47 protein-coding genes and 2 pseudogenes (2 of these 49 cut by a window edge) are annotated in these 56,926 nt (G+C 71.1%); 23 read left to right on the top strand and 26 right to left on the bottom strand.

Features of this window, described 5'->3' with window-relative positions; translation table 11 throughout:
• The 4 genes in view from ACIP89_RS04490 to lysW are tightly spaced (at most 30 nt apart) and all read right to left on the bottom strand, a layout consistent with a single transcriptional unit that may run on beyond the window.
• Positions 1-436: the 5' portion of a [LysW]-aminoadipate kinase gene (locus ACIP89_RS04490; protein ID WP_401922652.1), read on the bottom strand. 386 nt of this gene lie to the left of the window's left edge; the window shows 436 of its 822 coding nt (coding positions 1-436); it begins with the start codon at positions 434-436; the stop codon falls past the left edge of the window.
• Positions 437-449: 13 nt separating this feature from the next.
• A complete protein-coding gene (argC, locus tag ACIP89_RS04485) occupies positions 450-1,430 on the bottom strand; it encodes an N-acetyl-gamma-glutamyl-phosphate reductase (protein WP_401922649.1) in 981 nt (326 codons plus the stop codon).
• Positions 1,427-2,296 (bottom strand): RimK family alpha-L-glutamate ligase, encoded by an 870-nt coding sequence (locus ACIP89_RS04480; RefSeq protein ID WP_402112961.1) that lies wholly within the window; start codon positions 2,294-2,296, stop codon positions 1,427-1,429. Before ACIP89_RS04480 ends, argC begins: the two co-directional genes overlap by 4 nt.
• 30 nt (positions 2,297-2,326) lie before the next feature.
• On the bottom strand, positions 2,327-2,503 hold the full coding sequence (gene lysW, locus ACIP89_RS04475) for a lysine biosynthesis protein LysW (RefSeq protein WP_401922644.1): 177 nt from the start codon (positions 2,501-2,503) through the stop codon (positions 2,327-2,329).
• 230 nt (positions 2,504-2,733) lie between these two features.
• On the opposite strand from lysW, the gene ACIP89_RS04470 reads away from it, so the two are divergent.
• Genes ACIP89_RS04470 through ACIP89_RS04435 form a run of 8 tightly spaced genes read left to right on the top strand, consistent with a single transcriptional unit; the run spans position 2,734 to position 9,655 of the window.
• On the top strand, positions 2,734-3,276 hold the full coding sequence (locus tag ACIP89_RS04470; RefSeq protein ID WP_401922642.1) for a hypothetical protein: 543 nt from the start codon (positions 2,734-2,736) through the stop codon (positions 3,274-3,276).
• Positions 3,168-4,301 carry a BtrH N-terminal domain-containing protein gene (locus ACIP89_RS04465; RefSeq protein ID WP_401925330.1) on the top strand — a complete coding sequence of 378 codons (1,134 nt, stop codon included), beginning with the start codon at positions 3,168-3,170 and terminating at the stop codon, positions 4,299-4,301. The genes ACIP89_RS04470 and ACIP89_RS04465 overlap by 109 nt, the downstream gene beginning before the upstream one ends.
• Entirely contained in the window at positions 4,301-5,605 is a 1,305-nt protein-coding gene (locus ACIP89_RS04460; protein ID WP_402112959.1) for a DegT/DnrJ/EryC1/StrS family aminotransferase, read from the top strand. The genes ACIP89_RS04465 and ACIP89_RS04460 overlap by 1 nt, the downstream gene beginning before the upstream one ends.
• Complete coding sequence (locus ACIP89_RS04455) at positions 5,602-6,384, top strand: transketolase (protein WP_401922634.1); 783 nt, start codon at positions 5,602-5,604, stop codon at positions 6,382-6,384. Before ACIP89_RS04460 ends, ACIP89_RS04455 begins: the two co-directional genes overlap by 4 nt.
• Positions 6,381-7,358, top strand: coding sequence for a transketolase family protein (locus ACIP89_RS04450; protein WP_402112957.1), 978 nt, complete (start codon positions 6,381-6,383; stop codon positions 7,356-7,358). The genes ACIP89_RS04455 and ACIP89_RS04450 overlap by 4 nt, the downstream gene beginning before the upstream one ends.
• A complete protein-coding gene (locus ACIP89_RS04445; protein WP_401922630.1) occupies positions 7,358-7,606 on the top strand; it encodes an acyl carrier protein in 249 nt (82 codons plus the stop codon). The genes ACIP89_RS04450 and ACIP89_RS04445 overlap by 1 nt, the downstream gene beginning before the upstream one ends.
• A gap of 1 nt (position 7,607) precedes the next feature.
• Positions 7,608-8,894, top strand: a complete 1,287-nt coding sequence (locus ACIP89_RS04440; RefSeq protein ID WP_401922627.1) for a cytochrome P450 — start codon at positions 7,608-7,610, stop codon at positions 8,892-8,894.
• Positions 8,891-9,655, top strand: coding sequence for a thioesterase II family protein (locus tag ACIP89_RS04435; RefSeq protein ID WP_401925322.1), 765 nt, complete (start codon positions 8,891-8,893; stop codon positions 9,653-9,655). The genes ACIP89_RS04440 and ACIP89_RS04435 overlap by 4 nt, the downstream gene beginning before the upstream one ends.
• 50 nt (positions 9,656-9,705) lie before the next feature.
• On the opposite strand, the gene ACIP89_RS04430 is transcribed toward ACIP89_RS04435, so the two are convergent.
• From ACIP89_RS04430 to ACIP89_RS04420, 3 genes are read right to left on the bottom strand one after another with little or no spacing between them, the layout of a single operon-like run.
• On the bottom strand, positions 9,706-13,551 hold the full coding sequence (locus ACIP89_RS04430) for an SDR family NAD(P)-dependent oxidoreductase (RefSeq protein WP_402112954.1): 3,846 nt from the start codon (positions 13,549-13,551) through the stop codon (positions 9,706-9,708).
• A gap of 11 nt (positions 13,552-13,562) precedes the next feature.
• A complete protein-coding gene (locus ACIP89_RS04425; protein WP_401922619.1) occupies positions 13,563-14,321 on the bottom strand; it encodes a thioesterase II family protein in 759 nt (252 codons plus the stop codon).
• Complete coding sequence (locus ACIP89_RS04420; protein ID WP_402112953.1) at positions 14,318-17,527, bottom strand: amino acid adenylation domain-containing protein; 3,210 nt, start codon at positions 17,525-17,527, stop codon at positions 14,318-14,320. Before ACIP89_RS04420 ends, ACIP89_RS04425 begins: the two co-directional genes overlap by 4 nt.
• Positions 17,528-17,821: 294 nt before the next feature.
• Here ACIP89_RS04420 and ACIP89_RS04415 point away from each other — a divergent pair, with 294 nt between their 5' ends.
• Both ACIP89_RS04415 and ACIP89_RS04410 read left to right on the top strand, forming a co-directional pair.
• Complete coding sequence (locus ACIP89_RS04415) at positions 17,822-18,997, top strand: acyl-CoA dehydrogenase family protein (protein WP_401922615.1); 1,176 nt, start codon at positions 17,822-17,824, stop codon at positions 18,995-18,997.
• Between the two features lie 16 nt (positions 18,998-19,013).
• The gene (locus tag ACIP89_RS04410) at positions 19,014-20,036 is read left to right on the top strand and encodes an acyl-CoA dehydrogenase family protein (protein ID WP_401922614.1); all 1,023 of its coding nucleotides are present in this window, start codon (positions 19,014-19,016) and stop codon (positions 20,034-20,036) included.
• A 9-nt stretch (positions 20,037-20,045) separates the two neighbouring features.
• Here the strand turns inward: ACIP89_RS04410 and ACIP89_RS04405 are convergent, their stop codons facing one another.
• On the bottom strand, positions 20,046-20,768 hold the full coding sequence (locus ACIP89_RS04405) for a thioesterase II family protein (protein ID WP_401922612.1): 723 nt from the start codon (positions 20,766-20,768) through the stop codon (positions 20,046-20,048).
• A 153-nt stretch (positions 20,769-20,921) separates the two neighbouring features.
• Between ACIP89_RS04405 and ACIP89_RS04400 the strand changes: the two genes are divergently transcribed.
• Positions 20,922-24,350, top strand: coding sequence for a condensation domain-containing protein (locus ACIP89_RS04400; RefSeq protein ID WP_402112951.1), 3,429 nt, complete (start codon positions 20,922-20,924; stop codon positions 24,348-24,350).
• A gap of 3 nt (positions 24,351-24,353) precedes the next feature.
• A complete protein-coding gene (locus ACIP89_RS04395) occupies positions 24,354-25,091 on the top strand; it encodes a sulfotransferase family protein (protein WP_401925311.1) in 738 nt (245 codons plus the stop codon).
• Positions 25,092-25,110: 19 nt separating this feature from the next.
• Here the strand turns inward: ACIP89_RS04395 and ACIP89_RS04390 are convergent, their stop codons facing one another.
• The 8 genes from ACIP89_RS04390 to ACIP89_RS04355 all read right to left on the bottom strand — a co-directional run bounded on the left by ACIP89_RS04390 (position 25,111) and on the right by ACIP89_RS04355 (position 36,219).
• Positions 25,111-26,670, bottom strand: a complete 1,560-nt coding sequence (locus ACIP89_RS04390) for an amino acid adenylation domain-containing protein (RefSeq protein ID WP_402112950.1) — start codon at positions 26,668-26,670, stop codon at positions 25,111-25,113.
• Positions 26,667-30,254 carry a condensation domain-containing protein gene (locus ACIP89_RS04385; RefSeq protein ID WP_402112948.1) on the bottom strand — a complete coding sequence of 1,196 codons (3,588 nt, stop codon included), beginning with the start codon at positions 30,252-30,254 and terminating at the stop codon, positions 26,667-26,669. The genes ACIP89_RS04390 and ACIP89_RS04385 overlap by 4 nt, the downstream gene beginning before the upstream one ends.
• 36 nt (positions 30,255-30,290) lie before the next feature.
• Positions 30,291-31,562, bottom strand: coding sequence for an MFS transporter (locus ACIP89_RS04380; protein ID WP_401922600.1), 1,272 nt, complete (start codon positions 31,560-31,562; stop codon positions 30,291-30,293).
• Between the two features lie 150 nt (positions 31,563-31,712).
• Positions 31,713-32,843 carry a zinc-binding dehydrogenase gene (locus ACIP89_RS04375; RefSeq protein WP_401922598.1) on the bottom strand — a complete coding sequence of 377 codons (1,131 nt, stop codon included), beginning with the start codon at positions 32,841-32,843 and terminating at the stop codon, positions 31,713-31,715.
• Positions 32,840-33,652, bottom strand: coding sequence for a phytanoyl-CoA dioxygenase family protein (locus ACIP89_RS04370; protein ID WP_402112946.1), 813 nt, complete (start codon positions 33,650-33,652; stop codon positions 32,840-32,842). The genes ACIP89_RS04375 and ACIP89_RS04370 overlap by 4 nt, the downstream gene beginning before the upstream one ends.
• Positions 33,653-33,707: 55 nt before the next feature.
• Positions 33,708-34,532, bottom strand: coding sequence for a putative 2OG-Fe(II) oxygenase (locus ACIP89_RS04365; RefSeq protein WP_402112945.1), 825 nt, complete (start codon positions 34,530-34,532; stop codon positions 33,708-33,710).
• A 95-nt stretch (positions 34,533-34,627) separates the two neighbouring features.
• Positions 34,628-35,290, bottom strand: a complete 663-nt coding sequence (locus ACIP89_RS04360) for a 4'-phosphopantetheinyl transferase (RefSeq protein ID WP_402112942.1) — start codon at positions 35,288-35,290, stop codon at positions 34,628-34,630.
• The gene (locus ACIP89_RS04355) at positions 35,287-36,219 is read right to left on the bottom strand and encodes a metallophosphoesterase family protein (protein ID WP_401922589.1); all 933 of its coding nucleotides are present in this window, start codon (positions 36,217-36,219) and stop codon (positions 35,287-35,289) included. Before ACIP89_RS04355 ends, ACIP89_RS04360 begins: the two co-directional genes overlap by 4 nt.
• Positions 36,220-36,474: 255 nt before the next feature.
• Between ACIP89_RS04355 and ACIP89_RS04350 the strand changes: the two genes are divergently transcribed.
• Entirely contained in the window at positions 36,475-36,915 is a 441-nt protein-coding gene (locus ACIP89_RS04350) for a hypothetical protein (protein ID WP_401922587.1), read from the top strand.
• A 61-nt stretch (positions 36,916-36,976) separates the two neighbouring features.
• On the opposite strand, the gene ACIP89_RS04345 is transcribed toward ACIP89_RS04350, so the two are convergent.
• Positions 36,977-37,246, bottom strand: a complete 270-nt coding sequence (locus ACIP89_RS04345) for a hypothetical protein (RefSeq protein WP_401922585.1) — start codon at positions 37,244-37,246, stop codon at positions 36,977-36,979.
• Positions 37,247-37,365: 119 nt separating this feature from the next.
• Between ACIP89_RS04345 and ACIP89_RS04340 the strand changes: the two are divergent.
• Positions 37,366-37,684 (top strand): annotated as a pseudogene (locus ACIP89_RS04340) (arsenate reductase family protein); the annotation flags it as partial.
• Between the two features lie 47 nt (positions 37,685-37,731).
• Here ACIP89_RS04340 and ACIP89_RS04335 read toward each other — a convergent pair.
• Positions 37,732-38,646 carry a Gfo/Idh/MocA family oxidoreductase gene (locus ACIP89_RS04335; RefSeq protein WP_401925298.1) on the bottom strand — a complete coding sequence of 305 codons (915 nt, stop codon included), beginning with the start codon at positions 38,644-38,646 and terminating at the stop codon, positions 37,732-37,734.
• A 259-nt stretch (positions 38,647-38,905) separates the two neighbouring features.
• On the opposite strand from ACIP89_RS04335, the gene glnII reads away from it, so the two are divergent.
• Positions 38,906-39,940, top strand: a complete 1,035-nt coding sequence (glnII, locus tag ACIP89_RS04330) for a glutamine synthetase (RefSeq protein ID WP_401922581.1) — start codon at positions 38,906-38,908, stop codon at positions 39,938-39,940.
• 346 nt (positions 39,941-40,286) lie between these two features.
• Positions 40,287-40,898, top strand: a complete 612-nt coding sequence (locus tag ACIP89_RS04325; RefSeq protein WP_402112939.1) for a winged helix-turn-helix domain-containing protein — start codon at positions 40,287-40,289, stop codon at positions 40,896-40,898.
• 77 nt (positions 40,899-40,975) lie between these two features.
• Here the strand turns inward: ACIP89_RS04325 and ACIP89_RS04320 are convergent, their stop codons facing one another.
• Positions 40,976-43,123, bottom strand: a complete 2,148-nt coding sequence (locus tag ACIP89_RS04320; protein WP_402112937.1) for an MMPL family transporter — start codon at positions 43,121-43,123, stop codon at positions 40,976-40,978.
• A 283-nt stretch (positions 43,124-43,406) separates the two neighbouring features.
• On the opposite strand from ACIP89_RS04320, the gene ACIP89_RS04315 reads away from it, so the two are divergent.
• The gene (locus tag ACIP89_RS04315; protein ID WP_401922575.1) at positions 43,407-44,675 is read left to right on the top strand and encodes a sensor histidine kinase; all 1,269 of its coding nucleotides are present in this window, start codon (positions 43,407-43,409) and stop codon (positions 44,673-44,675) included.
• Positions 44,660-45,307, top strand: coding sequence for a response regulator transcription factor (locus ACIP89_RS04310; protein ID WP_073735685.1), 648 nt, complete (start codon positions 44,660-44,662; stop codon positions 45,305-45,307). Before ACIP89_RS04315 ends, ACIP89_RS04310 begins: the two co-directional genes overlap by 16 nt.
• A gap of 16 nt (positions 45,308-45,323) precedes the next feature.
• Here ACIP89_RS04310 and ACIP89_RS04305 read toward each other — a convergent pair whose 3' ends face one another.
• Both ACIP89_RS04305 and ACIP89_RS04300 read right to left on the bottom strand, forming a co-directional pair.
• Entirely contained in the window at positions 45,324-46,982 is a 1,659-nt protein-coding gene (locus tag ACIP89_RS04305) for an alpha-L-fucosidase (RefSeq protein ID WP_401925291.1), read from the bottom strand.
• A 306-nt stretch (positions 46,983-47,288) separates the two neighbouring features.
• Positions 47,289-47,783: a MarR family winged helix-turn-helix transcriptional regulator gene (locus tag ACIP89_RS04300; RefSeq protein WP_401922569.1), complete on the bottom strand. Its 495-nt coding sequence runs from the start codon at positions 47,781-47,783 to the stop codon at positions 47,289-47,291.
• A 69-nt stretch (positions 47,784-47,852) separates the two neighbouring features.
• Between ACIP89_RS04300 and ACIP89_RS04295 the strand changes: the two genes are divergently transcribed.
• From ACIP89_RS04295 to ACIP89_RS04275, 5 genes are all read left to right on the top strand, one after another.
• On the top strand, positions 47,853-48,404 hold the full coding sequence (locus tag ACIP89_RS04295; RefSeq protein WP_401922566.1) for a carboxymuconolactone decarboxylase family protein: 552 nt from the start codon (positions 47,853-47,855) through the stop codon (positions 48,402-48,404).
• Between the two features lie 101 nt (positions 48,405-48,505).
• The gene (locus tag ACIP89_RS04290; protein ID WP_402112933.1) at positions 48,506-50,458 is read left to right on the top strand and encodes a hypothetical protein; all 1,953 of its coding nucleotides are present in this window, start codon (positions 48,506-48,508) and stop codon (positions 50,456-50,458) included.
• A 76-nt stretch (positions 50,459-50,534) separates the two neighbouring features.
• Positions 50,535-51,440, top strand: coding sequence for a metal-dependent hydrolase (locus tag ACIP89_RS04285; RefSeq protein WP_401922560.1), 906 nt, complete (start codon positions 50,535-50,537; stop codon positions 51,438-51,440).
• A gap of 8 nt (positions 51,441-51,448) precedes the next feature.
• Positions 51,449-52,525 (top strand): PDR/VanB family oxidoreductase, encoded by a 1,077-nt coding sequence (locus ACIP89_RS04280; protein WP_401923696.1) that lies wholly within the window; start codon positions 51,449-51,451, stop codon positions 52,523-52,525.
• Between the two features lie 37 nt (positions 52,526-52,562).
• Positions 52,563-53,285, top strand: a complete 723-nt coding sequence (locus tag ACIP89_RS04275; RefSeq protein WP_401922557.1) for a TetR/AcrR family transcriptional regulator — start codon at positions 52,563-52,565, stop codon at positions 53,283-53,285.
• A 31-nt stretch (positions 53,286-53,316) separates the two neighbouring features.
• Here the strand turns inward: ACIP89_RS04275 and ACIP89_RS04270 are convergent, their stop codons facing one another.
• The 5 genes and pseudogenes from ACIP89_RS04270 to ACIP89_RS04250 form a co-directional block, all read right to left on the bottom strand.
• A complete protein-coding gene (locus tag ACIP89_RS04270; protein WP_402112930.1) occupies positions 53,317-54,309 on the bottom strand; it encodes an IS630 family transposase in 993 nt (330 codons plus the stop codon).
• Positions 54,209-54,418 (bottom strand): annotated as a pseudogene (locus ACIP89_RS04265) (helix-turn-helix domain-containing protein); the annotation flags it as partial. The pseudogene ACIP89_RS04265 and the gene ACIP89_RS04270, both read right to left, overlap by 101 nt.
• Before the next feature lie 397 nt (positions 54,419-54,815).
• A complete protein-coding gene (locus tag ACIP89_RS04260) occupies positions 54,816-55,475 on the bottom strand; it encodes a pentapeptide repeat-containing protein (RefSeq protein ID WP_402112928.1) in 660 nt (219 codons plus the stop codon).
• Between the two features lie 747 nt (positions 55,476-56,222).
• Positions 56,223-56,573 carry a 5-carboxymethyl-2-hydroxymuconate Delta-isomerase gene (locus tag ACIP89_RS04255; RefSeq protein WP_401925280.1) on the bottom strand — a complete coding sequence of 117 codons (351 nt, stop codon included), beginning with the start codon at positions 56,571-56,573 and terminating at the stop codon, positions 56,223-56,225.
• A 142-nt stretch (positions 56,574-56,715) separates the two neighbouring features.
• On the bottom strand, positions 56,716-56,926 hold the 3' portion of the coding sequence (locus tag ACIP89_RS04250; RefSeq protein WP_402112926.1) for an alpha/beta hydrolase. 1,088 nt of this gene lie beyond the right edge of the window; 211 of the gene's 1,299 nt are visible here — the last part of the coding sequence; its start codon lies beyond the right edge, outside the window — the gene reads right to left on this strand; the stop codon is at positions 56,716-56,718.

Raw genomic sequence — 56,926 nt, 5'->3', positions numbered from 1 at the left:
TGCGCAGGACGGCCGGGGCGACGCGCGTGACCCGGCCCGCGTGGTCGTCGCGGATCAGCCGCACCCTGCCGTTCTCCCGGCTTCTGATCGCTGTCTTGCGTTCGGCCGTCAGCAGTGCGCCGTCCGCCCCGCACAGCCCGGCCGCGATCACGCCTCGCGCCCGCAGGCCGCCGACCAGGGCCGGTTTGACCCGGCCGAGCAGCGCCATGGCCAGGACGTCGAGCGCTTCCTCGTCCGTCCGTCTGCTCCGGGTGCCGTCGGGCGCCTCGATGGCCCGCACCGGGCGGTCCAGCTGCCCGGCGAGCCGGTCCGCCTCCGCTCCGCCGCCGTGCACGAGGACCACCTGGGTCCCGGCCCGGTGCAGAGCCGCGACGTTGTCGAGCGTCCGGCCGGGGTCCAGGCCGCCGCCGAGCTTCACCACGAGTACGCCGTCCATGGCCGCCACCCGCCTACACCGGGTGCAATCCGGGAAAGTCCACGCCGGTCCGTTCGGGGATTCCCGTGGCGACGTTCATGCTCTGGACCGCTCCCCCGGCGGCGCCCTTGACGAGATTGTCCAGGGCCGCGACGACGACGACGCGCTCGCCGTCGTCGTCGACGTCGAATCCGATGTCGGTGAAGTTGCTCCCGGTCAGGAACTGCGGATCGGGCAGCCGGTGCAGTCCCGCCCGCCGGGCCACGAGCCGGACGAAGGGTTCGCCGGCGTAGTGCCGGCGGTATGTCTGCCAGATCTCGGCGCGGGACACCGGCCGGGAAGGCCGGATGTGCGCGATGACCTGAACGCCCCTGACGAGGGGCACGGCGGTCACGGTCATCCGTGCCCTGATCCCGCACATCCGGCCGACTTCCCGTTCGTGCCGGTGTCCGGCCGCGCGGTACACGCGTAAGGCGTGCTGTCTCTCCGCGTGGTGGGTCGCCTCGCCGGGTGCCGCTCCCGCGCCGCTGGATCCCGTGCGCGCGTCGACGATGACGTCGCCGGCCACCAGTCCCGCCTCCGCCAGGGGTTTGATGGCGAGGGTGGCGGCCGTCGCCATGCAGCCGGGGACGCTGATCCGGTCGGCGCCGGCCAGCTCTGCCCTGTACAGCTCCGGGAGTCCCGGCACGAAGGGCGGGTCCGTGCTCCCGGCCGGGTCCCTGAAGTCCTGCCCCAGGTCCACGAGCAGGGCCGCGGCCCGGGTCAACCGGGGTTGCAGGCTCAGCGATTCGCCCTTGGGCAACGCGGTGAAGAGGACATCGACGGTTTCGAGGCGGTCGGGTTCCGTGAACGTGATGTCCGTGTAGTGCCGGAGGTTGGGGTGCGCGGCTCCGAGCGTGCCACCGGCGTGGCGCCGTGACGTCACCTGGACGAGGTCGAGGTCCGGGTGCCCGAGAGCCAGCCGTACGAGTTCACCGCCGGCATAGCCGGAGGCGCCGATGACCGAAGCCTTCATGGAGTCCTGCCCAACACGTAGTCGATCATCACATCGGCGACCGGGATCTTGGGATGCGCGGCCGCGAGGCCGTGGAACTCGACCCCGCCGTTGACTTCGATCACGAGCCGGTTCCCCTGGTCCGTCTCCAGGAGATCGACCCCGAGGATGCCGCCCCCCACCGCCTCCGCGGCGCGTTCCGCGAGTTCGGTGAGCTCGGGGTCGAGCACGCAGGCCCGCGCCTGCCCTCCCCGGGCGGTATTGCGTACCCAGTGCTCGCCGGCCCGCTCGATCGCGGCGACCGCCCGGCCGCCGACGACCAGCACCCTGATGTCACGACCGCGTACGAACTCCTGGGCGTAGGGCAGTTTCTGGACCGGTGAGGGCATCTGATCCCGCAGGCCGAAGACGGCCTCGGCCGCATCGGTGTCGTTGACCTTGGCGAGGCCCCGGCCCCAGGAACCGACCACGGGCTTGACCACGGCGGGGAACCCGACCTCGGCGACCGCCGCACCGCCGGACGAGGCGTCGAGTGCGATCGCGGTCTCGGGGATCGGGAGTCCGGCATGGTGCAGAGCGAGCGAACCGGCTATCTTGCTGCTGCAACACGTCAGTGTTGCAAGCGAGTTGAACACAGCAATGTCCAACGCTTCGTACAGTCTGCTTACTTCGAGCCTTCTGGTCGCTGAAATCGCACGGTTGAGAACAGCACGCCATTTCGGCGGCGGTCCGCCCACCCGGTAGACCAGAGTGCGGTCGTCCACGTGCACGCAGGACACCGCGCGGCGCCGGAACGCTTCGAGCAACATGCGTTCCTCAGCACGGATACGCGTGGCAATCAGCACTACTGGATACGACGACCGCACTCGCCCCCCGTCCCCCGTCATCGGATGCTGCCAGGCCGCCCGGCTCCCGGGCTATTCTCCCCAGTCCTCTTCGATCTCGGGGGCCAGGGCGAGGATCAGCGGGTCCACGGACACCACCTCAAGTCCCGTGGAGCAATCCACACAGTCAATAATCTCCGCGATCATCACGTCCGCGTCGACTGCAACGGTTGCGTGACACTCAGGGCATTCACTGGGTGAAACCGCCATATTGACTTTCCTCTCCCCAGGAGCATGGACCTGACATCCAGCGGAAGTAGAACACTCGAATCGCGAGGCAGTCAAGAGTAGGCCATGAGAATATTAAGTCTTGCTTCGGCCTGAGTACGTCGCCTAGCATCCAGCCCCAGTGCAGGCGCTGTCCCAGGTACCCCACATGAATCGATGAGGGTCGAGGAGTGAGCCACTTTCCGCCCGTAGAGACGTCACGTGTCCACACCATGACAGCGGTCGATCTGGCACCGCATCTCAACAACGTCGCCCTTACCGCAAGACAGAACCTGAGTGACGGCCGACTAAACGTTTGGGGGAACAGTTTGCAACTCGAAACCATCCCTTCCGGCCGGCTCTCCGTAGACGGAGTCCCCTTCGAGGGCATCAGCAGGGTCAGCTCCGAGCCCGACAACATCCGTTGCGAAGCCCAATATCTACAACTTCCCGAAGGCAAAGCGGAATGGTTGCACTTATTGGCGACCGCAGAACGGCGCTGCGAGGAGACCGTTCACATCCATTACTCCTCCGGGGCTGTCGATCCGGAGTGGATCAGGGTCTCTGATTTCTGGCCCGCGCAGGCGCACTTCGGCGAATCCCTTGCCGCGGCGTCACCCTCGATGCACTATCCGCACCACCACCAGGACAACCTGTCGGGTCAATTATGGGCCGTGCGGATACCGGTGACACGGAGAGAGCCCGTACGCGCACTCCGGCTGCCCGACAACCCGGCCTTACATATATTTGCCCTCACCATCGAGACTGTTCGGTGAACGCCCCGGCAGGGGGCTCTTTTGTTTCCTGGTACGACGATCTGAGCAGTTGTCTGCAGATGGATATCGGTTACGTACTCGAACGTGCGGGGTGGGATCCCGTCCAGGCGCTCGGCGCCGGATGGCGTTTCTCTGCACCTACGGGTCCCGTCGAATCGGTGGAATACTTCCATCCGGCCGGTGACCGCATCGAAGAATACTTTTGCCTGCACCACCCGGTATCGCTGCGCTGGCACAGTCCCCGCGACGCCGCCGCGGCCCACCACGACGTGGTGGCCTCACTCGCGCGGGGCGTCCTCCCCGTCGTCGCGGTGAACAACTACCACCTGCCCTTCCGGCCGGCCTACCACGACGTGCACGCGGCCCACCTCCTCGTCGTCACGGGGTACGAGCCGGAGCGCGAGGTGTACCGGATCGTGGACCCCATGCCGCCCGCCCACCGCGGAGACCTGCCCCGTTCCGTTCTCGAAGAGGCGCGCAGTTCCCTGGCCGTCGACGACGCGAGCGACCCGTTCTTCGCGGGCAGTTCCCCGGCCTGGCGCTGGCTGGAGGTACGCACCACCGGTCCGCAGCCCACGCTCTCGCTGCCCTGGCTGCGCGAGGTGGTGACGGACAACGTGGCCTCGATGCGCGGCACCGGAGGGGCCGAGGGCCCCGCCGTCCTCGCGCGCCTGCTCGACGAGCTGCCCGGCCGGATCCGCCGCGAGGGCAGGCGCGCCCTCCAGGAGATCTACGTCCTCGGCTGGCCGGCCCAGGCCGAGACGAGCCTGCACAGCACCTTCCTCACCCGGGCAGGGCTGCGGTTCGAGCGGCCCGACCTCGTGGAGGCCGCGCGCTGGGTCGACCTGGTGGCGCACAGCTGGACGGGACTGCGGGTCGGCTCGGCACACGGAGCCGTCGCGGACCACCCGGCCGAGCACCGGGTGACGGCCCTGGGCAGAAGGCTGCTGGTCCACTGGGAACAGAGCCTCCAGCGCCTGGAGGACGTACTCACGCACTGGGAAGACAAGCCGAAGGAGGTCTGATGAGCAAGCTCGCGATGCTCGGCGGAACACCGGCCGTCCCCTCCGGCACCGCGTCCGCGGCCACGACGCTCTGGCCGGTCGTCACGCCCGGGGATGAGCAGGCCGTGTCCCGCGTGCTGCGCGGTGGCCGGCTCACCGCGACCGCGGCCGGGGAGGCGGAAGTCCCCGCGCTGGAGCGGGAATGGGCCGCGCACGTCGGAGTGGCCCACTGCGTGGCCGTGAGCTCGGGAACCGCGGCCCTGCGGGTGGCGCTCGGCGCGCTCGGTATCGGCCCCGGCGACGAGGTCGTCGTCCCCGCGCTGACCATGAACGCGACCGCCCACGCGGTCCTCCAGTGCAACGCCACGCCGGTGTTCGCCGACATAGCCCCCGACACCTACACCTTGGATCCGAAGCGGGTTCCCGAGGTGCTGACGGAGCGGACCGCGGCGCTCCTGCCCGTCCATCTGCACGGACTGCCGGCCGATATGGACGAGTTGGCCTCCACGGCGGAGGCCGGCGCGCTGGCGGTGGTCGAGGACGCGGCGCAGGCGCACGGCGCCACCTACCGGAGCCGAAGAACCGGCGCGCTCGGTCTGGCCGGCTGCTTCAGTCTCCACCCGAGCAAGAACCTGCCGACCTGCGGGGAAGGCGGGCTGATCACCACCGACTCCGGTCCGCTGTACGAGGCCGCGCTCGCGCTGCGGAACTTCGGTGAGCGCGCACCGGCGGGCATCCGGACCTACATCGCGCACGGCGCGGGCGGCAACGCCCGGCTCGGTCCCGTACAAGCGGCCTTCACCCGCTCGCAGCTGACCCGCCTCCCGGCCTACTCGAAGGACCGGGACCTGGCCGTCACCGCCCTGCTCGGCCGGCTCGCGGCGCTGCCCGGCCTCCGGGTCCCGCACGTGCCGGCGGACCGCTCGCACTCCTGGCACATCATCCGGCTCCTGCTCGTGCCCGAGGAGATGGACATGGCGGGCATCGCGCCCGCCGCGGTCCGCCGGGCGCTGCACCGCGTGCTCAGGGCCGAGGGAGTGCCCGTCTCGCAGTACCAGGTGGCTCCCCTGCCCGCGCACCCCGCCTTCCGCCCGGCGGACACGACGTACGAGGACATCGCCGCCCGGTTCCCTTCGACCTGCCAGGTCATCGACGGCTCGCTCTGTCTTCAGCGGCGCCATCTCAATCCGGCCGCCGCCGACGTGCTCTCCCTGTACGCGCGAGGCTTCGAGAAGGCCTGGGAGCACCTCGGTCTGGTCCGCGACATCGCCCGTGCACAGGGCACGGACGACTGGCGCCGGCACTTCGCGGACGGCGCCCGATGACGCGCCCTCTCGCGGAACTCGCGCACCGGCTGCGACGCGACATCGTGCGGATGGCCGCGGGCCCGCAGGGCGCGCACCTGGGCGGCAGCCTCTCCTGCGCGGACATCCTCGCCGTGCTCTACGGCGAGGTCCTCGGCGAGCGGGACGCCTTCGTCCTCAGCAAGGGACATGCCGCACCCGCGCTCTACGCCGCCCTCGCGGCCACCGGGCGGCTCGACCCGGAGGAGCTGACCCGGTACGCGACACCCGGGAGCCGGCTGTTCGGGCATCCGCCCCGCGGGCTGCCCGGTGTCGAGTTCCCCACCGGTTCGCTCGGACACGGCCTGAGCCTGGCCTCCGGCCTGGCCCTTGCCGAGAGGTTCTCCGGCGGCTCCGGGCGCGTCTATCTGCTGCTCGGGGACGGCGAGTTGCAGGAGGGGACGGTCTGGGAAGCGGCGATGTTCGCCGGGCACCAGCGGCTGAACAGCATCGTCGCCGTCATCGACCGCAACCGTCTCCAGATCACCGGGCCGACCGAGGACGGCGTGGGCCTCGAACCCCTCGCCACCAGGTTCGAGGCATTCGGCTGGGAGACCCGGACGGTCGACGGACACGATCTGGAGGCGTTGCGCACGGCCCTGAGCCGGCCCGGCGAGCGCCCCGTCGCGGTGATCGCACAGACGCTGAAGGGGCGAGGGGTGTCATTCCTGCAGGGGAAGACGGCGAGCCACTACGTGACGCTGCGGCCGGAGCTGCTCAAACGCGCGTACGCGAGCCTGGAAGCGCAGGCACCCTCATGACGGCCGCACCGGACAGGAAGGAGCCGGAGTCCCCCCGGCTCGCGTACCGCAGGGCGCTCATCGAACTGGCGGAGGCCGACGAACGCGTCATCTGCCTCGACTCGGACACCGGCGGGCTGGAGAACACCTTCGGCGCCCGGTTCCCCGAGCGCTACGTCAATGTGGGGATCGCCGAGGCGAACATGTTCGGCATCGCCGCCGGCCTGGCCTCCCGCGGATACCTGCCCTACGTCCACACCATGGCCACCTTCGCCACGATGCGGGCCGCCGAGCAGCTCAAGGTCGACATCGTCGGCAACGAACTGCCCGTACGCGTCGTCGCGACCCACGCGGGCCTCTCCGCGACGCACTTCGGAACCACCCACTACGGGCTGGAGGACCTGGCCGTCGCCAGGGCGCTGATGGACCTGACCGTCGTGGTGCCCGCGGACGCGTCGGAGACAGCTCCGGCGCTGCGGGCCCTGCACACCCTGCCGGGACCCTCGTACCTGCGGCTGGGACGCTCGGCCACCCCCGCCGTGCACGACGTCGTTCCCCGCTTCGAACTCGGGCGCGTGGTGCCCCTGCGGACCGGCGACGACGTCACGCTGATGGCCATGGGGCCGTATCCCGTGCTGATGGCCCTCCAGGCGGCGGACGAGCTCCTGGCCGACGGGGTGCGCTGCCGCGTGGTGCAGGTCCACACCCTCTCGCCGCTGGACACCGGGGCGGTGGTGCGCGCCGCGAGGGCCACCGCCGGGCTGGTCACGGTGGAGGAGCACCGCCCCTGCGGCGGACTCGGTGACGCCGTGGCGGAGACGATCGGCGAGCACTGCCCCGTACCGCACCTGCGGGTGGCCGTACGGGGCCGCGTGGGGACCGTCGTACGAGGACACCGGGAAGCCCTGGAGGAAGCCGGCGTCAGCGCGGCCGCGATCGGAGCGGCCGCGTTACGCGTCATCGGAAAACCGGAAGCCGTAAAGGTGGATGCCTGATGCCTGATCCCACAAGCTCGCAGATCGCCGAGGTCTACGGGCGCGTACTGAAGGTCGAGCACGTCCGCGACAGCGACGACTTCTTCACGCTCGGCGGCACCTCGCTGTCGGCGATCGAGCTGCTGGACGTCATCGACAAGGAATTCGGGGTGCGGCTCACGCCCAGGGTCTTCTACCGGGCGACGGTCGTCACCGAACTCACGCACGAGGTCAACGTCCGGCTCACGGACCCCGGCGAAGGAGCCTGACATGCGACTCACCCGACCTCCCTTCGGCCCCGCCGAGTTCAAGGACGCCGACCTGCTCGATTCCGCCTACTACGCGTCCGCCGATCCGCACGCGCTGTGGGCGCAGCTGCGGGAGCACGACCCCGCCTACTACTGCGACCCGGCCGACGGCCGCGAGGCGTTCTGGGTGCTGACGCGGCACGAGGACGTCTCGATGGTGCTGCGCGACTACGAGTCGTTCACCTCCCGGCGCGGGACCATGCTGTGCATCATCGATCTGAGCATGCCCGACTTCGCCTCCGACGAGATGATGCCCGACACCGATCCGCCCCGGCACCGGATGCTGAGGGAACCGGTGAACCGGGCGCTGACTCCCCGCGCCGTCGCCGCACAGGAGGAGCCGATACGCGCGATCGTCCGCGACCTGCTGCGCCCGGCGCTCGACGGCGGGGTGTTCGACATGGCGCAGGCCGCGCTGCTGTTCCCCATGGCCTTCACCGGAACGCTCATGGGTCTGCCGCGGGAGAACTGGCGGCGCATGTCCGAGCTGACGGCGATGACGATCGCCTACGACGACCCCGACTACTCGGTCGGCGACTCCAGGGCCACGCTTCGCCAGGCGCACCACGAGCTGTTCGACTTCTTCCTGAGCGAAGTCCGGTCCCGGCAGCGTTCCGACGACCACGGCGGTGATCTGCTGAGCATTCTGCGCTCGATGGACGTCGACGGGGCTCCGCTGACCGAGCAGCAGCTCGTCCTCAACTGCTACGCCCTCCTGCTGGGCGCGAACGTCACGACACCGCACGTCACATCCACGCTGGTGGCCATGATGGCCGAGCATCCGGGGCAGTTCCGCAGGGTCCGCGAGGACGAGGGCCTTCGGCGGCTGTGCGTCCAGGAGACCCTGCGCTGGTCGTCCCCGGCGAGCCACTTCATGCGCTACGCACTGCGCGATGTCCAGCTGCACGGCAGGACGCTGCGGGAGGGCGAGCCGGTGAGCGTGTGGCTGGGTTCGGCCAACCGTGACGAGCGGGTCTTCGACCGGCCGTACGAGTTCGACGTGACGCGGCAGCCGAACAAGCACGTCGCCTTCGGCGTCGGGCCGCACTACTGCATCGGCGCCGGACTCGCCACCCTCGGCCTGCGCATCTTCCTGGACGAGCTGATGAACCTGGTGGAGCGGGTCGAACCGGCCGGCGAGGTGACTCATCTGGCATCGAACCTGGTGGCCGGCTACAAGAACATGCCGGTGCGGCTCACCCCGCGGGCCGGGGTCACCGAACGGACCCTCTCGGAGGCCGCCGGATGACCGAATCGCCACGCCCCCCGGCCGGGACCAGGGCCGGCTCCTGGTTCGACGACCGGTTCCGGCTCGGCGGCGCCTCCGCGAGCCTGTACTGCTTCCCCTTCGCGGGAGGGACGGCCGGCTACTACGCGCCCTGGGCCCCGCGCTTCCACGACACGGTCGAACTCGTCCCCGTCCAGCTGCCCGGCCGGGGACCCAGGATGGCGGAGCCGGGTCCCACCGACATGGCGGAGCTGGCCGACGAGATCGCGGCCCTGATCGCCCGCGCGCCGACCAGGCCCCTGCTGTTCGGGCACAGCATGGGGGCGATCATCGCGTTCGAGGTGGCCAGGCGCCTCGAACGGCTGGGCGGTCCGGCGGACTTCCTGTTCGTCAGCGGCCGCCCCGCCCCGCCCATCCGCCGCCCCCGGACCCGGTTCTCCACGCTGCCCAGGGCCGAGTTCGTGCAGGTGCTCCGCGACTACGGGGCCGCCTCGGAGGAGATCCTGGCGCATGACGAGCTGCTCGACGTCCTGATCCCCATGATGCGGGCCGACTTCGCCCTGATCGAGGGGTACACGTACACGCCGGGCCGGGCCCTGGGCTGCCCCGTCCTGGCCTGGTGCGGCGACGCCGACCCCGAGGTGGAGGCCGAGGAGATGCGCCGCTGGGGCGAGATGACCTCGGAGCGGTTCGAGCTGTTCGTCCGCCCCGGTGGACACTTCTTCCTCACCGACCACCGGGCCGAGGTCGCGACGACGATCCAACAGTCCGTCACCGTCTGACGGTTACCGGTGCGTCGCGCCCCGGTCCGGGGCGCGACCGCCGCCCGGAGTCAGCCGGGCCCACCGGCGTCGATGGCCGTGGCGAGCTCCCGGACGGTCGGGTGGACGTACAGCAGCCTGACCGGCAGTTCACGCCCGAAGCACTCGCCCAGGACGCCCGCCACCTGCAGTACCTGGATCGAGTCGCCGCCGAGCGCGAAGACCGAGTCCTCCCGGCCCACCGGGCCCTGCTTCAGCTGTTCCTGGATGACCCGGGCCACCACCGACTCCGTCGCCCCCTGCGGGGCCACGTACCGCGAGGGCCCGGCAGCGCCGTCGCGTTGGGCGAGAATCCGGACGGCGTCGGGGCTGCCCCCCGGGTCTCGCGCGATCTGCGGGACGGCCAGGACCTGGGCCAGTACGCCGCGCCGGGCGAGGGCCGCTGCCACGGCGCTCCTGACCGCCTCGGGTTCCACGGAACCGTCGGGCACCACGGCCACCACGGTACTGCCGCCGGCGAACTGGTCCGGTGCGAGGTGCTCCTCCAGGTGGGGGTTGCCCGGATCGGCGCCGATCAGGAGGTACGGCCGGGGCTGGTTCAGGGCGGCGAGCAGCAGCCCCAGCCCGTCGGAGGGTTCGATCAGCCGCAGCCCGCGGCGCTGCGCGGCGGCGATCAGCGGACTGCCGTCGTTCATGCCCACGCCGGCCCACATGCTCCACGCCAGACAGCGCACATACCGGCCACCGGCCGCCCAGCGGTGCGCGAAGCCGTCGAGCGCCGCGTTCGCCGCGGCGTAGGCGCTGTAGGCGCTGCCGCCGAGGAAGCCGTTGACCGAGGAGAACAGCACCACACCGGTGTCCGGGTGGCCGTCGAGCAGCTCCCCGACCGCCGCCCCGCCTTCGAGTTTGGAGTGCAGCATGGTGCGCAGCCAGGGGACACTCTCCCTGCCGAACTGATGAGCCGAGAGGTCCTCCCACTGCGGGGCCGGCGACGCGCCCGCGGTGTGGACCACCAGGTCCAGGGGCCGCCCCCAGTGCTTCTCGGCCTCGGTGACCGCTTCGCCCAGCGCGGCCGCGGAGGCGACATCCACCGCGGCGTAGCGCACATCGCCCAGGTCGCGGAGATCGCGCAGCACGGCACCGGCTCCCGTGCGGGGCAGTTCGGCCTCCGGGGTGCGTCCGGTGATCAGGAGCCGGGCGCCCAGGGCGGCGACCAGGTACTCGGCGACGATGCGGCCGAGACCGCCGAGACCGCCGATGACCAGACAGGTGCCGCCGGGCCGCAGGGCCTCGGCCGGGACGCCGAGCTCGGTGGGCCTGGCCGTCATCCGCAGCCGCGGTGCGTACGCCGTGCCGTCCCGGACGGCGATCGTGTCGGTTCCGTACCTGGTCAGCGCGAGCCGGGCGCACTCGGCGGCGCCGGCGTCCGCGGGCACGTCGAGCAGCCCGACCGAGCCGAGCAGGCCTTCGGCGGCGGCGCTGCGGACCAGGCCGGAGAGCGCCGCCCGGCCCGGGTCCACCTCGTCCTCCGCCGCCACGCCCAGGGCGTGCCGGGTGAGGACGGTGACCTCGGCGTCCGGGTGGGCCCGCGCGAGGGCAGCGAGAGCGACCAGCAGGTGCGCCGCCGCGAGGCCGTCCGGCGCCGCCCCGGCCACCGCCGGTCCCGGCCCGCTCGCCCACGCGTACAGCACCCGGAGCGGCTCGCCGAGGTCCCCGGTGAGGTGGGCGAGCGCGCGGTCGTGCTGCTCCGGGTCGAGGGGGTCCACCTCCGCGTGCCCCGGCCCGGGGGTCCGCGGCCGGATTCCGGCCGAGAGCACCCTGATCCGTCCGCCGGGAAGGAGTCCGGTGAGGTGTTCCGCCAGGGTGCTGTCCCCCGGCGCGTACAGCAGGACCGGCCGGGTGGGCGAGTCCGCGCCGGCCTCGTCGACGGCTGTCCAGACGCGTTCGAGCAGCCAGTCGTCCTCCGTCTCGTCGCGTGCGGGCCGCCGGTCGTACTGCCGGCCGTCGAACCGCCCGTCCGCGTAGGCCTCGGCGAGCTGATTGCGCTGGATCTTGCCGCTGGCCGTTCTGGGGAACTCGTCGGCGGTCACGGGTACGACCGCCTTCGGCCGCAGCGCGAGGTCACGGGCGAGTTCCGCCCGGATGGCGGTGACGGTGCCGTCGAGGTCTCCGGCCGCGTCCTCGGCGGGCACGAAGAACACGAGGAGCGCACCGGTGTCGGCCTCCTCGTCGCGGACGGCGCACACCGCGGCGCAGGCCGGCCGTACGCCGGGGCACTGTTCGACCACCGCTTCGATGTCGGACACCGGATGGTTGGCGCCGTTGACGATCACCATGTCCTTCTCGCGGCCGGTGAGCGTGAGGCGCCCTTGGCGCAGGAACGCGAGGTCCCCGGTCTCGAACCAGCCGTCGTCGGTGAAGCTCGCCGCGTTGGCGGGCGCGTTCCTGAAGTATTCGAGCAGCAGGGTGTCCCCGGTGACCTGGAGCCGTCCGACGCGGCCCTCGGGGAGGACCTCGCCCCCGCGGCCGACGATGCGCAGGCCGACCCCGGGTATCGGGGGTCCGGCGTCGGCGAGCACGACAGCGCGCGGTGTGCCGTGCGGGAGCGCGACCAGCGGGCCGTCCAGCGAGGCCGGATCGAGGGAGACGGTGCCCACCGCGGGGTCCCGCGCGTCCATCGCCGAGTAGGTGACCCCCGACGAGGTCTCCGACATGCCCCAGCAGGGGACCATCGCGGAGGGCGGCAGTCCGTGCGGGGTGAGCAGTTCGAGGAGGCGGTGCGCGGTGCGCGGCACCACCGCCTCCCCCGCGTTGCAGATGTGCCGGAGCCGCGAAAGGTCCCAGCTGCCCGCCTCGATCTCCGCGGCGTGCTTGTTGACCAGTGCGAACGCGAAGTTGGGCGCCCAGGTGTTGGTGATCTCGAAGTGCTCGCACCAGTCGAGGAGATTCACCGGGCGGCGGACGAGGGAGTCCGTGAGCGCGTTGACGTGTTCGCACCGCAGCAGGACGTCCCGCACGTTCGACATGACGATGCCGCCGACGTGGTCGAGGGGCATGAAGTTCAGTGTGACCTCGTGCTCGGTGAATCCGTTGGCCTGGGCGGTCGCGTAGCTGCGCGCCACGACGGACCTGTGCGCGTGCCGCACGCACTTGGGCGTTCCGGTGCTGCCCGAGGTCAGCAGGTTGAGCGCCGGCTGATCGGGGTGGGCGGCCTCTGGTTCGGCGGCCTCCGCGGCGGTCAGCTCCGCGACGGAGCCGGTCCTGAACCCGGCCCCCCAGCCACGGCCCAGGCCGGCGACGCCGTCCCGCAGCTCCGTATCGGTCAGCACGAAGGGCCTGCCGAGCAGCTGCCAGGCCGACCGCAGCTTGCGTGTGACGGCGTTGTCCGCCGTGTAGTCGGGCGCGGGCCCCACCGGAGTCGGCAGGAAGCCACCGAGCACACAGGCCCAGAAGCCGGTGAGGAAGGCGCGGCTGTCGGCGCATTGGAGCAGCACGGCCTCGCCCCGGCCGATCCCGGCCCCTCTCAGTCCGGCCAGCAGCCGCAGCGCCTCGTCCAGCAGCTCCGCGTACGTCTGCCGGTCCGTAGCCCCGTCCCGGAGCACGAAGGTCGTACCGCGCTCCGGCGCGAGTTCCGCCGCCTTGAGCAGGGCCTCGGTCAGCGTTCCCACGCCGTCCGCCGGAACGCGCGGTGCGGGGCCGGTGCTGACGGCCGGCCGGTCGTCCGGGAGCGGGGTTCCGGCCGCAGCGGCCGTGGCCGGTGCGCCTTCCGGGTCCCGCCCGCCGGATGCCTCAGGTGTCCTCACCCGGTGGCGGGTGACCGCCACCGCCTCGCGCACGCCGGGAACGGCGCCCGCGAGAAGGCCGATCCCCGTCAGGTCCGCCGGTGCGGTGCGCGGCGTCCCGCCGATGTCACTCACGCTTTCCCCCCTCACTCGGCCAGTACCGCGTGGGCGATCGTCCGCGCGGTCCCGTGCGTCATCCGGTTGACGAAGTAGTGGCCGCCGTCGACCTCGTGGTGGTCGTGGCCCTGCTCGGTGCACTCCCGCCAGGTCTGCGCCAGAGCACCGCTCACGACCGGGTCGTCCCGGCCGCGCAGGGTCGTCACCGGGCAGGAGAGTGCGGGCCGCCTCCCGTGCTCGTACCGCTCCCACAGCGCGAAGTCGGCTCGCAGCATGGGCAGCAGGAACTCCAGCATGTCCGGGTTGGCGAGCAGTTCCCGGGGCAGCCCGCCCCGCACCCGCACCGCTTCGGTGAACTCCTCGTCGGGGAGCTCGTACAGCGGCGCTTGCGCCGGGGCGACATACGGGGCCGGCTGGGCCGCCGCGATCAGGCGGCTCGGCCGTACGTCGAAGCGCTCGGCCATCTCATGGGCCACGTCGTGGGCGAGGAGAGCCCCCGCGCAGTGCCCGTAGAGCGCGAACCGCCCGGTGCAGAAGGGCCGCAGCGCGATGGCGCAGGCGCGTACCAGGGCCCGTAGGTCCGTCGGCGGGTCCTCCCGTGCGCGGTCCTCCCGGCCCGGCAGCTGCAGCGCGAGGACCTCGACCGAGTCGGGCAGGAGGCCGGGCCAGGTCCGGTAGACGGAAGCGCCGGCGCCCGCGTAGGGCAGGCAGATCAGCCGCACCTTCGGCGCGGCCCTGGCCGACCTGCGGATCCACGGCGATTCGGCGGTGAACCCGGCCCCCGTCACGAGGCGTCGCCGAATCTGCTGCGGACGATCTCCGCGATCTCCTCGTCGCTCCTGCCCTCCACCAGATCGAGCGCGCTCGCGAGCTGGTCGCGCCGCTCGCTCTCCCTGGCGAGCGCCTCGTCGATGATGCGGGCGAGTCCGGCGACGGTGGGCGCCGAGAAGAACTCGGCGATCGGTACGTCGACGCCGAACACGGTCTTCACCCGGGGTGCGATCCGGATCGCCTGGAGGCTCGTGCCGCCGAGGGCGAAGAAGTTGACGTGCTTGGCGACCTTGGTGCCCAGCAGCGTGGCGAAGACCTCGGTGGTCACGGTGCGCTCGGTCGGCGTGCAGTCCTGGAGGTCGCTGTCGGCCGCGCTCTCCAGTCCGGCGAACTCGACCGCGGGCAGCGCCCTGCGGTCGACCTTTCCGCTCTGGGCCAGCGGCACGTCGGACAGCGGTACGAGCACGGTGGGGATCATGGTCGGCGGCAGCCGGTTGCCCAGTGCGGACCGCACGGCGTCCAGCTGGAGTTCCGTTCCGTCCTCGGGCACCACATACGCGACGAGCAGTGTGCCGCGGTGCGGGTCGACCGCTACGTCGGCGACGGCCCGCGCGACCCCGGGGACGGTCTGCAACGCGGCCTCGACGTCGCCCAGTTCGATCCGTACGCCCCTGACCTTGACCTGCCGGTCGGCCCTGCCGAGGAAGGCGAGGTCACCGGTGTCCCGCCAGATGGCGAGATCCCCTGTCAGGTACATCCGCGAGCCGGGCGGGCCGTACGGGTCGGGCCTGAAGCGCTCGGCCGTGAGGTCGGGGCGGCCCAGGTATCCGCGCCCCAGCCCCCGTCCCGCTATGGCGAGTTCACCGACGGCGCCGGCCGGGAGCAGGCCGCCGTCCGCGTCCACCACATAGGCGCGGTGGTCGCTCATGGCCCGGCCCATGGGCGGTGACTCGGCCCATCGTCCCTCGCAGAGCTTGGCCAGCACCGTCACCGTCGTCTCGGTGGGGCCGTAGCCGTTGGTGAACGCGCAGTGGCGGGCCCAGCGGGTGGTCAGCTCGCCGGAGAACGCCTCTCCGCCGACGAAGGCGGCGCGCAGGTCGGCGTAGCGTTCGGGCGTGAGCAGCTCCATGATCGCCGGCGGGAGGTCGATGACGGTGATCCGCTGGTCGACCATGAGCGCGTCGATGGAGTCGATGGAGGACCGCTCCTCGTCGTCCACCATGTACAGCCGGGCGCCGGACAGCAGCGCGCCGAAGATCTCGAACACGGAGACGTCGAAGCCGACGGACGCGAACTGCAGCATGCGGTCCTGCGGGCCGAGGCCGAACATGTCGCGCACGGTCCGGATGAATCCGGTGACGTTGCGGTGCTCGATGAGGACGCCCTTGGGCACACCCGTCGATCCGGACGTGTAGATGACGTACGCCAGTTGCTCGGGGTGCACCCGCACGTCGGGCGCGGTGCCGGGCAGCCCGGACACGTCGTCCTCCATGTACGCCACGCGCACCCCGGCCGGTCCGAGCACTCCCTCGGCGCCTTCCGAGGCGAGGACGACCCGGGCGTCGCAGTCGGCCAGGATGGACATGACCCGTTCCGCGGGCTGGCCGAGGTCCACCGGTACGTAGGCGGCGCCGGCCTTCAGGACGGCGAGCATCGCCTCGACGACCGGGCGCCCGCGCCTGACCAGGACCGGCACGCAGCTTCCCGGCTCCACTCCGAGCTCCAGCAGCCGGTGCGCGCGCCGGTTGGCCCGCGTCTCCAGCTCTCCGTACGTCGTCTCCCCGTCCCTCGCCGCGAGGGCGACCCGGTCCTTGTGCTCCCGGGCCACGCGCTGGAACACCTGGTGCACCGAGTCCGCGGAGTAGGGTCCGAGGGGGGCGTTCCACTCCTCCAGAACGCTCTCCCGCTCGTCCCGGCCGGTGATCGAGAGGTCGGTGAGGGACGCCTCGGGGGAGGCGCAGCCGTCCGCGAGCAGGCGCAGATAGCGGTGGACGAGCCGTTGTGCGGTGGAGTCGTGGTAGAGCGCCGTCGCGTAGCGCACCGTCACCGCGGGGTCCGGTCCGTCGAGCACGGTCTCCAGGGACAGTTCGTAGGGGCTGGCGCCCGTGTCCAGCTGTTCGGCGGACATGACCAGGTCGCCCGCAGACGCCGTCACGGGCGCGTGCGTCCGGGCGTCGAAGCCGATCTGCACCAGCGGAAGTCTGGCCGGGTCGGGGTCGAGGTGGAGTCCGTCCAGTACGAGCTTGAACGGGATACCGCCGTGCCTCTCGGCCTCTTCGCGTACGGCGTTGGCCCTGCGGACCACCTCGGCGAACGACAGGTCGTCCACCCCTTCGAGGCGCAGCGGCAGCAGATTGCCGCAGTCCCCGACGAGCGGCTCGGGAGCGAAGGGGCCGGGCACGGTGTGCCGCATCCCGACCGTCAGGTCGGTGGCGGCGGTGTGCCGGGCCAGCAGCGCGTAGAAGGCTCCCAGCAGGACGTCCTTGCCGGGGACCCCGAGCCGCTCGGCGAGCGCCTGTACCGAGGCCGCCAGTCCGGGCGGCAGGGGGCTGCTCGCCGCGGCGGAGGTCAGATCGAGGAGCCGGGACCGCGGCCGGTCCGCCGGCAGTTCGGTGTTCTCCCAGGCGGCGAGCGCGCGCTGCCAGAACTCGGCGCAGTCCCTGGCCTCCTCGCCGTCCACCCACGCGCGCTGCCAGCTCGCGTACTCGCCGAACTGCGCGGCGTCCCCGGCGAAGGACGGCTCCTGCCCTGCCCGGCGTGCCCGGTACGCCTCGGCGAGATCGGGAAGCAGCACCTCCAGGGACCGGGGGTCCATGACCAGGTGGTGCGTGACGAGGACGAGCACGTGCTCGACGGCGGACACCCGGAGCAGGCGGAAGCGCACGGGGCCCTCGGCGTTGAGGTCGAATCCCTTCCGCAGCTCCGCGCGGACGATCCGCGCCGCGTGCTCCTCCGGGCCCGGTGATCCGCAGGCCTCGCTCTCCAGCGGGACGGGCCTCGGCTCCCGTACGACCTGGATCCCGGTCTCGTGCTCGTGCGGGAACACGGAGCGAAGGACACTGTGCCGCTCCAGCACGTCATTCAGTGCGTGTTCGAGCGCACGCTCGTCGAGCGGCCCCCGGAGGCGAACGGAAAAGCCGAGTCCGTACGCCGCGCCGCTGGCCGAAACCTTGTCGAAGAGCCACAGCTGTTCCTGCCGGAAGGACAATGGCGCGGTGCGCACACCTCGTGAGACATTGTCCAGCCGGGAAATCAGATCCGCTCTGCGGTCGGCCGACATACCGCGCAGTCTTCGGAGTAACTCACTTTGCTGACTCATTTCTCCCCAAGTCCACCAAGAGTGACGAGCAGTTAAACCGGAATGGCGTGTTCGGGTCTTACGCTTCGCGCCCTGTGCGGCCTCGGAATCATCAACTCCACTGCACAGCAAGCCATCTGAGGGGCTGTCAAAGCACTGCGAAGGTTGTGAACGTGTGCCACAGTAGTGTTGACATCGAGTCTCGACAAGGATCAAGCCATGGATTTCGGCGTCCCTAACAGAACCCTTGACTTCAGACAAGAGCTCAAATCCACCCTGTCGGCCGCGGAGACCCGCCGCCTGTTGCAGGCGGTGCACCAGAGGGACGACGGTATGGACGGCGACGTCCGGGAGCTCTATCGTCATCTCGGGCGCGCAGGTATTCTCGCCCCTTCGTGGCCGGCCGAATACGGGGGCAGGGACGGAGACTTCACCGAGACCGTCGTGCTGCTGGAAGAGCTGGTCAGACACGGAATACCGCAGAGCCTCTACTACATCTCCGTCCAGATCGTCGGCTCCCTGATTCTGCAGTCGGGCACACCGGAGCAGAAACGCACGCTCCTGCCGAGGCTCGCCTCGGGGGACCTCACCGCGTGCATCCTCTTCACCGAACCGGAGCACGGCTCCGACCTGGCGAGCATCACCACCCGAGCCACCCGGGAGCCGGGCGGCGAGGGCTGGGTCGTCAACGGACGCAAGACCTACAACCTCAAGAGCGCCTACGCCGACGTCGCCCTGTGCGCCGTCCGGACGGACGAGAGCGAGAGCCGGTACCAGGGGATCAGCCTGTTCCTCGTCCCCATGAGCACGGCAGGAGTATCCGTACGTCCCCTCCCCAGCCTTGCCGACGAGCAGTTCCACGACATCGCGCTGGTGGACGTGCGCGTCGGGTCCGAAGCGCTCTTCGGCGCCGCGGGGCAGGGGTGGTCGCTCATCACCCGGATGTTCGCCGCGGAGCGCAGCGGACTCGACTACTACGTCAGGGCTCGGCACTGGCTCGGCCTCGCGGCGCGGAGCCTCACCGCGCCCGACGGGGAAGACGGTGACGTGCGGGGCGGACAGGCGGCGGAGTTCGCGAGACACCGGGCGCGGCTCGACGCGAGCCGGCTCCTGACCTGCCGCGCCCTTCAGCATCTGCAGGAGGACAGACCCGACATCAGTGATGCCTCGCTGGCCAAGTGGCACTGCAGCGAGACCGCCCAGGCCATCTCCTGGTGGTCGCTGGACGCCCTGGGCAGCCAGGTCATCGAGCCCGGCTTCGAGACCGGCGGCTCCGCACTTGAGGCGGCCTATCGCGAGGCCCCCGGGCTCACGATCTCGGGCGGCGCCTCGGAAGTACTGCTCGACATCGTCACAGGTGCCCGGTTGCTCGAGGACGTGGAGACAGGGGGATAAGCGCGTGGATCTTCAGATGGACCCCTTTCAGGTCCAGCTCGCCGCCGCGGTGGACGCCGCGCTCAGCAGGACGAGCGACGTCCAGGCCGAGCTCGCGGCGATCGGGGTGCCCGAACTCGGCCTTCCCGAGCGGCTCGGCGGGTTCGGGCTCGGACTCGGCGCCGACATCGTCGTCAACGTACAGCTCGGACGCGGCCTCGTACCGCTGGCCGCCCACCGGGAGACCGTACTGGCCCTGGAGCTCGCGGCAGCCGGCCAGCTGCCGGACTCCCTGCTCGGGCAGGTCCTCAAGGGCACCGCTCACGCCGTCACGATCGGTGTGCACACCGCGCCGACCCTGCGCGCCGACAGCGAGAACCGGCTCTGGGGCGAGAGTGAGCACCTGCCGGACTGCGAGGTGAGCCTCGCGGTGGTCCGCGCGGTGGCCCGGGGCGGGGACGTCCGCTGGTACGTCGTCCAGCCGGACCCCGCGACCTCCGGCTCACGCACGAGCACGCTGCTCGGCCTCCCGGGCCGGCGGCTGCAGTTCACCGGAGCGCCCGCGACGGTGACCGCCCCGGACGAGGGTGAGCTGCGGCGGAGCCTGGACGCGGCACGCATCAGGCAGGCGGCGGTCCTCCTCGGCGTCGCGGACCGGGCCCTCGATGCCGCACGCGGTCATGTCAATCACCGCAGGCAGTTCGGGCGGCCGCTGGTGGAGCTCCAGACGGTCGCCCACCGGCTCGCCCACCTGGTCGGGATGGCGGACGGCTGGCGGCTTCTGCTGCACGAGGCGGCCTGGCGGCACGACCTCGGCCAGGACTGCGCGGCCCACGCCGCCCAGGTGCTCGCGGCCGCGACCGAGCATGCCCTGGACTCCACCCGGCAGGCGCTCCACCTCCACGGGGTGCGGGGCATGCTGGCACATTCGACCGCGGCGACGGCCTACCGGATCGCCTCCGTGGAGGGCACCCGGATGGGCACGGCCGGCCAGCTCTGGCGGGAGGCGGGGGAGGCGCACCTCGCCTCGCCGGGCGCGGCTCCGGGACTGGCGGAATGAGGCGGCGGATCAGCCGGCCACCAGGCCGGAGCGCAGCCGCTCCATCAGCTCCGCCGGGGCTCCGAGGAAGGTGTAGTGGGTGCCGGGGAGGACGACCTTGTCGGCCTCGGCCCACCGGGCCCAGCCGCCCATCAGCTCGTGGGGCACTTCGTGGTCGTGCTCCCAGCCCACCACGGTGAGCGGGCAGGGGGCGCGGCCCGCCTCCGGCTTCACGTAACGCCTGTTCGCCTCCAGATCGGCCGTCATGACCTCAAGGAACATGTCGACCATCTCGGCGGGAGGGTCGGCCGATCCGAGCTCACCGAAGAGGCCGGACAGTTCGGCCCGCAGACCGTCCTCCGACAGGCCGAGGAACCGGCCGTGCGGACCGTCCTGCGGCGCGACCTGCGAGGAGACGAAACAGCGCGCGGGCGGGCGGAGCCCGAGTTCCTGTATCCGCAGCACGGTCTCGAAGGCGGGGAGCGCACCGCCGCAGTGCCCGAACACTCCGTACGGCCGGTCCAGGTACCCGGCGATCCCGTCCACCACGTCCACCGCGAGCTCTTCGTAGGTCCCGTAGTGCGGCTCCCGCATCCGGTTCTCCCGGCCGGGGAGCTGGAGCGGCAGCACTTCGACCGCACCGAGCCGGGACGGCCACTTCAGGAACATCGAAGCACCACAACCCGAGTACGGGAAGCAGAAGAGACGGTACTCCGCGTCATCCGAGGGGGTTTTGAGAAACCATTTCGACATCGTCACCCGTTCTGCCCACCCTTTTCCTTCGACTATCCGCGACGCCTTGCGATCGGGGCGATCGTAGCGGGGTCCAGCAGCCACTGCTACTGCCGTGTTTCGTCAACTAACCTACTGGGAAGCGAAGTTGTGGTGAGACTTGATGAGGGAGATATGCAGGGGGAGAATTCCCGGGTGCCGCTGGCCCCTATCCAGCAGCACTTTCTCCATTCCGGCGGTTCCGGCGCGGCACAGAATGAATGCACCGCCATGCGCATCAGGGGCGCGCTCTCTCCTTCCGCCCTCGCCCAAGCGGTATCCGCGCTGATACAGCGGCACGAAATTCTGCGCAGCACGGTGGACGACGCGGACGGCGGACCGGTCCTTCGCGTGCTGCCCGCCCCGTCCACACCACCGCTGACCTGGCTTGATCTGAGCGGTCGGGAGGCGGCCGAGCGCGAGCCGGCGATGCACGCCGCGACCAGCGAATTCGCCGCGGCCCCCGTCGACCTCGCGACGGGACCGCTGCTCGGACTCCTCGTGGTGAGACTCGCCGAGGACGAACACGTCCTCGCCCTCTCGGTCCACCACCTGATCGCCGACATCACCGCCGTCCGCATCATCGTGGACGAGCTGAGCCGGGACTACGCGGCGGCACTGTCCGGGGCGGACTCCCCCGTACCGGATCCCGGCCTCCAGTACGGGGACTTCGCGCAGTGGGAGCGCGAGGCGCTGCTCCCCCTCGCGGAGCGGACCGACGGGGAGTTCTGGCGTGCCGCCCTCGCCGGCGTCCCGGCCGCGCTCGACCTGCGGACCGACCGTCCCCGCCCCGCTCTCAAGGGCACCGAGGGGCGCCGGAGCGAGTTCCGGTTCGCCGACGCCCTCGGCCCCAGGCTGGTCGCCTTCGCCCGCGAGCACCGCACCACCGTCTACGCGGTCTCCCTCGCCGCCTTCGCCGCGCTGGTGAACAGGTCCACCGGGGCCGCCGACTTCGTCCTCGGCGTCCTCGCGGCGAACCGGTCGGCCCCCGGAACGGCCGAACTCGTCGGCCAGTTCGCGAACACGCTGCCGCTCCGCCTCGACGTGGGCGGCGACCCCTCCTTCGAGGTGCTGACCGAACGCTGCGGGGACACGGTGGCGAGCGCCGTCGACCACGAACGCCTGGCGCTGAGCCGCATCCTCGCGCTGGCCGGACCCGCACGCGACCCCAGCCGGACCCCGCTCATCCAGCACCTCTTCCTCCCCAGGCTCGACGCGCTGGGCACCACCTCGTTCGGCGGCCTCCCGATCACTCCGGTCGAAGTCCGGCGGGGGCGGGGGCGGTTCGACACCATCGTGGAGTTCGAGGCCACCGCCGACGCGGCCGCGGCCTGGATCGAGTACGACACCGCGCTCTACACCGAGCAGGGCATCGCCGAGCTGATGAGGGACTACGAGCGGCTCCTCGGGGCGCTGCTCGACGAGCCCCGGCTGCCCCTGTCACGCGTCGCGTTCGCCTCCGGGCCCTCCGACGACGTGCGCCGCGCGGCGTACGAGGCGGGGGCGCCCGTCAGATCGGCCCTGAGCGCGGCGGAGGGCCCGCCCGGGTCCGGCGCCCTCACCGTCGTGGACGGCGCGATCGCCGGCGCCGACCTCGTCCGGCTGCGGGAGGAGCCCGGGGCGCGCGTCATCCGGATGCTCCCCCTCCCCGGCACGGAGACCGTCCTGGCGGTGGATCTCACCGGGCTGCCGGGGGAATGGCCGGTCGTGCTCGCGCCCGAGCCCGGCCGGCTCGTGCTCGGGGACGGCGCGCCCGAGCTGTCCGCGTACACACCCGCCTCGCTGCACGTCACCCACGAGGACCGCGTCATCCCGACGGGCCTCACCGCGCGTCTGAGCCCGGCCGGCGCCGTCCAGCTGGTGTCCGGGGTGGAGTTGGTGACGCACAGCGCCCCCGCGGCGGCTGCCTCCCCCTCCGGTGACACCCTGCTCTCACTGGTGTGCGAACTGTGGGCGGAGACCATGGAACTGCCGGCGGTGCGGCCCGATGACGACTTCTTCGTCATCGGCGGCCACTCGATGCTCGCCGCTCGGCTGGTGGCGAACGTGAGCGAGAGCCTCGACGCGGAGCTCGGTATCCGGGCGCTGTTCGAGAACCCGACGCCCGGCATGCTCACGGAGGAACTGCGCCGGCGGTATCCGTACCTGGACGACGTGCTGCGCCTGGTCGCCTCGGCCCCGGAGAGCGGACCCGCGGAGGAACCGGCGCCGCCGCCCCGCCGGAGCCAGGACGAGCGGCTCGTCCCGCTGCTCGCCGCGCAGAAGCAGCTCTGGCTGGCCGAGCAGGTGAACCCGGGGCTCCTCACCCACACCATTCCCCTGCTGCTCCGCATCGACGGACCGCTGGACGGCGGCGCGCTGCGCGCCGCGGTGGGTGACGTCGTCGCCCGGCAGTCGGGGCTGCGCGGGAATTTCCTGGAGACCGGCAACGAACCCGTGCAGCGGATCGCGCCGTTCCGCGGCTTCGACGTCCCCGTCGTCGACCTGGGCCACCTGCCGCCCAGCATCCGCGGAAAGCAGAGTCGCGCCCTGGAGGAGGAGACCGCGTACGGGGGCTTCGACATCACGAGCGACTCCTTGCTGCGCGCGCGCCTGGTACGTCTGGGCGAACACGAGCACGTACTGCACCTGCTCTTCCACCACCTCGTCACCGACGAGGTCTCGATGACGATCTTCATGCGCGAGCTCTCCGCCTTCTACAACGCGCGGACCGGGCAGCACGCCGTACAGCTGGACGAGCTCGTACTCGACTTCGCCGAGCTGGTCTCGGGCGAGCAGGAGATGCTCGCGGGCCGGGAGGGCGACCGGCTGCGCCGGTTCTGGACGGGAACGCTCGCCGGCGCACCCGAGCTGGACCTGCCCACCGACCGGCCTCGGCCCGAGCGGCCCACCCACCGGGGTGAGTTCCTGGAACGACGCGTGCCCAGGGAGCTCGCCGACGCCATGAGCCGGCTCGCCCGGGAACACCGGGTGACCGCCTACACCGTCTTCCTCACCACGGTCGTGGTCCTGCTGCACCGGCTGGGCCGGCAGGACGACTTCGTGGTCGGCGTTCCCACGGAGAACCGCTCCAGTCGGGGGTCCGAGCAGCTGATGGGCTGCTTCCTCAATGTCGTCCCGGTGCGGGTGGACTGCTCGGGGGACCCCGCCTTCGGCGAGCTGCTGGACCGGGTGAGCGCGAGCCTGCTCCGGTCGTACGAGCACCAGCGGCTGCCGTTCGCCGAAATCCTGGACGCGGTCCGCCCGGACCGGCGCCCGGACCGCCATCCCCTCTACCAGGTCACCTGCGAACTGCAGCTCGACGACTGGATGCCGCTCGACCTGAACGGCTGCACCTCCCGCTACGAGCTCCTCTCGCACGGCACCGCCCGGTACGAGCTGTCGTTCCACGGAGTCATCCGTGAGGACGCCTTCCTGGTCATGCTGGAGATCAACACGGGTCTGTGGGAGCGGGAGACGGGTCTGCGGCGCATCGACCAAGTCGTGGAGCTGCTCACCCAGGTGACCGCGGAACCGCACACGCCGGTCTCCGGGCTCGGCCTCCGACCTAGCTCACAGGAGTGAACAGTGCCACTGCCGAAGCAGAACGGTCCCCGGATCCTCGCGCTGTGGAGCGCACCGCGTTGCCGCTCGACGGCCTTCATGCGCATGATGGCCGAACGAGGCGACTTCCTCGTCGTCCATGAACCCTTCTCGCACGTCGCCGATTTCGGGGTGGCCGAGGTCGGCCCTCTCCGGGCCAGCAGCGAGGCGGAGGTGATCGCGGCCCTGCGGGAGCTCTCCGCACGGCGTCCGGTCTTCTTCAAGGACACCACGGACTTCCACTACCCGGGCCTGCTGGCCGACTCCGCGTTCCTCGCGGAGGCCACCCACACCTTCATCATCCGCCACCCCCGGGAGGCGATCGCCTCGCACTTCGCGCTGAATCCCTCGTTGAAACAGGATGAGGTCGGGTTCGCACGGCTGGCCGGGATCTACGACGCGGTCGAGGCGACGGGCCGTGAACCGCTGGTCGTCGACTCCGACCTCCTGATGGCGCGGCCCGCCGACACCGTCGCCGCGTACTGCGCCGGGGTGGGGATCGCCTACCGGGAAGAGGCGCTGTCCTGGCAGCCCGGGATGCGGGAGGAGTGGCGCAGGACCCGGCGGTGGCACGAGTCGACCAGCAGGACGAAGGGTTTCGCCGAGGTGGCCTCCCCGTACGAGACCACCACGGACAACAACGCGACACTCGCCGGGTACCTGCGGTTCCATCTGCCCTTCTACGAGAAGCTGCTGGCCCGGCGGATGACGCTCCCTTCCTGACAGCGGCCTCCGCGAGGGGTCAGTAGACCGCGTTCCGGGCCGCTGCCAGATGGGTGTCCGCCATCAGCCGGAGGGCGCGGCGGTCCAGCTTCCCACTGGGCAGCTGCGGCAGCGACCCGACCACGGTCAGCGTCCCGGGGACCATGTGGTCGGGCAGCCGCTCCCGCAGTTCCTCGCGTACGGCGTCCGCGTCCAGCGGCTCCTTCGCCAGGACGAAGGCGACGAGGACCCGGTCGATGCCCTCGTCACCCGCCACCGTGGCTCCGCACGCGCTCACGGCCGGGTGGTCGCTGACGGCCGCCTCGACCTCCGCCAGCTCGACGCGGAACCCGCGGACCTTCACCTGGTCGTCGGCCCGGCCGAGGAAGTCGAGCGCGCCGTCGGCACGCCTGCGCACCAGGTCACCCGTGCGGTACATCCGCTCGCCGTGGCCGTCGGGCGCGGGCAGGAAGCGTTCGGCCGTCAGGGCGGGCCGGTTCCAGTAGCCGTACGCCACCTGCGCGCCGGCGACGTGCAGCTCGCCGATCTCGCCCACGCCCAGCTCCCCGCCGTCCGCGTCGAGAACGTACACGCGGTTGCCGGGGATGGCGGTGCCGATCGGAGGGAGGGACAGCCACCGGGCCGGATCGGCCTCCAGCGGATGGTGCGTGACGGCGTGGGTCTCGACCGGGCCGTAGTGGTTGAACATCCGGCACCCCGGCAGCCGTGCCATGAGCTCGCGCAGGGCCCTCGTGCACTGCAACTGCTCGCCCCCGGGAATGATCTCCCGCAGGGACGCCGCCTCGACGTCGACCGCGTCGGCGACCATCACGAGGGACTGCAGCCCGACGTACGGGAGGAAGATCCGCTCCACCCGGGCCGCGATGACGAGTTCCCACGTACGAACCGGATTGCGGCGGGTCTCGTGGTCGATGCAGACCAGCGTCCCGCCGCTGGCGAAGGTGGAGAAGATCTCCTGGAGGGATACGTCGAACGAGATCGCCCCGTACTGAAGGGTGCGGCTCCCCGGGCCGCAGCCCGATGCCTCCGTCTGCCAGCGGACGAGGTTCGCGAGGCCGGCGTGCGGCATCAGCACGGCCTTGGGACCACCGGTCGACCCCGAGGTGTAGAGCAGATAGCAGCCGTCGGCCGGATCCGGTTCCTTCAGCTCCTCCGCGGCTTCGCCGCCGTCCTCACCGCTCAGCACCTCCGCCAGCACGCAGGCCTCCCGCCCGTCCGCGGTGAACGGTCCCAGCGTGTGCTCCTGGCCGACCACCACGGCCGCGCCGCTGTCATCCAGCATCATCCGCAGCCTGGCGGCCGGATAGGTGACGTCCAGGGGCAGCACCACGGCGCCGGCCCGGAGAACGCCGAGCAGCCCGACCAGCAGCGCGGGCGAGCGCTCGGCGGCCAGCGCGACGATGTCCCCGCTCCGCACGCCCCGCGCCCGAAGGTGTCGCGCGAGCCTGCCCGCGTCACGCCAGAGCTCCTCGTACGAGAGGGAGTCCGCCCCGTCGACGACCGCCGGGAGCGCCGCATGCTCGGCGGCCGCCGCGCCGATCGCACCGACGACGGTCGTCGCGTCCTGTATCCGCGTCACCGGACCGGCCCCCCTTCCGGGGAGTGATCGTCCGCGAGGACCCGTTCGAGCTCCGCGAGCACAGCGGCGAGCCCCGGATTGCGCATGATGCTGTAGTGGTCGCCCTCGACCCGGGACACGACCAGGTCGGGCGCGTACGGGCGCCAGGCCGGCGCCGCGGCGGGCGACTTGGAGGCCTGGAGGAGGTGCACCCTCCCCGGGTAGGGGGCTTCGGGGCGGTAGCCCGCCAGGTTCCGGATGTGCGACCGGTAGACGGAGTACTGGCGCATCATCTCTTCCAGGTCGAGGACCTCGGGCACATCGGGGCCCAGGCGTTCCAGGATGTCGGCGAACACCCGGCGCGGCGGGAGCAACGCCATGTCGGGCGAGGCCGGGAGCGCCAGGTCGAAGTCGGCGCGGACGCCTTGCAGGTATCCGTCGAGCAGCCGCGCCTCGGCATCGGGCGCGGCGGGATCCCCTTCGAACAGGGCGGAGTCGATCAGGGTGAGGGGCACGGCGGGGCCACCGTTCGCGGCATGGAGGCGGGCCATCTCGAAGGCCACCACGCCGCCCAGTGACCAGCCGGCGAGCGCGAAGGGCGCGTCCGCGATCTCCTCGGGCAACTGCTCCAGGTAGTGCTCGGCGAGCGCGGTGAGCGAAGCCCCCGGGTGCCGTCCCTCGAAGGCGTACACCGTCCGGTTGGTCAGCGCGGTGGCCAGAGGGCCGTAGCAGAACACGCCGCCGCCCGCGGGGTGGACCACGACCAGGGGCAGGGGCGCGGAGCCGGACTGCATCCGGACCAGGTTGCCGCCGGCCCCGCCGCCGCTGGAGACGGTGGCGATGCGCGCGGCGAGATCGGCGATCGTGCGGTAGCGGAACAGCACGCTCACGGGGAGATCGACGCGTGTCGCCCGGCGTACGCGGCTCATCAGCTGGATCGCCAGCAGGGAGTGCCCGCCCAGCAGGAAGAAGTTGTCGTGGATCCCGATCTCCGCGACGCCGAGCACGGACCGCCAGATCTCGACGAGCAGCCGCTCGGTGTCGGTGCGCGGAGCGACGCGTTCGTCCTCGGCCTCGTCGGCGCCCTCCGTATCGCGCAGGGCCGCCAGGTCGGCCGTTCCCCGGTCCGTCAACGGCAGCTCGTCGAGGAACAGATACGCGTCGGGGACGAGGACGCCGGGCAGCAGCCGCTGTGCGTGCGCCCGTACCGAGTCGCGGAGGTGCGGGAGCTCTCCCCACTCCCCCGCGGGCGTGAGACAGGCGGTGAGCCGGGCGGGCCCTTCGCCGTTGCCGTCGGACGAGGAGACGACCCTCGCGTCACCGATGGAGCCGTGGCCCGCCAGCGTCTCCTCGATCTCGCCCCGGGGCACCCGGACCTGCCGCACATAGGTCTGAGCCGCCTCGGCGCCGAGCACCTCCAGCGTCCCGTCCTCCCTGAACCGGCCCAGATCGCCGGTCCCGGCCTCGTCCGCCGCGTCGGGCCCGGTGCTGACGCACACCCGTCCCGGCGCTCCGATGGGAGCGAACTGGCCGTCGGCGTCCCGGATCCGTACGGCCAGCCCCGCACAGACGGTCCCGGCCACGTCATGGCCTGCCGGAACGTCCCCGTCGCACCTGCGGCTCGCGATGTCGCCGATGCCCGCGCCCCGGTAGACCGACCAGAACTCGGTGTCCGGGAGGGCCCGCAGGCAGCGCCGTTCGAGGCCGAGGCCCAGGGCCTCGCCCGTGACGAGGACCCGGCGCGGTCCCGGCGCGGCCTCTCCCCGCTCCACGGCCCGGATCACCTGGTGCAGCAGTCCGGGCGCGATGCTGAGGGTGTGGACGTCCTCCTCGGCCAGTACGTTCAGCACGGCGTCCAGCAGTCCGTCGCCCGCCTCGACGAGCACCAGCTGCGCGCCCGCGCCGAGCACCCACAGTGCCTCGTCGGGTTCGACGGCACCGGCAGCCGCCGCGATCACCGCCACGCTGCCGGCCGGCAGCTCGAAGCCCCCCGCGCGCCGGGCGACCGCCCGGCGCACTGCGGGATCGGAGCCCATCGCCCGCCAGGCCGGGAGCAGTTCGCCGGTCACCCGGCGCTCGGCGTCCGGACTCGACGGCGGGTGGACGCGGACGACCGGCGGGCCCGCCTCCGTGCCGCCCGGCGCGGGCCGGGTGTGCTCCTGAACGGTTCCGCCGACCCGGCCGAACTCGTCGAGATCGGCGGGCTCGAACAGGTCGAGGCCGCTGAGGGGGACGTCGGGCTGTGCGACCGCCGCGGCGAGGAGGCGTTCGAGGAGCCCGGACATCCGGGCGATGGCGGCCGCCGGGAAGAGGTCGCGGTTGTACAGCCAGGATCCGCCCATCCCGTCTCCTCCGACGAAGGCGTTGAACTCCAGGTCGAAGCGGACGATCCCGGTGTCGAAGGGCACCAGGTCGGCGTCCAGGTTCGGCAGCCGCAGTCTTTCGTTCGACGCCGACTGGAAGTTGAACAGGACCTGGAAGATCGGTGTGACCGTCGGGTTGCGATCGGGCTGGAGCTCCACCACGAGCTTCTCGAACGGCATGTCCTGATGGGCGAAGGCTCCGAGGGCGACCTCGCGTGCCCGGCCGACCGCCTCGTTCAGGCTCGGCCGGCCCTTCAGGTCCATCCGCATGACGAGGGTGTTGACGAAGAAGCCGATCATCGCCTGCAGCTCGCTGTGGGTCTGTCCCGCGGCCGGCACGCCCACCACGATGTCGTCCTGGGCGCTGTACCGCTGCAGCAGCGCGGTGAAGCAGGACAGCACCACGGAGAACGGGGTCGTCCTCGCCCGCGCGGCGAAGGCGAGGATGTCCTCGCGCAGCCGGTCGGGGAAGGCGAACTCGTGGATTCCGCCGTTGGCACGGTGGTGGACCGGCCGGGAGGCGTCGAGGGGCAGCTGCAGCAGGCCCGGTGCGCCGTCGAGGGACTCGCTCCAGTAGGCGCTCAGTTCCTTCGCCCGCTCGCCGGACAGCCGGGCCCGCTGCCAGAGCGCGAAGTCGATGTACTGCTGCTCCACGGGGGGCAGTTGTGCCTCGGCTCCGTCGCGGACCATTCCGTACAGCCCGTCCAGCTCCCGGAACAGCGTCACGATCGACCAGCCGTCGCAGACGACATGGTGCACGGTCAGGCAGATCAGGTGGTCCTCCGGGCCCGTCCTGACGAGCAGGACGCGTAGCAGGGGCCCCTTCGCGAGGTCGAACGGCTGCCTGATCGACGCCTTGACCCGCTGGTCCGCCGCCTCCCGCGGATCGCTCTCCGCGCTGACGTCGCAGACGTCGACCACCGGCTCGTAGGGGGCGCACACCCGCTGGACCGGGACGCCGTCATTGCTGAGGAACACCGTGCGCAGGACTTCGTGGCGCCGGATCACCTCGCCCAGCGCCTTGCCCAGCGCGCCGGGGTCGGGAGCGGTGCGGGTCCGCAGAACGATGGGGACGTTGTAGGCACTGCTGCCCGGGACCAGGCGGTCCAGAATCCACAGGCGCCGTTGCGCGAAGGAAACGGGGCCGGTGCGGGTCGCCGTGCTTCGTCGGGTATCGGCCAGCATCGCCGCAAGCCGTCTGCGCTTGGCTGCGAGGCTGTCTGTCGCGTCCTGGTCCTGCAAGGCAGCTCATCCCCTTCTACGGTCCTGCACCATGACTCAGACTGCGACCCGCAACTCCACCGGTACCTCGTCGAAGAGCGTGTGCACGGAGCCCAGGACGATCCAGATCGTCGCTATCCATGCCATCGCCGCGGCCACGAAGAAGGTCGTCGCGTTGTTGGACACCGCCGCGATGCCACTGCCGAGCAGCGGACCTATCGCGTTGGCCCCCCACACGAACGGCAGCGCCACACCACCCACACGCCCCATGGCCTGCGGGGGTGTGGCCTTCTGGATGAGCGTCATGATGCCGACGTTCGCGATCGGGGAGGTGAACGAGGAGATGAGCTGCGAGATGACGATCACCGTGAAGGCGAAGGTCGTCCCGCCCGTCTGGGCGGTGGGAAGCAGCACGAACGCCACACCGAGCACGAGGTGGGTGAAGATCAGGGTCCGCCCCATGCCGTACTTCGCGTTGATCTTCCGGGAGAGCATCGCCCCGGCCACGACGGCGAAGCCGCCGGCCGCGAGGGCCAGGCCCAGCCGTCCCGGACCGAAGTCCAGATCCTTGTACGCGTAGACGATGATCATCGCGAGCGTCATCGAGACCGCCATGTTGCCGAAGGTCGCCATCAGCGTCAGATAGCGCAGCAGGCGGTTGCCGAAGGTGAGCCGCACCCCGGCCCGGAGCTCCCCCAGCGTCGCGCCGAATCCCCGCGCCGCGACGGCGGGGGCCGGCTCCTTCGACCGGATGAAGAGCAGGGTGAGGCTTGAGACCAGGTACGAGAAGGCATCGGCGGTGACGGCCTTGGCGGCGCCGATGAGGCCGACCAGACCACCACCGGCGGAACGGCCCAGGACGACCGCCAGCGACCGGCTCAGCTGCGTCTTGGCATTCCCGTCCGCGAAATCCTCCCGCTCCAGCAGATTCGGCAAATACGCCTGGTACGCGAGTTGGAACACCACATCGAATATGCCCTTGACCAGCGCGGCCACATACAGGTGGGTCACGGTGAGATGGCCCAGCACCGCAACCAGCGGCAACGATCCGAGCGTGACGAAACGCCCGATGTTGGCAAAGTGCATCAACGGCTTGCGACGGAATCGGTCGGTGAACACACCGAGCAGTGGTGCGAGGAGTACGAACGGTATCCATTGCAGTGCAACAAGGACACCGACGCCCAAAGTACCTTCACCGAAGACGAGCACAGCCAATGAGGGAAGCGCGATGATGCTGATCTCGCTGCCCAGCAGACTTACCGACTCACCCGACCACAGCAAACCGAAGTCGCGGTTTCGGAAGAGTAATGACTTGGACTTGCCTTCCATAACGTACGTCCGACCTTTCCGAGTGAGCATGCGCGTCAGAAGTGCGGTCTTTTGCAGACGAATCCGACGGCGCTTACAAATGACACCAACCAGGTTGGTCAGGCTACGAGTTGAGGCCCACCGGAGCAAGCCCTGTTCCGCTGCCGGAAATTACCGGCGACTGACGAATACCGCCTTCATCACCGCTCCGCTCGCCACCGCTTCCAGTGCGGCGCGATGGTCCTCCAGAGGAAAGGCGGTCACCATACTGGCCAGATCGAAACGGCGGGCAAGAGCCGGGAGCAGCCGTACGTACTCGACGAGGTGCGCGCCGCTGAACGCCCAGGAGCCGACGACGTCGAGTTGCCGGTGGACGATCTGGTGGGGATTGATCACCGTGTCACCGCTGTCGGTGTACTGGCCGATGATCAGATACGAGCCGCCGCGCCGGCAGAACCGCATTCCCTGGCTGATCGCCGCGGGCACCCCGGTGCATTCGATGACGAGGTCGGCGCCGCCCCCGCCCGTCAGGCCGAGAACCCGGTCCATGGCGCGGTTCAGGTCCTCGGCCTCGACCAGGTTCACGTGGTGGTCGGCGATCCCCGCCTTGGCCGCGAGGCCGAGCCGCTGCTCCGGGCCCCCGACGAGGATGACCTTCGACGCCCCGGCGAGTTGCGCCAGCGCGGCCGCGGCCAGCCCGACGGGGCCGCTCCCCTGCACCACGACCACCTCGCCGACGCGCACCGGGCGGCGCTCGTACAGCGCGTGCACCATCGTCGGTCCCGCGCAGGCCAGCGACATCGCGGCCGACCGCCCCACGCCGGCCGGCAGTTTGACGACCGTGGTCCCCTGCCGCAGCACGATGTACTCGGCCCAGGAGCCGGAGAGCGCGGGTTCCTCCGTGGTCGGGCGGTTCACCCCGTAGGTCCGCCGGTTCTCGCAGAGCGTCGGCTCCCGGTGCACCTGGCAGAAGACGCACTGCCCGCAGGCGATCGAGGAGGCCCACATGACGTCGTCGCCGACCGCGAGCGGGGAGCCGTGGGCGTCCCGGTCCATCCCCTCGGCCAGCTCGTGAACGGTGCCGAGCCCTTCGTGCCCGAGCACGAGCGGGGTGGGGATGGCCAAGTGGCCCCGCTGAAGGTGGAGATCGGTACCGCAGATGCCGCCGAAGCGGCTCTCCACGACCAGTCCGCCGGGTGGCGCGGGCGGGACGTCGAACTCGCGGAGCACCAGGGGCTCGCCGAATTCCTCCAGCACGACCGCCTTGCCCGTGGTCGTGCCGTGTGCCGTGGGCCCAGTCACTTCGCCCCACCTCCGGCGAGGGAGTCCAGCGGTTCGTCGGCCGTCCTGAGGGGCGTCGTGTCACGGCAGATGAGGTACTCGGGCCGGGGTTCGTTCACGGGGCGGGGCTGATTGGCCACCTGGTTGTAGGTGGCGATCAGCAGTTTACGCGGGAAGGGCGACATGTTCGGGGCCGAGCCGTGGACGACTTCCGGGTCGAAGAACACGACGGAGCCGGCCGGGCACTTGGGACTCTGCATCCCGTGTTCCTGGACGAGCCCGGCCATCTGGGACTCGGTCAGCCGTATGTCGTCCGGGTCCAGGTGCTGCTCGGATCTCTGCTCCCGCCGCCTGCCCTCGCTCACCAGGCCGTTCCGGTGCGAACCGGGGATGAAGATCAGCGGGCCGTTGAACTCGGTCACGTCGTCGAGGTAGAGACCGACGTTGAGCAGTCGCGGTGCCGGAAGGTTGTCGGCGACCTTCCAGGCGAGGTAGTCCTGATGCCACGCCCAGAGGTCACCGGTGAACGGGGGCTTCGCGTTCACCTTGAACTGGTAGAGGTAGAGGTCCTCGTGCAGGAGCTGATGTGCGGGGCCGAGCAGCCGGGAGGACCGCACCAGAGCCGCGAACTCGGGCTGTCGCCGATGCGAGCTGTACACCGCGCGAACGGTGTCGCCGTGCTCCTCCATGATCCGCTGCTCGCCGGGTATCAGACCGTCCCTGCGGAAGGCCTCCCGCAGGGCGTCGACCTCTTTCCCGTCGAAGACCGACTCCACCAGCAGAAAGCCCTGGTCCCGGAACAGCCCCACCTGTTCATCGTTGAGACGCATATCTCCCCCTCTTCCTGGAATGCGGCAGAAAGTCGTACCGGGCACACGGGACGGGTCAGGACCAGATGGCGAGCGGCCCCCGACCGGTCACCCCGAGGAAGAACGAGAGACTCACCCTTCGCCCCTCGCCCCGGGGCGGCTCGACCGCGTGGAAGTTCCGCGAGTCGAAGATGACGGCGTCACCGGCCTCGGGTTCGACGACGGCGACCGGTTCGCCCTCCACGGCCTCTTCCGTGTACCCGTATCCGTCGCGGTACTGTTCGTCCGACGGCTGCCACCTGTGGCGGTGTACACGGGTTTCGCCCCCGCCGTCCGGCATCGAGAGATACCAGTTGAACGTAAGGAAACTGGCGGGCGGCTCATCGAGAACTCCGGGGAATTCCCGGACGATCTCATCGAAATGGATCTTCGCACCGCTCGCGATCTCGCGAATCATGCCGGAAAAGAGTTCCCGGCCGCCCGACGTCGCGGGGATCAGATCGTCCCCCCAGGCGGAACGCAGCCGCTGCTTCGCGACATCCATCGGATCGCCGCCGCGGAGCAGGGTCGAACGAGTCGCGACCGACTGTTCCGCATGCTCCCAATAGCGCTCACCGAGACCGTAGTCACCGTAGAAGTCGTACGCCGCGGGACCCAGCTTCGCGATCCGCGGGAATATCAGCGCCTCGTCGTATCCGCCCAACTCGCACGTGGCGAGACTGCGCATCACGTCCTCGCAGTCCACCGGGGAGGAGAAACCCTTGATCCGGACGGCGCCGAGGACTCCGACCGCCAGCCGGAGGATGTGATCGCGGGTGAGTTCATCAACCGTTTCCGAGTCGAATAACGTGAAGATCGGCGAGTTATTGGCACTCGCATCCTCAAGCGCGAGCGCCGTCAAATTCTCACCTGACACCGGTCTCCCCCTCACGAAGAATTCCCGATGAGCATATATACACTCGATCGAGTCGGGCACTACTTTTTCCAAGATCTCGTTTACACGGACGGGACGGCGACCGCGGTGGCGACGATGCCCTCCGCCACCAGCCAGCGGCCCTCGAAGGTTTCCGGTATCCCGGGTGCACGACACAGCAGTTGTGCGGTGAAGGTGCCCTCGGTCGCGTCGTGCTCCGCGCGACGGAAGGTGATCTCCGCCTGGTTGAAGTCGAGTTCCAGAAGGGTCAGCGGATACCAGGCCTTGAAGACGCTTTCCTTGGCGCTGAAGAGCAGCCGGTCCCAGTGGATGGCGACGGTCGGCCTCTGGACGGCCATCCACCGTTCCTCGGCGGCCGACACGACCGCCTGGCGGATTGCAGAGGGTAGTTGAACATGGGGCTCGGCGTCGATGCCCAGCGAGCGGAATTCGCGCGCCCTGGCCAGAGCCGCGCCCCGGTAGCCGTGACAGTGCGTCATGCTGCCGACGAGTCCCGCTGGCCACAGCGGTGCGCCCCTGGGGCCGCGCAGGATGGGTACGGGCGCGAGGCCGAGCCGGGCCATGGCCTGCCGGGCGCAGGCACGGACGGAGGCGAACTCGGCTCTGCGGGCGGGCGTGCTCCGCGCCACCTGGGCCGTTTCCTCGGGGAAGAGCGTATCGGCGCCCCAGCGGTCCTCGCGGGAGCAGGCGCAGGAGACCGAGGCAGGGACCAGCCGCTCGATCACGACACCTTCCCCTGCCGGCTCCCGGCCGCCTCCCCGCCGCTCCCCGGCTCCTTCGGCGGCGGTTCGTACGGAAGGATCTGGCGCAGCAGTCCGTGGGGGTGGCCCCGCTTGCGCCACTCCCGGGGATAGCCGATCGAGACCTCCTCGAAGCGGACCCCGTCGTACCACGTGGTGCGGGGGATGTGGAGGTGCCCGTACACCACTGCCTCGACGTTGAAACGGCGGTGCCAGTCCGCCGTGAGTTCCGTTCCGCACCACTGGGCGAACTCCGGGTGCCACAGCACCGAGGTGGGCTTCCGGTTCAGCGGCCAGTGGCCGACGAGCACCAGGGGGACGTCCGGGTCGTGATCGGCGAGCCGCCGCTCGGTCCGGGCCACCCGGGCCCTGCACCAGTCCTCCCGTGCCGGATACGGGTCGTGGTGCAGCATGTACTCGTCCGTGCAGATGACGCCCGCCTCCTGGGCACGGGCCAGGGATTCCTCCTTGGTCGCCGCGCCCGGGACCCGGAAGGTGTAGTCGTACAGGAGGAACATCGGCGCGACGGCAACCGGTCCGCCCGGCCCCCGCCACAGCGGGAACGGGTCCTCCGGTGTGGTCACGCCCAGCTTTCCGCACAGCTCGACCAGGTGCTCGTAGCGCGCCTGCCCGGTCAGCCGCACCGGGTCCTTCTCCGTCGTCCACAGCTCGTGGTTGCCGGGTGTCCAGATGACCTGGGCGAACCGGTCCGCGAGCAGCTGAAGCGCCCACTCCACGTCAGCCATCTTCTCGGCGACGTCGCCGGCGACGATGAGCCAGTCCTGGTCGCCGGACGGCCGTAACGACTCGACGATCAGCCGGTTCTCGGCCATGCCGACATGCAGGTCGCTGACCGCGAGAAGCCGGCTCGCCCCCACTCCCGCCGACGGACCGGGGTCGTTCGGATGGCTCATGGAGACGGTTTCCCGTTCTGTCGGCCGAAGAGTGCCCCCGCGACGACCGTGCGGAGTGTGTTGGAAATTACCGTCTCATGGCCAACTACGCGATGGCAACGATCAGTTGCCCGCTTTGAGGTAAGGCTGTCCGTTGCGCGTGTCGGCGCAGCCGGTTGCCGTCCCTCGCGATCGGTGCCCGGTCCCCGGACGCCGTCCGGACGGGTGAGGGGCGGCGGGGTCGCGGGGCGGGGCCGGAGCGTGGAGGGTGGGTGCATGAGCGAGCAGGTGACCGATGACGGGCCGGACGGGCCTCGGCCCCCTCGGCGGCGGCTCTGGCCGTGGGTGCTGCTGATGGCCGTCGTGCTCCTGGCGCTGGCCGCGGGCGCGGTCTCCGCGGTGCTGGCCCACGGGCTCTCCGAGCAGAGCTCGGAACGGCTGCGGATCAGGTACGAGGTCACCGGCACCGCCAAGGACGTCACGCTCACCTACAGCACCTGGCAGGGCGAGGCCCTCTCCACCGGGCGGCTGACCCTGCGGGCGCTGCCGTGGGCCGGGGAGCTGGAGACCAGGGGGTTCATGAACGGCGGCTCGTTCGTCGTCAGCCTCGGGAGGTCCGGCGGCGACGTCGCGTGCTCCGTGACGGTGGACGACATCACCCGGCGGACCGACCGGGCCTCCGGCGCCTTCGCCACCGCCACCTGCGACGGGTACTGAGACGCGGCCGCGCCCCCGGATCTCCCCGGGGGCGCGGCGGGCGGGGCCGGTGGCCCCGCGGTCAGCGCCCGTAGCGGATGAGCGCGCGGACCATGCGGCAGGTGGTGTCGGACGGCGGGTGGATGCCGAGGAGCTCGGCGGCCGTGCGTATCCGGGCGTTGCCCGCGCTCGACGGCTGGTGGACTCCGCTGTCGAGCAGGACTATCGCCAGGCGCATCGCCTTCAGCCGGCGGTTGTGGGCGACGTACCACTCACGGGGACGACCGGCGGGCAGGCGCTTCTTCTGCAGGGGCTTGTGGAGCGGCTTGGTCGTGACTGCGGCAACGGCCATTGGCAACCTCCTGGCACGGTGGTGGAACCCTCACGAACTCCCTCCATTTTACTGCCCGGCACTGACAATCGCCCCTGGCCAGAGGGGTTTTCGCGGGTCCATCCCGTACCGCCTGCCCCATGGAGGTCTGGATCGATCCCGCCTGTTCCGAATGCCGGGGCGCGGTACGGCTGCTCGACGCGGAGGGCGCCGGCTACACGGTCCGCCGCTAGGGTCTGTCCGGCGGATCATGGCCGGGGGTGCGGGAGGCGGACCCGGGAGGCGGACGCGAAGGAGCTGGGGCCCAAGGAGTGGCCGCGCGACGCGGACGCGCGGGAGCGGTGGATCACGGCGCTCGCCGGGCACCCGAAGCTGATCCAGCGGCCGATCAGCACCGCCGGGGACGGCACCGCGGTGGTCGCGCGCACGGACGAGGCGGTACGGGACGCGATGGGGCGCCGAGCGGCGGGGCCCGGACGCCGGAAGGGGCCCGGACCGCTCCGCCGCTACTCCGCGGCCCCCGCCTGCGCCTCGGCCTCCGCGAGCAGTTCCGTCAGCCGGAGCCCGAACCGTACGTCGCAGGGGTGCGGCACCCCCGTACGCACCGATTCGATCAGCGCGTCCACCGCCGCCCGGAAGGCGCCCACGGCACCGTCCCACCTGGGCAGTCCGACGGTGCCGTGCTCGCCCCTGAGCTCCACCTCGACCCCGGTCGCCGCCTGCGGGGCGGCCAGGGTGAGCGTCACCGTGCTGGAGGCCCCGGAGGCGTGGCGGAGGATGAGGTGGTGGGTGTCCGCGGGGCCGCGGGCGGCGGTCAGCCGGGTCACGTCGCCCAGCACCGGGATGAGGACGGAGAGCGCGTGCGGGCCGACGTCCCAGAGGCCGCCCTTCTCGTGGCGCCAGGGGGACGCGGCGTACTCGCTGTCCGCGCCGGGTGCCCACAGGGCGCCGATCCAGTGGGCGTGCGCGGTGAACCAGCCGCCCGCCGCGCGCTGTTCCTCGATCCAGGCCGCGGTCTCCGGGGCGAACCGCAGCGTGCAGAAGACGATGGAGGCGACCCGGGCCGCCTCCGCCGCCTCCGCCACCTCACGGGCGGCCGCGACGCCGGTGGCCACCGGCTTGTCCAGCAGCAGATGGCAGCCGGCCGCCGCGGCGCGGGCGGCCAGCGGCGCCTGGACGTCCGGCGGCAGGGCGAACGCCACGGCGTCGCTCGCGGCGAACAGCTCGTCGAGCCCCGCGTCACCGGTGTACGCCGGGGCGCCGTGGGCCTCCGCCAGCTCCCGCGCGGCCTCGGCCCGGCGGCCCCACACCCCGCTCAGCACAGCGCCGGGGTGCGCGGCGAGGGCGGGGGCGTGGGCGTTGCCGGCCCAGGGGCCGGTACCGACCAGGCCGATACGCAGGGGTTTCACGGATGTCGTCATGGCACAAGTGTGCCCGGTGCGGACGGCGCCCCGGAGGAATCCGGTGGCGGGGCGTGCGGAGGGTCGGCCGCGTTGACCCTGTATACGCGGCCGCGGGGTTCGGGACGCCGCCGCGAGCCCACGGCTGAGCCCCGTACAGCACGCCCGTCCTGTGCGGGAAACCTCGGTAACACGTGGTTCACACCGGAGCAACGGACGGGAAATCGCGTCTTGCGAAGCTGCGCTGCATAGACCGCAGCACCCCCAAAGGATGGCTTCCGTGACGTTCAAGGCTGAGTACATCTGGATCGACGGCACCGAGCCGACCGCCAAGCTCCGTTCCAAGACGAAGATCATGCCGGGCTCCCCGTCGTCCGATGTGGCCGGGCTGCCCATCTGGGGCTTCGACGGATCGAGCACCAACCAGGCCGAGGGCCACGCCTCCGACCGGGTGCTGAAGCCGGTCTTCAGCTGTCCGGACCCGATCCGCGGCGGCGACGACGTACTGGTCCTGTGCGAGGTCTTCCACATCGACATGACCCCGCACGAGTCCAACACGCGGGCCTCGCTGCGCCCGGTCGCCGAGCAGTTCGCGGACCAGGAGCCGGTCTTCGGCATCGAGCAGGAGTACACGTTCTTCGACGGCCACCGGCCGCTCGGCTTCCCCGAGGGCGGCTTCCCGGCCGCACAGGGCGGCTACTACTGCGGCGTCGGCTCGGACGAGATCTTCGGCCGCGAGATCGTCGAGAAGCACCTCGACAACTGTCTGAAGGCAGGGCTGGCCATCTCCGGCATCAACGCCGAGGTCATGCCCGGTCAGTGGGAGTTCCAGGTCGGACCGGTCTCCCCGCTGGAGGTCTCCGACCACCTGTGGATCGCGCGCTGGCTGCTGTACCGCACCGCGGAGGACTTCGACGTCTCCGCGACCCTGGACCCGAAGCCGGTCAAGGGTGACTGGAACGGCGCCGGGGCGCACACCAACTTCTCCACCCGGGCGATGCGCGAGGGCTACGACGCGATCATCACCGCGTGCGAGTCGCTGGGCGAGGGATCGAAGCCGATGGACCACGTCAAGCACTACGGCGCGGGCATCGACGACCGGCTGACCGGTCTGCACGAGACCGCCCCGTGGAACGAGTACAGCTACGGCGTCTCCGACCGGGGTGCCTCTGTCCGCATCCCGTGGCAGGTCGAGCAGGACCGGAAGGGCTACATCGAGGACCGCAGGCCCAACGCCAACGTCGACCCGTACGTCGTCACGCGGCTGATCGTCGACACCTGCTGTACCGCGCTGGAGAAGGCCGCCCAGGTCTGATCCCGCCCGCACGCCAAGAGGCGTCCACCGCACGGCCGGTGGGCGCCTCTTGGTGTGTCCGGAGTGAGGAAGCCAACACGAAGGGTCCGCACCGACGGCTGGGAGAAGTCTGCTGCGGGGCCGTTTTCTCTGGTTCAATGGGGACATGGCCAGCATCCAGCACACCTCGACAGGTCGCAGCGACCTGGAGCCGTTCTGGCCTTCCCGTCAGCATCACGACTTCGACCGGGTGTGTTGCCGCGCGTTGAACGCGCTGGCCCTCTAAAGCCGCTCACCCCGGTCTTCGGTCCGCGCGCACGCAGCAAGTCCGTCCACAGACGACTCCTCGCGCGAAAGAGCTGACCCCATGGCGAACACTCGTACCTTCTCCGCCGCATCCGCTGCCACCGCAGCCCAGCCGGCGGCCGCTGCGGCCACCACCGCCCGTCCCCCCTCCCCGAACCGGCACCGGCTGCGGGCCGTCGCGCCGGACGAGGTCTTCCCGCCGGCCGATGTGGCCGCGTTCCTGGCGCCGGGTACGACCTGGCTGCCCGCACCCCAGCACACCCTGCCGGCGCTGCCGGGCCGGCCGCCGATGGTCGGCTACCTGGTGCTCGTCCCCGCCGACCAGCAGCCGCCCGCCGCGGCGGTCCGGGCCGGTCAGTACGTGGTCCCGGACGTACTGGAGGACCCGGGCGCGGGGCCGGTGCGCATCGACCCGGTGCAGCGCACCGCCTCGGTGAACGGCGACAAACTCGACCTCACCTACCTGGAGTTCGAACTCCTCTCCCATCTGGTGGCGCACCCGAACCGGGTGCACACCCGCGACCAGCTGGTGACCACGGTCTGGGGCTACGGGCACGTGGGCGACGGGCGCACCGTCGACGTCCATGTCGCCCGGCTGCGCCGCAAGCTGGGCGCCGAGCACCGCCGGTCGATCCAGACGGTGCGGCGCGTCGGGTACAAGTACACGCCCTGATCCCCGACGGCACCCGCGCGGGTGGGCCCCGGTTCCGGTACGTACCGGAACCGGGGCCCACCCGTATCCGCCGGGGGTCAGCCGTGCCGCACCGAGCCCACCGGGTCCGCCGCCGGGCGGCCGGGCTCCGGCTCGCTGTGGTCCAGGGCGGGCAGCCGGGACAGTCCGCGCGGGGTCCGCCAGTTCCGCTCACCGAGCAGCGCCATCACGGAGGGCAGCAGCACCATCCGGACGATCGTCGCGTCGAGCAGCACCGCGACGGCCAGGCCGACGCCCATCTGCTGCATGTCCTGCATGGACAGCGTCCCGAACACCGCGAACACCGCCACCATGATCACGGCCGCGCCGGTCACCGCGCCCGCCGTCCGGCGGATGCCCTCGTCGATCGCGGCCGGGGTGGAGAGGCCCCGGCCGCGGGCCTCGCGGATCCGGGAGACCACGAAGACGTGGTAGTCCATCGAGAGTCCGAACAGGACGACGAGCACGAAGAGCGGCATCCAGGACTCGATCGCGCCGACCCCCTCCGAGCCGATCAGCGAGGCGCCCCAGCCGTGCTGGAAGACGGCGACCATCACTCCGTAGGCGGCGGCCACCGAGAGCAGGTTGAGCAGGATCGCGGTCACGGCGATGACGTAGCTGCGGAAGCAGAACAGCATCACCAGAAACGTCACCGCGGCGATGAAGAGGAAGACGGGCACGATGCCGCTCTTCAGCTGGGCGGTGAAGTCCACCGACCCGGCCGTCTCACCGGTCACGTAGGCATGGGCTCCCGTTCCGTCGAAGGCGGCGGGCAGCCGGTGCTCGCGCAGTTCGGTCAGATCGGCTTCCCCGCGCTCCATCGCGATCTCGATCTCCGCGACGTTCTGCGCCCGGTGGACGGTCACCTTGTCGAAGCCGTCGAGTGCCCGGCGTACGGCGGGGGCCTCGATGTCGTCCGCCTCGACGACCACTTGGGCCGGGGCGGGGCCGCCGGGGAAGGCCTCGCTGATGCCGCGGTAGGCGACGGCCAGTTCGGAGTGGGAGCCGAACTGCTTCTCCAGGCCGAGCTCCTCCGTCTTCATGCCGAGGGCGGGGGCGGCGAGCACGAGGAGCACGACGACCGAGGCGGCGGCGAAGAGCTTCGGCCTGGACAGCACGGGCCGCAGCAGCTTTCCGGCGATCCGGCCGCTCTCCTTCTGCGCGCCCCGGCCACCGCTCCTGCTCCGCCGGTTGAGCAGCGGCACGCGTCCGGCGTCGATCCGGTCGCCCAGCCAGGACAGCAGGGCGGGCAGTACCGTCACGGAGCCCATCATGGCGATGAAGACCACGATGATCGTGGCGACCGCGAAGCCCTTGAACAGGAGCAGTCCGGACAGGAACATGCCGGCCATCGCGACCATGACGGTCAGCCCGGAGACCAGGACGGACCGGCCGCTGGTCGCCGCGGCGATCCGCAGCGCCGTCTCGGCGTCGCGCCCCGCGGCCCGCTCGTCCCGCTCGCGCCGCAGGTAGAAGAGGCAGTAGTCGACGCCGACGGCGAAGCCCATCAGGAACATCACGGAGTACGTGGTCTGGAAGAGGTGCAGCTGGTGGCTGGCGAGCGACAGCAGACCGAAGGCGGCCAGGCAGGCGGTGAGCGCGAGTCCGACGGGCAGCAGCGCCGCGACGACGGCGCCGAAGGCGACCAGCAGGATGCCCAGGGCCAGGGGCACGGCGGTGAACTCAGCCTTCTTGAAGTCGTCGGAGAGCAGGTCGCCGAGCCACTTCCCGGCGCTGGCGTCGCCGAACTGGTGGACCGTGACGTCCGGCTGTCCCTTCCGGACCCCCTCGACGGCGTCCAGGACGGGCTGCACCCGGTCGGGCGCGGTGGCGGCGTCCCCCTTCATCTCGAAGGTGATCAGCGCGTCCTTGCCGTTCCCGGCGGCGACCGGGGCCTTGAGGTCCGTCACCTCACCGGTCTTCCCGAGGGCGGTGGCCAGCTCCCGTGCCGCGGTCCGCCAGCCGTCCGGCCGCGCCGAGGACACCATGACCAGCTCGCCCGCCCGGTGGCCGAGGCCGGCGTCGGAGAGGATCTGCTCGGCCCGCGCCGAGTCGCCCGCACCGTTCTCCGCGTCGGTCATCTCGACCATGCCCGACGCACCGCCGATGCCCGCGGCGAGCACGACGAAGAGCAGCCAGCCGAGAATGGCCGTCTTTCGATGGTGTGCGCTCCACACACCGATACGTGCCGCGAGATTACGCCTCATGGCGTGTTCGCCCCCTGAAAGAGTCGTTGAGAGAACTGTGGGAAGGACCGTCCGGGAACCGTTGGAAGAACCGGTTGCCGAGACACCTCGAATCTAGGAATCCGGGACCCGCCGTCCCAGCCGCTGGAACACCCACTCGCCGCGACGTAGGGCGAGGCCGCGGGGGTGGTGCTGGGTACACCCCCGCCGGGTGTCGGAACGGCTGATGCCCAGGCCGCCCGAGGCGTCAGACTGTGTGCGGACCGGGGCTGCCACGAGTGCCGGCGAGGGAAGAGGGACCGATATGAACACGCCGCACGGACGGACGAGGGCCGCGCTGCTGGCCGCTGGACGCGGACTGGCGCTGTCGTTCACCTCGATCGTGGGATCGGTCACGCTGTTCGTGCTGGCGGTGGTCTCCATCGCGCTCATCCCGGTCGGCATCGGCCTGGTGACCACCCCGTCCGTCATGACGGCGGTCCGCAAGCACGCCAATCAGCGCCGGCTGCTGGCGATCACCTGGTCGGACGTGCGGATCCCGGTCCCGTACCGGCCGTTCCCGAAGGATGTCCGCGGCGGGTTCACCGGGCAGGTGGAGCGGACCACGCTGCTGCTGAAGGACCCGGCGACCTGGCGGGACATGCGGTGGCTGCTGATCGACATGACGGCCGGCTATGCGGTGTCGATCCTGGCGGCGGCGCTGATGATCTACCCGGTGGAGGGCTTCGTCCTGGCGGCGGGGCTGTGGCGGGTCTTCACGGACGACCGGTACTGGTACGGGTTCGTGCCCGTCGACAGCCAGGCGACCGGGCTCGCCGCCGCCGCGCTCGGCGTGGTGATCTTCGTGCTCGGGGTGCTGCTGAGCGAGCGGCTGCTGCACGCGCACTTCGCGATCGCCCGCTCGGCGCTGGCCCCCACCCATGAGCGGGAGCTGGCGCTGCGCATCGACCGGCTGACCGAGACCCGGCACGAGGCGGTCGACACCGCCGCCTCCGAGCTGCGGCGCATCGAGCGCGATCTGCACGACGGCGCGCAGGCCCGGCTGGTCGCCATGGGCATGAACCTGGGCACCATCGAGGCGCTGGTCGAGAAGGACCCGGCGCAGGCGAAGAAGCTCCTGGCGATGGCCCGCGAGTCGTCCGCGGAGGCGCTCACCGAGCTGCGCGATCTGGTGCGGGGCATCCATCCGCCGGTGCTGGCTGAGCGCGGGCTCGGTGACGCGGTCAAGGCGCTGGCCCTGCGGATGCCGATCGGGACCGAGGTCGAGGTGGAGCTGAGCGGCCGCGCGGAGGCGCCGGTCGAGTCGGCGGCGTACTTCGCGGTCAGCGAGATCCTGACGAACGCCGCGAAGCACTCGGGCGCGGACCGGATCTGGGTGGATCTGCACCATGACGACCACATGCTGCGGATCTCCGTCACGGACAACGGAAAGGGCGGTGCGAGCGCCGGATCGGGCTCGGGCCTGAGCGGAGTCGAACGCCGACTCGGTACATTCGACGGCATCATGGCCGTCAGCAGCCCCGCGGGCGGTCCCACCATGGTGACCATGGAGATCCCTTGCGAGTTGTCCTAGCCGAAGATCTCTTCCTGCTGCGCGACGGCCTGGTGCGCATGCTGGAGGCGTACGACTTCGAGATCGCGGCCGCCGTCGAGACGGGGCCCGAACTCACCCGGGCGCTGGCCGAGTTGAAGCCGGACGTCGCTGTGGTCGACGTCCGGCTTCCGCCGTCCCACACGGACGAGGGGCTCCAGTGCGCACTGGCGGCCCGGCGCGCCAGACCGGGCCTGCCGGTCCTGGTGCTCTCCCAGCACGTCGAGCAGCTCTACGCGCGTGAGCTGCTGGCGGACGGCAACGGCGCCATCGGCTACCTGCTCAAGGACCGGGTCTTCGACGCCGAGCAGTTCATCGACGCGGTCCGCCGGGTCGCGGCGGGCGGCACCGCGATGGACCCGCAGGTGATCTCGCAACTGCTGTCCCGGCGCTCGCAGGACAAGCCGATGGGCGGGCTGACGCCGCGCGAGAAGGAGGTCATGGAGCAGATGGCACAGGGCCGTTCGAACGCGGCGATCGCCGCACACATGGTGATCACGGAGCGGGCGGTGGCCAAGCACACCTCGAACATCTTCGGGAAGCTCGGCCTGCCGCCCTCCGACGACGACAACCGCCGCGTTCTCGCGGTACTGGCCTATCTGGACCGGGGTTAGGGCCTGTCCACCCGGGTCAGGGCCCGGCCGGCGCGGTGCTGAGGTGCAGCGTCGTGGCCGCCAGGTACGGCTTCGCCCGGGACTCCAGCACCTTGACCCGGACGGCCGACGCGGTGACGGCCGCGGGCAGCGGCAGGATGCGCTCGTGGCCGATGGTGGTGCCGTCCGCGATGCGCTGCCACGTCCCGTCGATCCGGGCCTCCACGGCGAACTTCTCCACCCGCTGTCCGTGCCGGATGTCCTCTCGGACGGCGACCCGGTCGAAGGTGTACGGGCCGGGTCCCTTCCTGCGCACATCGGCTCCGTAGGTCCGGCGCAGACCGGCCCCGAAGGCGGTCAGCGAGGTGACGTCCTCGTCCGCGATCCGGCCGTCGGGCGCGGGCGGGACGTTGAGCAGCAGCGAGGCGTTGCGGCCGACGCTCTTCTCGTACAGGTCCATCAGCTGCGCCGGGGTCTTGGGCTTCTCCTGCGGGTGGTAGAACCAGCCGGGGCGGTTGGAGACGTCGGCCTCCGCCGGGTACCACTGGAGGTAGTTGACGCCGGGTTCCAGGAGCCGGCCCCGGGAGCCGATGTCGGGGTCCGTCGAGTCGTTGGGCAGGCTGCCGAGGCCCGTCCACGGGTCGGTGGTGTGCGGGGTGACGCTCCACTCGGTCTCGCGGGCGACGCCGGACTCGTTGCCGACCCAGCGGACGCCCTGCGGGCCCTGGAAGACGACGGTGTCGGGCGAGAGCGCCTTGACCATGTCGAACCACTGCCTGACGTCGTACTTCTGGGTGATGCCGGAGCCGGACCAGGGGTTGGCGCCGTCCAGCCAGAGCTCCTCGACCGGTCCGTACTGGGTGAAGATCTCGTAGAGCTGGTTGAGGTAGTACGCGTCGTAGTCGTCGGCCTTCACCTTGAAGGTGGGCAGCTTCCCGCTCTTCACCCTGGCGGCGCGATCGTCGCCGGGGACGAGGGTGGGGATGGTGCGCTCGGTGACGGCGCTGCCGTTGCCGAAGCGGCCCTGGCCCGCGGGGGCGCGGTCGCCGTCCTCCAGGGCCATCCGCTCGGGCAGGCTCAGCGTCTCACCGGCGGCATCCTTGGCACGGATCTCCTCGACCCACTCGGCGTGCCAGGCGTGCGGGAGTTCGGCGCCGTCCGAGGGCGAGAGGTAGAGGCCGACCTTCAGGCCCGCCTTGCGGGCGGCCTTCACGTAGAGGGCGACGACGTCGGGGCTGCCGGGGCTGAGGGCGACCGAGTGGTCGGTGTAGCGGCTCGGGTAGAGGACGAAGCCGTCGTGGTGCTTGACGGTGAGCATCACCTGTTTGATGCCGGCGGCCTTGTAGGCGCGCATCCACTGGTCGGCGTCGATGCTCTCCGGCGCGAACAGCTTCTCGTCCTCGGTGCCTGAGCCCCATTCCCGGCCGGTGAAGGTGTTCATCCCGAAGTGCGTGAAGGCGGTGACCTCCCGCTGCTGCCAGGCCAGCTGGCCCGCCGTGGGGACGATGTTCGCGGCCTTCTCGATGATCCGGCCGGGGCTGTCGCAGGCCTCGACGGTCATCTGCGAAGCGGGTCTCACGGGTGCGCCGCAGGGGGCGGCGGGATGCGCCGGCTGCTGCGCCGTGGCAGTCACGGGGATGAGCGCGGCGGCGGCCGCCAGTGCGAGCGCGCTGAGCACACGGGTGCGTCGTGCCATGGTTCCCTCCCATTCTCGACCACGAGTGGTCGGATCTCTTGGGTACCGACGCGTGCATGTTGCCGCACGGAGCAGCCTGCGGGAAGGGCACCTACCGGATACGTCCTATCTCTGGTGCGTAAAGTCCAAGTGTTCGGCACATCCGGTCAGCTGTTGACCCGTTCAGCTGTTGGTCCGGCCATCCGCTGACCCGACCGTCCGCTGGTCCGGACATCCGCTCATCCCGCTATCTGTCGATCCGGCCATCCGCCGACCCGCTCAGCAGGTGATCCGGTCAGCAGGTGATCCGGTCAGCAGGTGATCCGGTCAGCTGTTGATCCAGCTCGCCACATCGAGCCGGAAGGCCTCCGCGGAGGCCATCGTGCGAAGGTCCGCCTCCAGCGCCTCGACCCGTTCCGCGCCGAGCACCCGGACCCATTCGCCGCGCAGCCGGCCGAAGCCCGCGGCGGACCGCGCCAGCACGTCGATCCCGCGCGGGGTGAGCCGTACGACCTTGCGGCGGCCGTCCTGCGGATCGTCGGCGCGCTCGACGTAGCCGAGGCTTTCGAGCCGGTCCACGGTCTTCCCGGCCGCCTGCTTGGAGACGCCGAGCCGTCGGCCGATCTCGCTGGCGGTCGCCCCGTCGCGGCCGACCGCCTGGAGCGCGTAGCCGTGGGCGGGACGCAGTTCGGGGTGCCCCTGTCCGGCCAGTTCGCGGTGGAGGTCGTCGACGATCGACCGGAAGCCGGCGAACAGCAGCAGGGGCAGCTCGAAGCCCGCACCGGCGCCGTCCGGAGCACCCCGTCCGGCGCGCTCAGCCATTGCGATACTCGACAACCTGGTTTACCTTTTCGTCAATCACGTTGTCGAGTTTACCGCGAGGGATCAGCCATGCCCGCATCCGTCTTCACCGAGCACACACCCGAATCCGCTCCCGCCGCGTCCCGCCCCGCCATGGCGGCCGTGACGGCGAAGCAGGGCTACCTGCCCACCGGCGTCGCCCTGCTCGCCTCCTCACCGGAGCTGCTCAACGGCTTCCTGAAGATGAGCGCGCTCTTCGAGTCGACCACCCTGGACCAGCTCTCCCGGGAGGTCGTGATCATGACCATGGCCACCCGCAACGACTGCCACCTCTGCGTGGCGATGCACACCGCGAAGCTCACCGCCCTCGACGCGGACAGCGTCCTCATCGCCGCGCTGCGGGGCGAGGTCCCGCCGCCCCTTCCCGACGGACGCCTTGAGGCGGTACGCCGGTTCACCGTCGCCGCGATCGAGTCGGGCGGGGCCGTGGACGAGGACACCCTCCAGTCGTTCCTGGCCCACGGCTACACCTCCCGCAACGCGCTGGAAGTGGTTCTGGGGATCGGCGCCTACACCATGTCCACCCTGGCCAACCGGATGACGGCGGCCCCGGTCGATCCTCAGCTGGCCCGGTTCGCCTGAGGTCCCGGACCGGGAGGAGGCCCCCTACCGGGGACCGGGAGGCCGCCCCCGAGGCGCCCGGCCCGGGGTGACCATCGCACGATTCGCTCGTTCAGCTGAACGTGCGCCCACTGCCAGAGGTACCGTCAGCCGCCGCCCCGGTCGATGCGGAGCAGGCCGAGGCCTCGCTCGTCGAGCACTACCCGCGGCTGGTCCGGCTCGGCTATCTCGTCCTGCCGCCCTCGCCGAGCCGCTCCCGGCGCGTTCTGGCGGCCCACGCCCTGGCCCAGCGCTCCCTGCAGGCCGTGCGCCGGGCCGGTCCGGCGCAGGGCACGGGCCTCCCGCTGCCTCGCCGTCCCGGCCGTGCGGCGGCGGCCGGGCCCGACTACGCGTCCGTCCGGCGGCGGGTGCTGCGCGGCGCCCTGGCGGCGGGGCTGCCGCCGCGGCGACGGCGGTGGTGGCCATGGCGCGCCCAGTTGCCGCCCGCCCTCCCGCTGGTCTGGGGGTTGCGGCTGTTCCCGCACTCCGGCGGAGCGGATGAACTCGCGCTGGAGCAGAGGCTGTCCGCGCTCCGCGGACCGGCACGCGCCGCGTTCGTGCTGCGCGGCCTGGAGTCGCTCGCGGACGGCGAGGTCCGGCGGGAGCTGGCCGCCGCCGGGGTGGCCGATCCGCACGCGGCCCTGCGGGAGGCGGACGGGGTGGCGGCGCCCTACGCGCTGCTGGCCTCGCCCGAGTTCGACCCGTGCTCGCTCCAGGCCAGGCCACCGGACCTGCCGCGCCGGCGCAGGTACGCGCGGGCCGCGCTGGCCGCCGTCGCCGCGGCCGCGGTGTGCGGGACCCTGCTCGGGCTGCCGGGCGGGGGCTGGGGGCGCGGCGGCCCGGCCGCTCCCCCGTACGCGCGCAATCCGGCCGCGGAGCAGGCCCTGGACCCGGGGGCGCTGCGGGTGGTCTCCGCGACGTTCTGGCGGCGCTCACCGCGTACCGACTTCACCGCGTGGCCCACCCGGGGCGACCGCACGGAGGACGTCCGGCTGCTGCGGCGGGCGCTGACGGTGTGGGCCCGGCCGGGCGGCGGGGTACGGACGTCGGCGACGCCCCGGACACCCGTGGGCCCTCCGATGGGCGCCCCGCAGCTGCTGTACGCGGGCGAGGTGGGCGCGTCGGCCGTCGTGCTGTTCTACGACGGACTGCGCGTCGTGCGGTACGCGGAGCCCCGTAACGCCGATCCGTCCGAGGGCGCGGCGCTCGACTTCGCCCGGGTGGACGGGGCGGACGCGGCATCGGCGGGGGCCCTGGTCGTGGAGCGCGCGGCGGGCCGGGTCCGCTATCTGACGGCGCCCTGGGTGCGCCGGGCATCGCTGCGGGACCTGCTCGCCCCGGACCGCGCGCCGCGCCCGCTGCACCGCACACCGGACGGGGTGACCGACGCGCTGACCGGCACCGGGTCCACGGGCGGCTGCCGGTCCTGGGACGCGGTCGGGCTGTCCGACGGCACGCGGGACCGGCTGGTGGCGGATCTCGGTGAACTCGCCCCGGCCCGGCTGACCTCGGGCCCGCCGTCGCGGCCGCACGACGTGGCGGGGCGGGCGGAGCTGGAGAGCTGGGCACGCACCGCCTGCCTGCTCCCGTCGGTGCGCTCGCACGGTGTCCGCTCGGTCAACTCCTGGACGTACGCGACGCAGCCGCTGCCGGAGGGCGGCGGCCCGGCCCGGTGGCTGTGCACCCGGGCCGAGACCTGGCGGGGCACTGGTAGCCGGGTGCTCGCCCAGTTCCAGGCGCCGTCCGCGCGGCCGGCCGGGAGCCGTCCGCCGGGGGCTGTCGCGGCGCGCTCAGAGAACTCGCCCGCGTGCGGGAAGCGCACCCCGAGGGTGCTGGCGGGCGTGCTGTGGAAGTCGCGCGGCGGCCGGTGGTACGTGCTCGCGGCGGGCAGCGAGCAGTTCACCTCGCTGGCCACGTCGGGCGGGGTGACGGGGAGCGCGCGGGGGCGGCTGCTCGCGGTGCCCGCCAGGGCGGGCGACCGGGCCCGGCTGAACGGGAGGCTGGCGGACGGCAGTCGGGTCGGGGCCCTGCGGTGAGGGACGGCCGGGAACGGGCTCAGGAATTCGCCGCAGGCCCCTGTTCCCCCGGGCTACCCCTCAGTACATTGACAACATGTCTAACACGCAGCCTGCGGCGGTCGCGTCGGAACGGACCGCGCTCAAGGCCCGTCGGGTCTCCTTCGCCTGGGACCGGACGCCCCTGCACTGGGTACCGGGTGATCCGTTCACCACGCACACCATCAACGTGCTCCATCTGCTGCTCCCGGCCGGGGAACGCTGGTTCATCCACGTCTACCGCCAGGTGCTGCCGTACATACATGACGAGCGGCTGCGCGAGGACGTCATCGGGTTCATCGGCCAGGAGGCGATGCACTCCCAGGCCCACGACGACGTACTCCCGCACCTGAGGGAGCTGGGCCTGGACCCGACCCCGTACACCGCCCAGGTCGACTGGCTCTTCGAGAAGCTGCTCGGGGACCGGACGCTGCCGCCGGGGCGGGCGCGCGAGTGGTGGCTGATGGAGCGGGTGGCGACGATAGCGGCCATCGAGCACTACACCGCGTTCCTCGGCGACTGGGTCCTGAACGCGCGGGAGCTGGACCGGCGCGGCGCCGACCCCACCATGCTGGACCTGCTGCGCTGGCACGGCGCGGAGGAGGTCGAGCACCGGTCGGTCGCCTTCGATGTGTTCTGCCACGTCGACGGCGGCTACCGGCGGCGGGTGCGGACCTGGGCGACGGCGTTCTCCGCGCTGGCCTTCCTCTGGCAGCGCGGCGCCCGCTTCTTCATGGCGAACGACCCGAGCCTGCTGGACGGCAAGGCGTCGTTCGGGCAGTTCTACCGCAGCGGCAGGCGCGGCACCCTGCCCAGCACGCCTTCGATGCTGCGGTCCATACCGCGCTACCTGAGCCGCTCGTACCACCCCTCGCAGGAGGGCAGTACGGCGCAGGCCGTCGAGTACCTCAACCGCTCGCCCGCCGCCGTCGCGGCCGAGGCCCGTACGACGGAAGCCGGCTGACCATGCCCCTGCCCCTCCCCCGGCCGCGCACCCTCGTCGTGGTGGCCGCCGCCGCGCTGCTCGCCAAGCGGGCGATGCGCCGCCGCATAGAGACGTCCCCGCTGTGGCCGCTGCCGGCGCTCGACGAGCCCATATCCGGTCACTCGCAGCGCCGTTCGACCAGCGCCAGGCGGCTGACGGTCACCGAGCGGTCCACCCCCGCGGACGGGGTCGTGCTGCTCCGCCTGAAGGGCTCCGGCCTGCCGCGCTGGCAGCCCGGAGCCCATCTGGACCTGGTGCTGCCGTCCGGTCTGGTCCGCCAGTACTCGCTGTGCGGCGACCCCGCCGACCCCGACACGTACACCGTCGCGACCCGGCTCGCCGAGGACGGCCGGGGCGGCTCCAGAGAGGTGCACGAGCGGCTGCGCGAGGGCGACGAGGTCGAGGTCCGCGGCCCCCGTAACCGCTTCCCGCTGGCGGACGCCCCCGCGTACGTGCTGGTCGCGGGCGGCATCGGAATCACGCCCGTGCTGCCCATGCTGCGGGCGCTCGCCGCCGCCGGAGCGGACTGGCGGCTGCTGTACGGAGGCCGCAGCCGGGCGACGATGCCGTTCCTGGCGGAGATCGCGGAGCTGGACGCGGACGGCGGCCGCGTCACCGTCGTACCGCAGGACGAGGCGGGCCACCCGGATGTCGCCGCGGCGCTGGCGGACGCGGCTCCGGGCACGGCGGTGCACTGCTGCGGTCCGCAGCCCCTGATGGACGCGGTCGCCGCCGCGCTCCCGCCCGGCTGCACCCTGCACCTGGAGCGCTTCACCGCGGCCGCCCCCGACACCACCGGCTCCGCCCCGTTCGAGGTGGAGCTGCGCCGCTCGGGCCGCACGGTCCGGGTGGCGGCGGGCCAGTCGGCGCTGGCCGCCGTGCGCGCGGAGCTGCCGCACGTCCCGTACTCCTGCGAGCAGGGCTTCTGCGGTACGTGCCAACAGCGCGTCCTGGAGGGCGAGGTGGACCACCGGGACGAACTGCTCGACGACACGGAGCGGGCGGACTCGATGCTGCTCTGCGTGTCCCGGTGCCGGGGCGAGCGGCTGGTACTGGACCTCTAGACGGACGCCGGACCTGCCGGTCGGTACGCTGTTCCCCATGACGACCGGGGTGCGGCGCAGGATGGGCGTCGAGGAGCGCAGACAGCAGTTGATCGGTGTCGCGCTGGAGTTGTTCAGCCACCGCTCCCCCGACGAGGTCTCGATCGACGAGATCGCCGCCGCCGCCGGGATCTCGCGGCCGCTGGTCTACCACTACTTCCCGGGCAAGCAGAGCCTGTACGAGGCCGCGCTGCGGCGGGCGGCCGACGAGCTGGCGACCCGGTTCCTGGAGCCGCACGAAGGCCCCCTGGGCGCAAGGCTGTTGCGCGTGATGGGGCGGTTCTTCGACTTCGTCGACGAGCACGGCCCCGGCTTCGCCGCACTGATGCGGGGCGGCCCGGCCGTGGGCTCGTCGACGGCGAACGCGATGATCGACGGGGTGCGGCAGGCGGCCTGCGAGCAGATCCTGGCCCACCTGGGGGTCGAGGAGCCCCCGGCCCGGCTGGAGTTGGTCGTCAGGTCCTGGGTGTCGCTCGCGGAGTCTACGGCCCTGATCTGGCTGGACGGGCACCACATCCCGCGCGCCGAGCTGGAGTTGCAGCTCGTGCACGACTTCGCGGCGCTGACCGCCGTGAGCGCCGCGTACAACGACGAGATGGCGGGCATCGTGCTGCGGATCCTCGCGCAGGAGCCGGCGGACGGACCGTTCGGAGACCTGCTGGTGCGGCTCTCCGCGCTGGCGCCCGCCGTACCGGCCGTGCCTCCGCAGCGGCTTCCTTAGTGGTCGGCTCTGGAAATCTTTCGGGGGTTGTTCATGTGGCGAGGCCGACGGAGGATTCTGGTGGGTGGCCGGCCTGGTGCCGGTCGAGCCTGGCCAGCAGGGCTTCCAGGTCGGAAGTGGTGAACTTCCACTGGAACGGCTGTGCCGTGGCGTTGTAGCGGTCTTCGAAGCTTCGGAGCCGGTCCCTGACCTCGTCGAGGTCGGTGAAGTCGTTGGGCGAGACCACCTTGCGTTGGACGGCGGAGAAGTAGATCTCCACCTGGTTCAACCACGAGGCGTGCACGGGGGTATGGACCAGCTCCGCGTTCGGGAACGCCTCGGTCAGCCGGTCGGCGGCCTTCCTGCCGCGGTGGGATGAGCCGTTGTCGACGATCCAGAAGACGCGTTTGGCGCTGGCGTAGGGCTCGGTGCTCATGACCTGGGTGACCAGGTTCATGAACGGGACGATGCCGGTGCGGTCCTCACAGCGTCCGAACACGCGAGCGTGGTGGACATCGTAGGCAGCGAGGTAGGCGAGCGCGCCGCCGCGCCGGTAGGTGTGGTTGACCCGCATCGCTCGGGCCTTGCCGGGGGCGAGGGTGGGGTGGCAGCGGCAGCGGGCCTGGATAGAAGTCTTCTCGTCGGCGCTGATCACGTACTCGGCCTCGCCCAGCGGGACGTGATTGAAGGTGCGGTGGTACAGGTCCAGGACGTGGGCGGCCTTCGTGCCGAAGGCGGGGTCGGTGGGAAAGATCCAGGAGCGGTGCTGCCAGGGTTTGAGCGCGTCGCGGGAAAGCCAGCGGCGCACGGTGGAGGCAGAGAGGAACGGGGAGATACCGCGAGCGATGGCTTCGCGGGCCAGCTCCGGCCCGCTCCAGCGCGACAGCGGTATGCCTGTCGGCCGGGAGACGACAGGCCAGGGCCGTGACCTGAGCGGTTTGCAGGGGCGTGAACCGCGGTGGACGGCCGGATCGTTGACGGTCTTCGAGGCCGGACAGGCGGTGGTCGGCGAAGCGGCCTCGCCAGCGGCGCACGGTGTCCACATGGACGCCGACGCGTTCGGCGATCTGTGCGTTGGGCGCACCACGCGCGGCCAGCAATACGATCCGGGCGCGCACTCGCAGCCGGTGCTCGACGGCCTGGCCCCAGGCCATTTTCTTCAATCGCTTGCGCTCGCCGGCGCTCAAGACGATAGGACGAGCGGCAGCGAGAGGCATAGTAGACGGACCGATCAAAGGTGACGACTTCCGAAGAACGTGAACGGAAACATAAACCGGACTGAGGTCCGCCACAGCCTCCCGGCAGATTGGGGCATATCCCCTTTGGGTGGGCTATAAAGCGCTGCCGGTTTCAATTCGCCCAACGCTGCATCCCTCATTGGGTAACCGTCGAAGAACGAGAAAATTGACACACACTTGCGGCGGAAGCGGAATAAGAGCAAAGTAGCCTGATCTTGCGCTTGCCATATCGATACCCGAGGGGTGCTAGGCGTGTTGGTCTTATGTGTGCCCATGAGTTCAAAGGCTCATGCGAGTTCGTGTGTGTCCACGCCTATTCGTCCTTCACCGTGAGGCCGAGGATCTGAGCGAGTGCAGGTGCCAGCTCCAGAAGTTGATAGGTGTTGATCGTTGCCCCCTTCAAGGCTTCGAGACCGGAAGCGATGTTCAGCCCTTCCGCCCCTCGCAGGTCGACCTTCGTCATCTTGGCGTTGTCGAAGTGTGCTCGGTCTAGGGTGGAGCCGGGAAAGGTGATGTTGGTGAGCACGGCTCCACCGAAGTCGACGTCACGCAGGAGGCAATCAACGAACGAAACATTCTTCAGTTTGGCCAGGCGGGCGTTGACCGAGTCGAACTTGCAGTTGTGGAAAGTGACGCGGTTCATGTGGGAGCCGGATAGTTCTGTGCCGGCGAGAAGCACCTCGCTATACTCGCTGTCCATCCAGGTGGTCTCTGCAAGGTCGGTCCCCACCATGCGCACGGTGTGCAGCCAGACGTCGTCGAACTGAGCGCGCCGATAACGGCCTCGCGTGAAGGTAACCCCAGAGAACGCGGACTCAGTGAATCCAGAGCTGCCGCCATCTACGTCCTCGAAATCACAGCCCTCGAAGTGAAGCCATTCGTAGACACCCTCCCTTTCCATCTCTCCAGTGAATGGCGTAAGGCGATGCAGGTACGGGAGATCTTCGAGATCGCGGGGTGTACGGGCTCGCATCAGTCTCTCCAGGAGGTGAGCGCCTCGATATCTCAGGCGGGCAAAGAATCACACACGTGCCGCGGTAGGGGTGGCTCGTGGCGAGAGCGGAGTCCTATGCCTATCGCGACTCGCAGCGCACTGCCCAATCGTCAAGATCCGGTGAGCCGTCGCGCTCATAGACGGCAACACGCGGAAGCCAGGAGGAGGTAGTCGCACAAATGCCGCATAACATACGGTGGCCACGTGGCCCGATCTGCAGACGGGGCTGCCGTGCGCGCCTTCGAAAGCGCCTCGACGTATCCAACTAGCCCTGTTCTACGGTTACTTGCATGACCTTACTGTCGACAGCCGGGTGCCATTGCTCCTCTGGTGACGAGTTCCCTGAAACTCATTTTGCGCTCAGGGTTCCGGTCGCCAGATTCCGCTGCCTGTCTCACAACCGTTCTGGACGAACATCACTGCCCGCGCGGGGCGATGCGTTCGCTGGGCCGATGGGCACGAAGGGGAGGACTCGTCTGCGACTTCTGCCCCACGGGCCCCTTCGTCGGCATGCCGCCCGCCCAGCAATGTGGCCCTTCCTCATAGGCATGGGCGCGCGATCGGCCAGACTCGGGGCAGGCGGCTTCACCCTCGGCAGGCCCACGACCTCCGAGCTATGACCTGCGCCTGCATCCTGCACTTCGCCGCCCCAGGCCCAGCATCCGTCCTGACCGGGTGTCAACCCCCGCAGGAGTTACGCCCTCGACCACTTAGCGCCGGGCGGCGTCAGGCGCTGCGGTAGGAGGGGTCGAGATCGCGGGTCTCGGCCGAGAGGTGCAGGGTCAGTCCGCCGGCCGGCCTGATGCGGGCGGCCAGCAGCTCCAGCACCGATTCGGTGAGCCGGGCCTTCGTCTCCGGGGTGCGGCCGGCCAGCAGCGCGATCTCGATGTGCACGAGCGCGTCGCCCTCGGGAGCGTCCGCCACCACGGTCTCCGCGATCCGGCGGAAGCGGGTCTTGCAGGCGGTGATCTTCGTGCTGACCGTCTCGGCGATCAGCGGGTGCAGTGCGCCGGTGAACCCGGCCCGGTCGAAGGTGTCGTCGAGCTCGGCGGAGTAGTCGACGGTGATCTGCGGCATAGCGGGGCTCCTGGGCGGGGCGGGAAGGGAGGACACGGTACGCCCCCACCCTTTCCCGCCCCGGGGAGCGCGCACAAGCGGGAATCACGGCAACCGGCCCGACTTCGCTCCCGCCCGGCCACCGACCAGGTCCGCGAAGCGCTCAGTCGACGCCCCCGTCGAACCGGGTGCTGACGACACCGCCCGCCCCGGGGAACGGCTTCTCTCCGGTCAGGTAGGGCTCGTACCACGTCCGGCCGAGCAGGCGGGCAGCGAAGTAGGCGCCCACGTAATCCTTGGTGATCCGGCGCTGCCGCTGCTCCGAGAGTTCCTTCTGATCGGTTCGGGGGGCGGTGGCCCCGGGGAACTGGGAC

Origin of the sequence: Streptomyces sp. NPDC088730 (assembly GCF_044751215.1) — a bacterium.
In the GTDB taxonomy this organism is placed as follows: Bacteria; Actinomycetota; Actinomycetes; order Streptomycetales; family Streptomycetaceae; genus Streptomyces.
Note: the sequence above shows the minus strand (reverse complement) of the source record. Positions and strands in the feature narration are given on the sequence as shown.

What these genes read in the sequence shown, in the direction of transcription:
- ACIP89_RS04335 (WP_401925298.1), bottom strand. Translation starts at nt 38,646, where the DNA reads ATGACGACATCCGTGAAACCCCTGCGTATCGGCCTGGTCGGTACCGGC.
- ACIP89_RS04465 (WP_401925330.1), top strand. Translation starts at nt 3,168, where the DNA reads ATGGGCCGTGCGGATACCGGTGACACGGAGAGAGCCCGTACGCGCACT.
- ACIP89_RS04305 (WP_401925291.1), bottom strand. Translation starts at nt 46,982, where the DNA reads ATGGCACGACGCACCCGTGTGCTCAGCGCGCTCGCACTGGCGGCCGCC.
- ACIP89_RS04275 (WP_401922557.1), top strand. Translation starts at nt 52,563, where the DNA reads ATGACGACCGGGGTGCGGCGCAGGATGGGCGTCGAGGAGCGCAGACAG.
- ACIP89_RS04295 (WP_401922566.1), top strand. Translation starts at nt 47,853, where the DNA reads ATGCCCGCATCCGTCTTCACCGAGCACACACCCGAATCCGCTCCCGCC.
- ACIP89_RS04410 (WP_401922614.1), top strand. Translation starts at nt 19,014, where the DNA reads ATGGACCCCTTTCAGGTCCAGCTCGCCGCCGCGGTGGACGCCGCGCTC.
- ACIP89_RS04460 (WP_402112959.1), top strand. Translation starts at nt 4,301, where the DNA reads ATGAGCAAGCTCGCGATGCTCGGCGGAACACCGGCCGTCCCCTCCGGC.
- ACIP89_RS04350 (WP_401922587.1), top strand. Translation starts at nt 36,475, where the DNA reads ATGAGCGAGCAGGTGACCGATGACGGGCCGGACGGGCCTCGGCCCCCT.
- ACIP89_RS04450 (WP_402112957.1), top strand. Translation starts at nt 6,381, where the DNA reads ATGACGGCCGCACCGGACAGGAAGGAGCCGGAGTCCCCCCGGCTCGCG.
- ACIP89_RS04405 (WP_401922612.1), bottom strand. Translation starts at nt 20,768, where the DNA reads ATGTCGAAATGGTTTCTCAAAACCCCCTCGGATGACGCGGAGTACCGT.
- ACIP89_RS04435 (WP_401925322.1), top strand. Translation starts at nt 8,891, where the DNA reads ATGACCGAATCGCCACGCCCCCCGGCCGGGACCAGGGCCGGCTCCTGG.
- ACIP89_RS04415 (WP_401922615.1), top strand. Translation starts at nt 17,822, where the DNA reads ATGGATTTCGGCGTCCCTAACAGAACCCTTGACTTCAGACAAGAGCTC.
- ACIP89_RS04260 (WP_402112928.1), bottom strand. Translation starts at nt 55,475, where the DNA reads ATGCGAGCCCGTACACCCCGCGATCTCGAAGATCTCCCGTACCTGCAT.
- ACIP89_RS04370 (WP_402112946.1), bottom strand. Translation starts at nt 33,652, where the DNA reads ATGCGTCTCAACGATGAACAGGTGGGGCTGTTCCGGGACCAGGGCTTT.
- ACIP89_RS04400 (WP_402112951.1), top strand. Translation starts at nt 20,922, where the DNA reads ATGCAGGGGGAGAATTCCCGGGTGCCGCTGGCCCCTATCCAGCAGCAC.
- ACIP89_RS04345 (WP_401922585.1), bottom strand. Translation starts at nt 37,246, where the DNA reads ATGGCCGTTGCCGCAGTCACGACCAAGCCGCTCCACAAGCCCCTGCAG.
- ACIP89_RS04380 (WP_401922600.1), bottom strand. Translation starts at nt 31,562, where the DNA reads ATGGAAGGCAAGTCCAAGTCATTACTCTTCCGAAACCGCGACTTCGGT.
- ACIP89_RS04325 (WP_402112939.1), top strand. Translation starts at nt 40,287, where the DNA reads ATGGCGAACACTCGTACCTTCTCCGCCGCATCCGCTGCCACCGCAGCC.
- ACIP89_RS04480 (WP_402112961.1), bottom strand. Translation starts at nt 2,296, where the DNA reads ATGACGGGGGACGGGGGGCGAGTGCGGTCGTCGTATCCAGTAGTGCTG.
- lysW (WP_401922644.1), bottom strand. Translation starts at nt 2,503, where the DNA reads ATGGCGGTTTCACCCAGTGAATGCCCTGAGTGTCACGCAACCGTTGCA.
- ACIP89_RS04285 (WP_401922560.1), top strand. Translation starts at nt 50,535, where the DNA reads ATGTCTAACACGCAGCCTGCGGCGGTCGCGTCGGAACGGACCGCGCTC.
- ACIP89_RS04355 (WP_401922589.1), bottom strand. Translation starts at nt 36,219, where the DNA reads ATGAGCCATCCGAACGACCCCGGTCCGTCGGCGGGAGTGGGGGCGAGC.
- argC (WP_401922649.1), bottom strand. Translation starts at nt 1,430, where the DNA reads ATGAAGGCTTCGGTCATCGGCGCCTCCGGCTATGCCGGCGGTGAACTC.
- ACIP89_RS04445 (WP_401922630.1), top strand. Translation starts at nt 7,358, where the DNA reads ATGCCTGATCCCACAAGCTCGCAGATCGCCGAGGTCTACGGGCGCGTA.
- ACIP89_RS04455 (WP_401922634.1), top strand. Translation starts at nt 5,602, where the DNA reads ATGACGCGCCCTCTCGCGGAACTCGCGCACCGGCTGCGACGCGACATC.
- ACIP89_RS04300 (WP_401922569.1), bottom strand. Translation starts at nt 47,783, where the DNA reads ATGGCTGAGCGCGCCGGACGGGGTGCTCCGGACGGCGCCGGTGCGGGC.
- ACIP89_RS04255 (WP_401925280.1), bottom strand. Translation starts at nt 56,573, where the DNA reads ATGCCGCAGATCACCGTCGACTACTCCGCCGAGCTCGACGACACCTTC.
- ACIP89_RS04440 (WP_401922627.1), top strand. Translation starts at nt 7,608, where the DNA reads ATGCGACTCACCCGACCTCCCTTCGGCCCCGCCGAGTTCAAGGACGCC.
- ACIP89_RS04270 (WP_402112930.1), bottom strand. Translation starts at nt 54,309, where the DNA reads ATGTGGACACCGTGCGCCGCTGGCGAGGCCGCTTCGCCGACCACCGCC.
- ACIP89_RS04315 (WP_401922575.1), top strand. Translation starts at nt 43,407, where the DNA reads ATGAACACGCCGCACGGACGGACGAGGGCCGCGCTGCTGGCCGCTGGA.
- ACIP89_RS04470 (WP_401922642.1), top strand. Translation starts at nt 2,734, where the DNA reads ATGACAGCGGTCGATCTGGCACCGCATCTCAACAACGTCGCCCTTACC.
- ACIP89_RS04320 (WP_402112937.1), bottom strand. Translation starts at nt 43,123, where the DNA reads ATGAGGCGTAATCTCGCGGCACGTATCGGTGTGTGGAGCGCACACCAT.